Genomic DNA, 43,102 nt, shown 5'->3' with positions numbered 1-43,102 from the left:
AGAAAGAGTAAAGTTAGAAAGAGTAAAGTTAGAAAGAGTAAAGTTAGAAAGAGTAAAGTTAGAAAGAGTAAAGTTAGAAAGCAGCCTGCTAACTTTACTCTTTCCCCTAGAAGCTCGCTAACTGTTCGGAATTCAATCTGATAGCTGACGGCTCCAACTTTACTCTTTCCCCTAGCAGCTCACTACAACCAAATCTTTTGTAGTTCTGGCCATTGTTTTTCAAATTGTGCACTTGGTTTTGCTTTGAAGTCGCTGCGCACGAATTGGTTCATCTTACCTTCTACATAGGCGAGTAAGAAGTTGGCTAGGGTGCTTTCGTCTGACTGGAATGCTTTACCTTCGCGAAGTTTGCGTTCGCGTAGCACTTGCTTGAACTGAGTTTCTAGCTTTTCAAATAAGCCTTGTACACGCTCACGTAAACGCTCTTGCTCACCTTGCAAGGCATCACCGGTCAAAATGCGGGTAATGCCCGGGTTTTTCTCGGCAAAAGCTAACAATAACAGCAAAATATTGTATACACGTGTTTGGCTTTCTTTCTCATTTTCTAAAATGAGGTTAATGCGTGATAACAGGGTATCTTCAATAAACTCGATTAGGCCCTCAAACATCCGTGCTTTACTCGGAAAATGACGATATAACGCAGCTTCAGACACACCTACCTCAGCCGCGAGTTTTGCGGTTGTGATACGTTGACCTGGGCTGGTTTCTAACATTTGTGCGAGTGCTTGCAGAATCTGCTCTTTGCGATTACTTCTTTTTGTCGCAGGCATGACCATTCCTTTCTTATAATTTATTACTTGCGCTGTTGGGAGTCAGACAAGCCATTTTTTGTGCAAATGAGTGGCTTATGTTAATGTTTTATTCAGTTTCTTTCCAGCATTTTTACAAACGCTTGGCAAGCTCAGTCATTACGCTCATGGCTAAATCTTTTTTACTTCCCATTGCTAAATCTAGCTGCTCATTGTGCCAGAAGAGTGTTAAAGCATTATGATCAGAATTAAAGCCAAGACCTTCTTTTGATACGTCATTTGCGCAGATCATATCGAGGTTTTTGTTCTTTAATTTACCTTGTGCATAGCTTGCAACATCTTGAGTTTCTGCTGCAAAGCCAACGGTATAAGGGCGGTTTTCGCTAAGCGCTGCGACGTTAGCGATGACATCTGGGTTCTTAACTAAAGTGAGGGTTAGTTCATCGCCTTGCTTTTTCATCTTTTGCTCATGAATTGCTGCTGCACGGTAATCAGCCACTGCTGCACAGCCGATAAATGCATCCGATTGCGCGGCCAGTTCCATTGAGGCGGTAAGTAATTGCTCAGCACTTTCTATATTAGTAAGCAGGGCATTGGCAGGTGCTTTAATTGTTACGGGGCCTGAAATCAGATTTACCTTTGCACCTAGCGCAAGTGCAGCTTCTGCAAGGGCATAACCCATTTTGCCTGAGCTGTGGTTAGAGATATAACGAACTGGGTCGAGGGCTTCTCGGGTTGGTCCTGCAGTAATCGTGATGGTTTTGCCTTTAAGTAATGGCTCTACTTCAGGTTGTGTACAAAGTGCGACTAACTCATGAGGCTCTAACATACGGCCTGCGCCTACATCACCACAAGCTTGCTCGCCTTTACCTGGGCCCCAAATAGCCACGCCGCGCTCACTTAGTGTGGCAAGATTTGCTTGTGTAGCAGGGTGGGCATACATTTGTTGGTTCATTGCAGGCGCAACCGCCACTTTTGCTGGGGTAGCCAGTAGTAGGGTTGTTAGTAAGTCATCTGCAATACCCATGGCCATTTTGGCTAAAATATTACTGGTTGCAGGCGCAACTAAAATAAGGTCTGCCCATTTGGCAAATTCGATATGACCCATTGCGGCTTCTGCTGCTGGGTCGAGTAATGAATCAGAAACAATCTCACCGCTTACCGCTTGCATAGTTAAAGGAGTAATAAAGTGTTTGGCTGAATCGGTCATGACGACTTTTACTTCACAGCCTTGATCTTTTAAACGGCGAACAAGTTCTGCACATTTATAGGCTGCAATACCACCACTCATACCTAGCAGGATTTTTTTATTTACTGATTTTATCATTACGTGAAATTTAACCTTTGTCGATATGGGCTAACGATAGCAAATCTTTACCGATAGCATGAAGTTTTCTTTTATACAGACAGGAAAAAATTGGATTTTATAGTACAGTTTAATAAGTGGAATAGTTGTTTTAAGGATGAAGCAATGCCATTAACCGATCTACCTTTATCAGCAAGGCCGCGGGAGAAGTTACTTGCCCAAGGCGCCAAAGCACTCTCAGATGCAGAGTTATTAGCAATCTTCTTACGTACCGGTGTGCCGGGCATGAATGCTATTGAGCTGGCTGAGCACCTGCTCGATATAAACAGCACATTACACGACTTATTTAATGCATCTGAACAAGAGTTTTGTGCCCAAAAGGGTTTAGGAGCTGCTAAGTATGTGCAGCTTCAAGCGGTACTTGAGCTAAGCCGGCGCTATATGCTTGAGCAATGTAAGCGCGAGGCACTATTTACTTCGCCGCAAGCCGTGTATGACTATTTAACTATTCAGCTGCGAGGCTTACAGCAAGAAGTATTTATGGTGCTGTACTTAGATAGTCAAAACCAGCTAATTAAAGACGAAGTACTTTTTTACGGCACTATTAATGCCGCTTCTGTGTACCCACGCGAAGTTGTTAAAGCTGCACTGCGTAATAATGCGGCGGCTCTAATACTTGCTCATAACCACCCAAGTGGGGTTGCTGAACCTAGTCAGGCCGATAAATTAATCACCACAAAATTACAGCAAGCCTTAGCCTTAATTGACATAAATGTGCTGGATCACATCATAGTGGGTGGTGAAAATTGTGTTTCGTTTGCTGAAAGAGGGCTTATATAGAGCCAACTGTATTAGAGAGTGTGTTAAAAATGAGCAGTTTAGGGCGATTTTAGAAATTAGTTTAATTTAAATGCAGTTTTTACTTTCCCTAAGGGCATTCGATCTTTATAATTAGCCGCTATCAAATTTACACATGAGCTGATTGGATAAGATCTGTTACTTGATCTTTGCCTGTATAAGCTGTATAAAGAGCGCCCTTCGATTTATCCCGGGGCACAAATACTGGCCTAAGGGAAAATTAAGCTCGAGCGAAGTTATTGGAGATATATAGACATGTCTAAAGTATGTCAAGTTACAGGTAAGCGTCCAGCGGTTGGTAACCACCGTTCACACGCGAGAAACGCGACTAAACGTCGTTTCCTACCTAACCTACAAACTCACCGTTTTTGGGTTGAAAGTGAAAAACGTTTTGTAACACTACGCACTACTACTAAAGGTATGCGTATTATCGATAAAAAAGGCATCGACGCGGTTCTTACAGAAATCCGTGCTCGTGGCGAAAAAGTTTAAGGAACTGAATCATGCGCGATAAGATCCGTTTAGTTTCAACTGCTGGTACTGGTTTTTTCTACACTACCGACAAGAACAAGCGTAACATGCCTGAAAAAATGGAAATCAAAAAATACGATCCTAAAGCTCGTAAACACGTGATTTTCAAAGAAGCTAAAATCAAGTAATTTTAGTTTTCAGAATATCAAAAACCCAGCTTCGGCTGGGTTTTTTGTTTTTAGCGTTTAGAAAATCTTAATAGGGCATAATAATCTAGCTTGGCTTGCTGTTTTATCTTGCTTAATTATCAATCTAAGCGTAAAATGCGCGCTCATTTCGGCTTATTAAATTTAATTCCTTGCCTTAAACCGACTGGCCGAAACGGTAGAAGGCTCTATTAACCGTAAGGAATATCCATGCGTCATTACGAAATCGTATTCATGGTTCACCCTGATCAGAGTGAGCAAGTACCTGGTATGATCGAACGTTATACTGGTTCTATCACTGAAGCTGGTGGTACTATCCACCGTCTTGAAGACTGGGGCCGTCGTCAATTGGCTTACCCAATCGACAAGCTTCACAAAGCTCATTATGTTCTTATGAACGTTGAAGCACCTACTGAAGTAATCAGCGAGCTAGAAACTACTTTCCGCTACAACGATGCAGTGCTTCGTAACTTAGTTATGCGTACTAAAGACGCTGTAACTGAAGCATCTCCTCTTGCGAAAGAAGAGAAGAAAGAAGCACCAGCTGCTTAATCGTTTTGAGTTCAAGCATGGCGCTTGCAGTTGAGACAAAAAGATGAGCCAACCGCTTAATCCTTATATGAATCAGCTGACATTATCTGGGGTTGTTTGTAAAACACCTAAATATAGTCAAAGCCCTGCTGGTATACCGCATTGTATTTTTGTTCTTGAACATAAATCGATGCAAGTTGAAGCAGACCTTAACCGTAATAGTTATGTCAGGCTTCAAGTTGTTGCCAGCGGCACGCCAATGCAACAACAAACTCAACAATTGCACGTTGGGCAACAAGTGCAAGTGACGGGATTTTTAAACCGTCACGAAGGCCGAAACGGCTTAAGCCAATTGGTCTTGCATGCTCAACATATAGAAAGAATTTTTTGAGGAATTTTACTCATGGCACGTTATTTCAGACGTCGTAAGTTCTGCCGCTTCAAAGCGGAAGGCGTACAACAAATCGATTATAAAGATCTAGCTACTCTTAGAAACTATGTTACAGAAAGTGGCAAAATCGTACCTAGCCGTATCACAGGTACTAGCGCTAAATATCAGCGTCAGCTAGCAACTGCTATCAAGCGTGCTCGCTACTTAGCCCTTCTTCCATACACTGACTTACATAAGTAAGCAGCGGATTAACAGTTTTTAAAAGGTGTAGAGACATGCAAGTTATTCTACTAGACAAGATCGCAAACCTAGGTGGCCTAGGTGACCAGGTTGTAGTTAAATCTGGCTTCGCACGTAACTTCCTTTTCCCACAAGGTAAGGCAGTTCCTGCAACTAAAGCTAACATCGAAACTTTCGAAGCACGTCGTGCTGATTTAGAAGCTAAGATCGCTGAAGATCTAGCTGCTGCTCAAGCTCGCGCTGACAAGTTAGAAGCATTAGCTGAAGTTACACTAGTTTCTAAAGCTGGTGACGAAGGCAAGTTATTCGGTTCTATCGGTACTCGCGACATCGCTGAAGCTATTTCAGCTGTTGGCGTTGAAGTTGCTAAATCAGAAGTTCGTTTACCTCTAGGTACTATCCGTGAGACTGGCGAATTTGACGTAGCAATCGCAGTACACTCAGACGTATCGGCTACTATCAAAGTAATCGTTATCGCTGAAGCTTAATAGCAATATTAAGTAAAAAAGCCGCACTTAGGTGCGGCTTTTTTGTGCCTGAAATTTATGAATTGTAGCATTTTGTACCGCTATTGCTTCCTCGGTTATCATCCAATAGTATTGGTTTCTAAATTTTAAACACACAAATACCAATCCTATAATCTTACCTATTTTACAAACATACGTTCTTTTTTCTTAATTTTCTTATTCTTATTAGTATAATCGAATGAGTAAAAGTAAATTGGTTAAAATTGACACTGACAACGCTGTCAATTATATTACGCTGGTTAAAAAGTATTAAGGGGTTGAGGTTGAAAAGTGCATTAGTACCACATGGAATGGGTAAACAAACAGGCTTTACATTAGTAGAAATTCTTATCGTGATCGCTATTTTGGGGATTTTATATAGCGTAGCACTGCCTGCTTACACTGAGCACATGCAACGTAGTCGCCGTGCTGATATTCAACAAGAGTTACTGCAATACAGCGCCAGCCTCGAACGTATTTATTCACGAAATGGCGGCTACCCCAATGCATTTGCAACTCAAAATACTGACTATTACACCTTTACCTACACAGCAACCGATAAAGTATCAGGTGCTGTAAGCGATTTTAAAAATCGTGGCTACAGTTTAAAAGCCGCTCCTAAATCGGGTTCGGCGCAAGCAAGTGATCGCTGTGGTGACTTAACCGTTAAACATGATGGTAGTTATAGCGCTTCATTTAGTGATTGCTGGGAGTAACACAATTGCGTCGAATTGCAGGGTTTACCTTAATTGAGTTAATGGTTGTGCTGAGTGTTATTGGCATTATGGCAGCCCTTGCTTTTCCGTCTTTTAGTCAGCAAATTTTGCAAGATCGCGTAGTAACTACTGCAAATCAATTAAATAGTGCTTATAAATTTGCACGTAGTGAAGCGGTCAAACGCGACAAACCTATTAATCTAGTTGTCAGTAATAATAGTTGGCAAGTGACCCTCAACGAGGGCGGGGTAGACACGGTTTTAAAAGAATTTTCGGTCACAAAAAGCGGTGTTACCGTCAATTTAGTCGCATTGGCCATTAGTGCCAGTGGCGAAGTTGATAAACAAGCTGAAATTTTAGTGAAAGATGAGCACACAAATACCACAGATTATGTGATGTGTGTGCTTAAAAGTGGCCAAAACTGGTTAGTAGAAAATTCACAGCGAGGATGTGCATGAATAAGCAGGCAGGCTTTTCATTATTAGAAGTGATGATTTCAGTGGTGATCGCTGGCATCGCATTATTAGGCTTGGCGGCAGCGCAGCTAAAATCGCTACAATATGCAACCAATAGCTTTAATTACACAGTGTCACTTATTCAAGGGCAAAACACCATAGAGCGTTTGTGGCCGCGTATTTGTGAAATTCAAAAAACCAATACCGCACTTTTTCAAGACGCGACATTTAGAGCTTCGCTCGCGCCACAGATGAGTGATTATCAGCTGACTATCCCAGCTACTTACAGTGATGATATGCAAGTTAATGTGGCTTGGGTCGATAAGCGCATGACAGACAATGCAGAAAATCAAATTAGTCTAAATGCCAGTTTCCCTGATTTAACGGCGGTATGCTCATGAATAAAGGCGCTCAGGGTTTTACCTTAGTTGAACTGATGGTGGCATTGGCAGCAGGCGCTTTTTTATTAGCTGGGGTGAGCTTGTCTTACTCGGCGATTAAAAGCACGATTGAAGTAAGTAAAGAGCTTGAAAACGCTCAAGAAGTGATTCGCTATACCAGTAAAGTATTCAACCGCAGCATAAAGCAAACACAACTAACACCCACCATCAGTGCAGATAAAAGCACGATTACTATTACTCAGCCAAGTGGTGTCATTGCCTGTGATGGCTCAGCGACAACTGCGCAGGTGGTTGAAGTATATAGCTTAAATGGTAGCAGCTTAATGTGTTCTCTCGATGGTGCTGCCTCAGAGCGATTACTGACAGGTATCGAAGCTTTGTCATTTGATATCGCCGGGGAGCTTGTAACCGTTACTGTAAAGCCAAATGATTTACCTGCTCAGTTTGGCAATGGCATTAATATTGATATTGCGTTAACCAATGCAATATTAGTCAAAGCATACGGAGCTGGCAGTGTATAACAAGCAAAATGGTTTCACCCTAATTACAGTGTTGATCTTAACCAGTATGGCCAGCATCGTGGTGCTTAGCTCGCTACGTGAAAACGTTGTTCAAGAACGCTTAAGTGGTAACTTTCAAAAGAAATTAAACAGTCGTTTAATGGCTGAAAAAGGTGTGTTTGAACAAGCTAAGTTATTGCAACAAACCTTGAATGATGAAGGTGTATTAGCGGTTGAAGATTTGATCAGTAAAACCAGTAATGCATCGGGCTCTGGTGTTATCGCTGATGATGCCATTTTTAATGCCAGTTTAAGTCAAAATGCTGCCGGTGAGCTTGAAATTGCAAGCTTAGGGCAACGATTTGATGGTGATGCACAAAGTAACTTAGTCGCCCGTTTTGCAGTACAAGGCGCGAAAGGTAGCTCTGTTTTCACTAATGCGATGGTGGGGTGTAAGGGAGTCGATTTATCGGGCAGTGGTAGTATCGACAGCTATGATTCGAGCAAAGGCACCTACGAAGAAACCAAGTCGAATGATGGTGATGTTTCAACGATAGCTGGTGATTCAGATGTGGTGCTATCGGGTCATTCACCGATAAAGGGCGATGTAAAAGCGACCGGGGTTATCTACTTAAATGGTTCATCACCAATTATTGGTAATATCCATTCAAATTCCGGTGTTTATATTTCTCCTGGCAGTGGTTTACGTGTTGACGGTAATGTCTATACCCGAGGTTATTATACCCATCGTGGCGGGACTGTTTCGGGGGTTGTGCGAGCCAATGGTGATGTAAAAATGCAGTGGTCAACATTCATCACTAATAGCCAAGACGAAGCTCTGGATATTATGTATGGCGGCTCAGGCGATTTTAAAGACACCTACAATAATCAACAAGATGGTGTGCACTACAGTGACAGCAAGTTTAACGTAAACCCGAATGTTGAGCCAATAACCGTTGCTGATCCAACAGCACCCGATTATGACCCAACAAATCCAGACACCAGCTGCGACCCGTTAATTTTGCCAGAGAAAATGACAGACATCACAGACCAAGTGAGCAGTTACAGTTCTGTTTCGGTTGGTCCTACGCAACAATTTAAACTTAATACTGAAAGGGGCTTTTTTAGTAGCGGTGGTAGCCAAGTTATTTTGCCAAGCCTTGCCGATGTTTTCTTGTTTAACTCTAAAGCGCAAAACCAAGCCAATGGCAGTAACAGCAAAGAGTATATTTTTGCACTTGATAGACTCAAGATGACCAGTGACGGCAAAATGGAAGTTTCTGGTGGTGATGTTATTTTACTGATTGATGGCGACTTTTCGATGGCAGGAGATACCAGCCTAACAATCAAAAAAGACAGTAGCTTAACAGTGTTATTAACCGGAAAAGTAAATATTGGTGCAGGCGCAAAAGTCATTACTGAGCAAGAAGGGTTAACTACCAGTGGACATCCGTCGTTATCATTTTATTCATCATTTAATGGTATGAATGGGGTACAATTTAGCGGTGCTGCTAATTTATATGCGGCTATTTATGCTCCTTTGACAACGGTGAAGCTATCGGGAAGTGGTGAGCTGTTTGGTAGTGTACGTGGCTCAACAATTACAGCAACAGGGGGCAGTGGCGCTCACTATGATGCAGGTTTATTACAAGTACAAAATGGCGGCACGCCTGCTTCTTCGGCACGCATCGTATTTTTAGGTTGGAGCTACAAAACCCCAGAAACAACTGAAGAAGAAAGCGAAGCATCACCTGGAGAATAACGCAAACCCCCAAATAAAATTGTGTAAGCTCAAATATTTGTAGCTTACACAAAAAAAATTTAATTTCATTTAAACCTTTTGAATCCCTCCTTACGTCTAATACACTAAATTCACAACAATAATCATAAAGGACAACATCCAGGATGTTGATAGATGCAGAACAAGCGTTCGCCCAGCAAAGTGAGCATGCCTTGATAGAGCGCGTAAAAAGCGGTGATCAAGCTGCCTATGCAACACTTTATGAGTTGCATGTGAAGCGGGTTTATAGCCTTTGTTTGCGATTGCTTGCAGACAAAGAGCACGCCGAAGATGCAACACAAGAAGTGTTTGTACAGTTGTGGCATAAAATCGCTAACTTTGATGGACGCTCACAATTTTCGACTTGGTTACATAGTGTTACCAGCAATATTGCGATTAGCTACATTCGCAAACATAAAAGCTGGTTTCAAAAAGTAGTGAGTTTTGAACAAAGCGGTATGGATGAGCAAAGTGCAGCAGATTGCGATGGCTTTAACGGCCTCGACAAATTAGTACTGAGACTACCTGAGCGAGCACGTATGGTGTTTGTACTCCATGCAATTGAAGGTTATCGCCATGAAGAGATAGCAAGCATGCTTGATATGGCAGTCGGTTCAAGTAAATCGCAATTTCACCGTGCAAGGCAGTTATTAAAAGAGTGGTATGAAAATGAGTAAGCCAGAATTTGAACAATTTTTAAATGACTCGCTTAACCATAAGCAAGATATTAGCCCAGACAAAGATCTCTGGCCCGGTGTTGAGCGAGCAATTGCAACAGGGCAATCAGAGCAAACTGATAAGCCAACCCATGGCTGGAATAAACTCGCTGCAGTTGCTGCTTGTTGTATTGCCGCGCTATTGACCGTACAGCTTTTTGTTGGCCAAGGTGAGCCAAATAGCATGATGGCAATGAGCGACTATTTTACCAAGCAAAAGCAAGGTTTGTTAGTGCAGTATCAAAATCAACCTGCGTTAACCGATAACTGGCAGCAACAACTAAAAGAGTTAGAAGAAGCCGAAAGTGCCATTAAGCAAGCACTTGAGAATGAACCTGAAAACCCAGCTTTATTACAAATGCTGTCGCAGGTTTATCAGCAACAACTGGACTTAATTAACAAGGTGCATGCACCGAAGTGGCAAACGATTTAGGAGTGACAATTATGAAATTACTAGCCTTAACTTTAGGATTACTGCCACTGATGGCAATGGCGGGACAAACCATTAATGAGCAAATTGATGTACCTGCAAATAAACGCATTTTTATTGAAAACCAACGTGGTGATGTACGCATTGAAGGGTGGGATAAACCACAACTTAAAATCGAAGGTGAGCTTGACGATAAGGCACAAGGCTATCGTTTAGAGGTTGAAGGCAGCCGTGTTGAATTTATCGTAAAAATGCCGCGTAATTTAGGTGGCTGGAATAGCGGTGACGGTTCTCGATTAACCATTTACATGCCAAAAAGCAGTGAGCTTGAATTTGCTGGAGTGAATGTCACAGTTAGTGCTAAAGAGCTTGAAGCAGGCGCAGAGATTGATACCGTCAACGGTGATATCACAGTGCAAGATATTAGCGGCAACATGAGCTTTGAAACGGTCAATGGTGATGTAAATGCCCACGACTTAAACGGTGATATTCGCTTTGAAACAGTCAATGGTGAAATTAACGATAAAAACTCGCAAGGTGCTTTACGCTTTACCGCGGTGAATGGCGACATTAAGTCAAAAACCAAAGCACAAGATGTTCGCCTTGAAAATGTAAACGGTGATATCGACTTTGCATTTGATGCAATTAAAAAACTGCGCATCAATACCGTAAATGGTGAAGCTGAAGTTCACATTAACAAGTTACTAGCAGATGCCAATATTCGCTTTGAATCAGTCAGTGGTGATGCCGAGTTTTACTTCCCAGCTGATGTATCGGCAACGTTTGAAATTGAAGCGCACGCTAACGGTAAAATCGTTAATGAGCTTAGTGGTGACAGAGCAACGAAGGCGAAATACGGCCCATCTAGCGACTTAGAATTTAGTATTAACGGTGGGGATGCTGATATCGAAATGGATACGATTAGCGGACGCATTGAACTTCGTAAACAGAAATAACGATTAGAGTTCATTCAATTACAATAAAGCGGGAAGTTTTCCCGCTTTACTATTTGCACAGCCTTAGCAAGTCGATAGAATAGAGCCATTCAATTTTAGTTTTGTGATGTTATGGCCAAACCAGATAAGCAAGTCGATACGTTAAAAGTCCCTCCCCATTCAATAGAAGCTGAGCAATCTGTTTTAGGTGGTTTAATGCTTGATAATCAAGCGTTTGACCGTGTTGCTGAGTTAGTGGTTGCGCAGGATTTTTATACCCGAACCCATAAGCTGATTTTTGAGGCTATGGTTAGTCTTGCTGAAGGCGGTGATCCAATCGATTTGATCACTATTTCTGAGAGCTTAGAGAAAAACAATCAGTTAAGTAGTGTTGGTGGTTTCGCCTACCTCGCTGAAATTGCTAAGAACACACCAAGTGCGGCGAACATCGATGCTTACGCGAATATCGTGCGAGAGCGCGCTGTTATTCGTGAAATGATTGGTGTGGCGAACGAAATTGCAGAAGCTGGTTTTAGCCCAGAAGGGCGTACCAGTCATGACCTGCTCGATTTTGCTGAAAGTAAAGTATTCAAAATTGCTGAGCAGCGTAGTAAAAGCACCGAAGGCCCACAAAACTTACACAGTATCTTAGAAAAAACCGTTGATAAGATTGAAGAGCTTTATCAGTCGCCACAAGATGGTGTGACGGGTGTAAGTACCGGCTATGCTGACCTAGATAAAATGACGGCGGGTATGCAGCCTTCTGACCTTATCATTGTGGCGGCACGTCCATCGATGGGTAAAACAACCTTTGCGATGAACTTAGCCGAACACGCAGCTATGACACAAGATAAGCCTGTACTTATTTACTCACTAGAGATGCCTTCAGAGCAAATCATGATGAGGATGCTGGCATCGCTAGGCCGTATTAACCAAACTAAAGTTCGTACCGGTCAGCTAGATGATGACGATTGGGCGCGTCTGTCGTCAACCATGGGCTTGTTGATGGAAAAAGGTAAGATGTATGTTGATGATGCATCGGGCCTAACACCAACAGATGTGCGTTCGCGTGCACGCCGTATTGCCCGCGACCATGGCGGTATTAGTATGATCATGGTCGACTACTTGCAGTTAATGCGTGTGCCAAGCTTGTCGGATAACCGTACCTTAGAGATCGCTGAAATCTCTCGTTCATTAAAAGCACTGGCAAAAGAGCTGCAATGTCCGGTTATTGCACTATCGCAGCTTAACCGTACCCTAGAGCAACGTGCCGATAAACGCCCAATCAACTCCGACTTACGTGAATCAGGCTCAATCGAGCAGGATGCCGACTTAATCATGTTTATTTACCGTGATGAAGTGTATAACGAAGACAGTACAGAAAAAGGCGTGGCCGAAATCATCATAGGTAAGCAACGTAACGGTCCTATCGGTAAAGTACGTTTAACCTTCCAAGGCCAATTCTCGCGTTTTGATAACTACGCGGGTCCTGCTATGGACGACGAATACTAATGCGCTTAGCCATTGCCGAAATCAACCTAAAAGCACTTGCTCATAATTTAGCACAAGTGAAGCGCTTTGCGCCTGGTTGCAAAGTAATGGCGGTGCTTAAAGCCAATGCTTATGGCCATGGCTTAGTTAAAATTGCTCAATACCTAAATGATGCCGATGCATTTGCGGTTGCTCGAATAGACGAAGCGTTAGCGCTACGTGCAGGTGGACTGACAAAACCAATTGTATTACTTGAAGGTTTTTTTCATAAAGATGATTTACCTATCTTGCTTGCCAATAACTTTCAAACCATTATTCACGATGAAAACCAGCTCGCAACGCTTGAAAATACAAGCCTTGATGCACCAATTGCGTGTTGGTTAAAGGTGAATACGGGTATGCATCGATTGGGTATTGCGCCATCGCAATTTGAGTCTTTCTACAGTCGCTTAAAAGCGAGCCCGAATGCCCGTGATGACATTAAGTTAATGACGCATTTTTCGTGCGCCGATGACATCAATGATGAAAAAACCGCTCAGCAAATTGCCTTATTTGATTCATTGGCAGATGGCAAAAACGAACAGCATTGCCTTGCAAACTCTGCTGGCATTATTGCTTGGCCAAAAGGTCATGGCGAGTGGGTGCGCCCTGGCTTGATGCTTTATGGCGTATCGCCAATGCTTAATGGCGTAGGGCAACAGCACGGACTAGAGCCTGTTATGCGCTTAACAACGCGAGTTATCGCGATACGCGATGTCGATGCCGATCAGTGTGTTGGCTATGGCGGACGCTGGCATAGCGATAAACCGACTAAGCTTGCGGTGGTTGCGATGGGCTATGGTGATGGTTATCCACGTCATGCTGAGCAGGGCACACCTGTGGTTATAAAATCTCAACGCTACGGTATTGTCGGTAGTGTAGCGATGGACATGATCACGGTGGATATTGGTGATAACCGAGACAATATCAAAGTTGGTGACGAGGTGATTATGTGGGGGCCTGAGCTTCCCGTTGAAGAGATTGCCCAGTGCGCAACAACCATACCTTACGAGTTACTTTGTAATATCACCCCACGTGTAAGCTACGAGTATCAAGAGTAACTTCGTTACTCTTTAATAAAATACACGTCACTGAAACCCATTCGTGCGAATTCTTGGTCACGAAAGTTACGTACTGCTGCAGAGCCTTTTGAAGTCATTTCGACTTGCTGTTCCATCTTTAAATAATTGGTTAAATCAATGCCTTCAGCCGCTGCAATAGCATGGTACATATCGCGGTATTTATCTTTTGCAAAATTGATTTCGCGAGGCTGATTTTTAAATTTGTAAGTGATGCGGCGTGCCATAATGAATCCTCAATGTTTATCGGGGCTGATTTTACACTAAAAAATAACCATAGCCATGACTTGTTAGTATAAGCGGGTTACAATGCAATACTTTTCAAAGACTCGGTAAATCATAATGAAACTTTCAGTAGAGATCAGTAAGTACCCACTACATCAAGACTACATTCCGTTTATCAAAGGTTTTATTGACCGTGTAAACAGTTACGAAGGTCTTAAAGTGATCACCAACACCTTATCTACTCAGATTTTCGGTGACTATGATTTAGTGATGTCTGTACTTAATACTGAAATCAAACGTTCTTATGAAGAGTTTGGTAAGGCTATTTTCGTCTGTAAATTCTTACATGGTGACTTGTCGCCTAGCGAAGACTAAAACCTAAAGTAGCGCGTGTTATGGAATTTTTAAGCGAAACCTTCTCTGGCTTTACTGCCATGTCGCATTGGGAATATATTGCCGTTGCCTTATCGATGGCGTATTTACTGTTAGCGATTAAAGAAAGCTTATGGTGTTGGCCAGCCGCGTTTGTGAGCACCTTTATTTATACCGTAATGTACTGGAATGGCGCACTATTGATGGAGTCGCTACTTAATTTTTACTACATGTATATGGCGGTATATGGTTGGGTGGTTTGGCGCAGGGGCATGAACAATAAAGATCATCTGCCCATTATTTCATGGTCGTTAAAGCGTCATGCGGTGATTTTGCTTGCCACCTCACTGGCTTCAGTTGCCATTGGTTTTGTGATGACCAATTACACGCACGCTGATTTTGCTTATTTAGACAGCTTTACCACCTGTTTTGCGGTGGTGACAACCTACCTTGTTGCCAAGAAGGTACTGGAAAACTGGTTGTACTGGATTGTGATTGATGCAGCATCTATGTACCTATATTTTGAAAAAGGGTATTACCCAACCTTAGTACTTTTCGTGTTTTACACCATTATGGCCGCATGGGGCTTTAAAACCTGGTATGAAGAATACGAGCAGCATCAGGCTAAGCCGCTTGCACAGCTATAGATGAAAACTGAGCAACAAATTCACGCGCTTTTTACGCGCTTCAACTCACGTTTAGTTATCACCTCAATCAGCCCGCTGGTTGAGGGACTAAGCAATGATAACTACCTAGTTAAAACAGCAAGCCAAGATTTCTTGGTTAAGCACTATCGTGACCATTGGCCGGCGATTGGCCTTGCAGCGCAAGCGCATTTTGCAAAGCAAAGCTGCTGCCCAGCCCCACTTTGGTTAGAGCAAGCAACCGACACGGCTATTTTCGAATACGTGGCAGGTAGTATTGCCAGCGGTGAATTTTGTAGTAGTTTATTGCCCGACTTAGTTAATTTACACCGTTACCCTGTGCTTACTGAGCCGATGGATATAGCTTACGAAATTAACTACTACCAGCAAACAGAGCGTTACCAGCAACATGCTGAGCTAATTAAACAGTCACTGGCTTATATTGCTTCAGCGCCTAAAGACATGGGTTTTTGTCATAATGATTTAGTGAAAGAAAATATCATTGTGAATGAGTCGGGTATGTTTTTAATCGACTTTGAATATGCCAAAAGCAACGATGTTTATTTTGACTTAGCTGCGCTGGTGGTGAGCTTTGCGTTAAATGATGAGCAGCAACTGGCGTTACTTAAACGATACCAAGCGTTAGTGTGCGAACATCACGAGTTTTACTTATCAGTTGAAAAGCTCGCGGCATTTCATGCGCTGTTTTTGCTTTTATGTATTTGTTGGTACGAACAACGTGGTGCGATGGATAAAGTGGCGCCCCTGCTAATACAGCTTAACCACTTCATAGAAAAAGCTAAAAATTAAAGACCGCCAATTCGCTCGGCAAGTTCTTTATATTTTTTTACGTCTTCTGGATCAAACAAAGGTTCACCTTTGTCATCTTGTGATTTCGAGATCAGTAAATGCTCGCGAGCAAGACGTTTTACGCGTTCGACTTTTACACCTAAAAACTCCGCGACTTGCTCTGTAGACATTAAACTCATGATCAAATTCCCCTTACATGGCAATACTGCCACCTTGTTATTAATTTTATTAAGTATACGTTAATACCTTGGTTCTGCACGAAAGTGAAGTGTTTTAATGCAAATTGCTGAATTTATGTGCATATAAAGGCCTCGATGCTAGCATTTAGCACAAGATGCCATTATCATTGCCGGGTTGTCATGCTGATATCGCGAGTCAGTATTGACGACGACAAATGTGCTCTCGTGGTGAAATGGATATCACGTGGCCCTCCGGAGGCTAAGTTGCAGGTTCGATCCCTGCCGAGAGCGCCATTTGCTCTTCACTTTAATATCTTCTAAGCTCGATTAACTCCTCAAACAATTCCAAAAAGCTAATGACTTATCAACCTATCGCTTGTGGCGACTACGATAAATATGAATTATGGTGCATGCATAAATCTCTATTACGCATTACCTTAGTATCTGGTGAGCAGTTAGAAGGAAAAGCAGAGACCCTCAAAATACTCAACTCCGATGGTGAGCACCTGATTTTGGCAACAAAAAAAGGCGAACATGCCGTCCGCCTTGATTTAATTAAAAAGGTTGTTGCGTTATAGCCACTTCTTATTTTTAAAGTAAATGCCAATCCCAACGGTTAGTACCACCAAGAAAATAATAAACAAGCTAAATGCGTAAGGGCTTTCAGTGCCCGGAATACCGCCTACGTTTACACCTAGTAAGCCTGTTAAGAAGCCAAGTGGTAAAAACAGTGCTGCAACCACCGACATCACATACATACGTTGGTTTAGCTGCTCAGATACTTGGCTTGTTATTGCTTGTTGAATAATTTGCGCGCGTTCAATTGAGCTATCTAGCTCTTCTAAATAACGGATCAACATATTGGTTGTTTCGTTTAAGCGTGCCTTATCGTCTTCATCTAACCACTTATATTTATTGTTTAACAAAGTAATAAGCGCTTCTTTTTGTGGCCTTAAATAACGTTTTAACGCGATTGTTTGGCGGCGAATTTGCGCTAATGATTGATGATCAAAGCCCTTGTTTGGTTCATCAATTTCATCTTCAAAACCATCGAGAGTGTCATCTAAGCTGTCGATAACAGCTTGCATACGCGACGTTAAGTTTTGCGCCAATTGGCAAACTAACTCCGAGATTGAGCAAGGACCATTGCTGCCATCGAACGATTCAACAACATCTTGCACCGATAATAAACGGCGCTTACGGGTTGTGATCACAATGTTTTCGTTAATAAATAAACGCAACGAGACCATGTCTTCTGGGCTTTGCGCTGGGTTTAGGTTAACGCCACGCAAAAACAGCATATTGCCATTAGTGACTTTGCTTAAACGAGGGCGTGTTTCATCGGCAATCAGGGACTCAAGCTCGAAATCAGTTAATAAATTACTTTGCTCAAGCCACTCAATGGCTTCAGCTTGGCTGTAATCCATATGCACCCAAAGTTTTCCGTGTTCGGGTTGCCAATTATGCAGCTCAGTACTATTTTCAATAGCACGTGCACCGCCTTGTTCGTCTAAAATTAAGACATGAAGTAACCCATTGATCATATTGAACTCTCGTTTTACAAATAGTGCTATATACCCAAGCCACCTCAAGATGCAGAATTCAGCGTTTCACAGGTGCTTAATATCAAGGCGTTACTTTGCAAGAATGGCAGTCCCTTTTAAGAAGTAACAACGATGAGAGTAAGTGCCTGTGAAGCGCCCAAAGGGTTGGTTTAAAAGCGATTTATACTGCGTTATTGATTTTAACAATAGAACCTCTATTACTTGCAATCAATGCCTTGTCTAATCGCTTTTAATTCCAACTGAAACCCGCACCTTGAGGTGGCTTGGGTATAATTGAATATAGTTTAGGCTACGTCAATTAAATCGACTTATCGAGTGGATAAATATATTTCGTTGGTGTTTCTAGCCCTATAGCGTATAAGTCACTTTTTTAAAGAGGGCACATTAATGAGCGCAAAAATTATTGTTGGCTGGCGAGAATGGCTTGGCCTGCCTGAACTGGGAATCGATAAAATCAAAGCAAAAGTTGATACCGGAGCGAGAACCTCATGTATTCATGCTTTTGACATTGAGGAATTTTCAGAAAACGGCGAAGCGTGGGTGAAATTTACTACCCATCCTCTACAAGACGATGTAGAAACAACAGTAGAGTGTCGCGCCAAAGTAGTTGAGCGAAAGTATGTGACCAGTTCAAGCGGTCAGCGTGAGCTGCGCTACTTTATTGAAACAAAATTAGTCGCAGGAACCCAAAGCTGGCCTGTAAGGGTGACTTTAAGTAACCGTTCAACAATGAAATTTAGAATGTTGTTAGGGCGTACAGCAATGGAAAATCGCATAGTCGTTGATCCGGCTTTATCTCATTTATTATAGGAAAAGGACTTATCACACGTTGCTACGTGTATGAGTTTATCAGTTAAGGTTTTTAACTATGAAACTTGGTATTTTATCTCGCAACCAAAATTTGTATTCAACACGTCGCTTAATTGAAGCCGCAGAGCAGCGTGGCCACGAAGTGAAAGTAATTGATGCACTTCGTTGTTATATGAACATCAACTCAGAGCAGCCAGAAATCCATTACCGTGGTGAAAATTTAAAAGATTTTGATGCTATCGTGCCGCGTATTGGTTCGTCAGTAACTTTCTATGGCTGTGCGGTATTACGTCAGTTTGAAATGATGGGGGTATATCCTGTCAATGAATCTGTGGCGATCACTCGCTCGCGCGACAAGTTACGTTCACTACAGCTACTTTCGCGTAAAGGTGTAGGTATGCCAGTGACAGGCTTTGCAAGTAAACCAGATGACGTAAAAGATTTATTAAGTATGGTTGGTGGCACGCCAGTCGTTATTAAGCTACTTGAAGGTACCCAAGGTATCGGTGTGGTATTAGCTGAAACACGCAAAGCTGCAGAAAGTGTAATCGAAGCATTTATGGGCTTAAAAGCCAATATCATGGTGCAAGAGTATATCAAAGAAGCGGGCGGTGCTGATATTCGCTGCTTTGTATTAGGCGATAAAGTAATTGCCGCGATGAAGCGTCAAGCGCAAGAAGGTGAATTCCGCTCTAACTTACACCGTGGTGGTAGTGCTACCTTGGTTCGTATTACTCCAGAAGAAAGGAAAACAGCTGTTGCTGCAGCTAAAGCGATGGGTTTAAACGTTGCGGGTGTTGATTTACTTCGCTCTGCACGTGGTCCATTGGTGATGGAGGTTAACTCATCACCTGGTCTTGAAGGTATTGAAGTTGCAACCGGTAAAGACATTGCAGGCATGATTGTCGAGTTTATTGAAAAAACAGCGGCATCAAAGAAAACAGCAACTCGTGGTAAAGGTTAAGTAATATAAGCGCTCAATTTAAAGGAAAAGTGCGTGGCTAAGGTTAAGAAAAATACACCGTTTTCAATTTTAGGCGATACGGTGGGTGTTGGCGAACGTAAAACATTTGCGATTGAAGCTGCCAAGCTTTACACCCACTCGCCGTTAAATATTCCAATTGAAGTCGTCAATGGTGTGCAGCAAGGGCCTGTATTAATGGTATGTGCTGCAATTCACGGTGATGAGCTCAATGGTGTTGAGGTTGTTAGGCAGTTGCTTGCTAAAATCGATCCTGAGCAATTGCGCGGTACTATTATTGCGGTACCGATTGTGAATGTGTTTGGCTTTATTCATAAGTCACGCTACTTACCAGACCGCCGTGACATGAACCGCAGTTTTCCGGGCTCAACTCGTGGCTCGTTAGCTGGGCGAATGGCGAATGCGTTTTTTACTCAAGTGGCAATGCATTGTACGCATATTATTGATTTACACACAGGGGCAATTCACCGAACTAACTTGCCGCAAATTCGCGCTAATTTGAGCGACCCTGCAACAGCAGCCATGGCAAAAGCGTTTGGTACCCCAGCAGTGATAGATGCGTCGCTTCGCAATGGTTCATTACGCAGTGAAGCGGCAAATTTAGGAATACCCGTTATTACCTATGAAGGCGGCGAAGCGCTTCGCTTTGACCCGATTGCTATTGCCGCAGGTGTACAAGGTGTTGACTATGTGATGCGCCATTTAAAAATGGTGCGCGGCAAACGTGCTAAAAAGCTACCAGAGCCGATAATTGCAAGCTCGACGAGTTGGATACGCGCCGAAGCAGACGGTATTGTTCGTGCACAAGTATCACTGGGTGAGCGAGTAATGAAAGGGCAGGTTCTAGCTTATATAAGTAGCCCACTTGGTGATGCTGAACTTGAGCTACTAGCGCCGCGTAGTGGTATTGTAATTGGTCAGCAGACTATGCCGCTGGTAAACGAAGGGGATGCTGTATTCCATCTTGCTTACTTTGCCCACGCAAACAGCCTAGTTGAACAACAGCTCGAAAACTTTATTGATGAAATAAGTGATATTGAAGACGAGTTAAAAACCGCAGATTTAAATAACTAATACCCTATTCTTTAATTCAAAAAGCCAAACTATCTGTTTGGCTTTTTTGTATCTGCCTGCCTCCATCTATTACTTGACCTTAGAGCAAGTGCAAGGTTTATAGTTTTTTACTTACTTAATTGTCGTAAGAATGACTAAAGGATCAAAGATGAAAAGATTTCTATTTTACACAGGCTTATTTACGCTTGCTATTTCACTTACACATGGCTTTTTTACAGAGCTAAGTGTTGCTCACATTGTGTTATTTCACCCTTTAGTCATTTTATTTAGTTTTATATTAATCGCCTATGGAAGCAGAAAAAGAACACCTATTTAGCAAGCGTCTCGTTAACTTTAAGCAGTTACTTTTTTGGGCCTAAAATACGTTTTATGGTTGGCGCTTTAGTTGCCGTAGGTGGATTCTTTAATACCATCACAGGGCGGGTAACAAAGATGTTGTTTGGGTAAATCACTTTGTGACCATCCACATGCTCAAGTACGACATTCATTAAGCCCATTTCGATAATGCGGCCTTCTAAGAAGTTTGCACCGTCAATTACTCTCACCCAAAAGCCAACACGGCAGTCGTTTTGAATAAACATCAACAAGAAGGCTGTTAGGTTACTTAGTAACGACCAGGCGGCAAAAAGCGCGACACCTAGCATGGCAAAAATTGATGAGCCAAGTACTAGTAAGCCCCGTAGCTCTATACCCCAAAAAACTAACACTAAACACAGCATAACAATGGCAAGAATGATATTGAGCAACAGCTCAGCACGGTATTCGCGATGCGGATCAGCCTTGCCTTTAATTGCTTTTAACAGCAGATTTTTAGTGGTTTTACGCAGTAGCGGGTAGAGCAAAATCGCGATAACAGTCACGATTAAATGATATTGCTCGTTAAAGAATTCGACGAAGTCCAAAAGGGTTCCTAAGTTAATATTTTACGTTTTGATTTTAGCTTTTTAGCTTAACAATACCACTACTTTAAAAGGTATTTTTAACCGTTACTAGCCATTGCACTGAGTCAATATCGTCATCTTGTTTGTTAATAGGTGCGGCAATATCTAGATGAATAACCGTACCAGCATTGGCACGGCTTGGCGCTAAGCGCAGACCCACACCCACATTTTGTAGCACGCTACCATTGGCACCATTATCTTTGTCGTTATACCAAGCTCTACCAATATCATAAAACGCGGCGCCACCCACTTTAAATAATTGCAGTAAGTCATATTCCCAGTAGTAGCGTTTTTCTAGAGTCACTAAAAAGCTGCGGTCGCCTACTTGGTAGTCAAGCGGGTAACCACGTAGGCCATTTTCACCACCAATAGTGAGTTGTTTATCAGCAGTGAGGTTTTCAGCATATTGTAAGCGTACTTTGGCGTACCAGCTTTGCCTTAGTGTGGTATTGAGATAATACTGTAGCTGCGTTCTAGCGAATAGGTTTTCAACATCATCGGTTTCTTCATTCCAGTAGCCATCAAGGTCTGCTTTAAAGCGCCATAACTGGTTGTCTCCAGAGTAATGCGCTTTTGATAAAGATAACGAATAAATAGTACGGCTGGCATCGTCGCTAAAATCATCACTCGAATAACCGAGTAAGGCGTGGATATTCCAACCCAGGTTTAAATCTTCAGTGCGGTAGATGCTATCGAAGTTTCTAACCTTAACGTAGTGATCTTCAAACCATTGGCCACTAACATAAGGGTAACTCAGCGTTCTATCTTCAGCGATAGGAAAGCGCGTAAATGGCGTTTCTCTAAAGGTTTCTTCTCGGTTCTCGATGCCAAGCTTAATGCGCTGGGTCCAACTATTACCAAGTTGTGATGAATGACCAAAGTAAGCGCGGTTTAATAAGGTTTTTTGCTCAAACTCACTAACTACATCGCCGCGATAGTAAAGTGACTCTCGGCGTTGATCTGAGTAACTTGTAACACCGTAACTGTAGGGTGTATCAATCGAGAAAAACGGATAGCTTACATCGAGGTAATGACGTTTACCGTCATCGTTATCTGAATATTCTAAACGGCCTTGATAGCGACTAGAGAATATATGCGGATCATCATACACAAACAGGTAACCTGTGCGATCAGCATCACGGGTACGACTAAAAGATACTCGTTTACCCCAGCCTAAAAAGTTAGATTCGCGAAAGCCGATGCTCGACTCATTCTTACCACCACTGCGGCTAAAGCTTATTTCAGGTAATAAGGTCCACAGATCGCGCGTAATGACTTTTACATGTACGTTGCCGTCACAATCGAGCTTTGCGTTGATACGCGCATCATATAAGTAGCCTTGTTTACGCAGTAATCGCTCTGACTCTAGCAGTTTACGTGGATTGTAAACATCACCTTCTGCAAACAATAAAACGCTGTGTATTACATTAGGCTCAGTAGTCATGTGAGCGCGATTGGCAAAGCGGAATAAAAAGTTATTTTCTTCTTCAAGCTCAGTGTTAAATACGTTCAGCTGTTCAAGCTCAATAGAGACTATTTTACGGTTATTAGCGGCATCGGGTAGTGGATTATCAGCATCGAGCTGGCGGCGTAAGTTATTATCTTGTGATTTAAGCGTACGTTGGTTTTGACAATAATTACTATCGTCAGTGAATAACTGCTCTGCATGAACATTGGCTGCTATGCAGATTGGTAATAGTGTTATTAACCTAGCAACAAAGTGCGACTGCTTAAATCCCATTTACACCCTTAGTTGAGTATGTCCTGTGCAACTACTACATACTAAGCGTGGGTAAAAGTCTAGCTTATTATTGTAATTGCGTGACTAAATACTGATGAAGTTGTGGCAATGCAGCACTGGCTTCTATGCCCTCAGCATTGATCCAAATACTTTCACTGTAATGTTCAAAGTTTAGATTAAAACTATGATCTGTAAAGTGAAAGCGTAATTGATGACGATCAGCACCGGCATCAAAGTCGGCGGTTGTTATGGCTGGAGCGTGTAAGAAAAGGGTTGCCCAAAGTTCAAAGTCTTCGTCGTGGGGAAGCTCACTTGACGTTATGAGAATAATCTCATGCTCGGCATCATAGGTTAGTTCAGTCATAGCGGTCCTAATTTGCGGCAAGATAGTCGCGAATGGTATTTAAAAACGGTGCGCCGTATTTATTAAGTTTAGTGAAACCAACACCAGACACCTTCAAAAACTCACTGTCGTTGGTTGGCATTAACTGCGCCATTTCAGCGAGGGTTTTATCATTGAATACCACATAAGGCGGTACATCATCGGCATCGGCCAGTTCTTTACGTAAGGCACGTAATTTCGCAAATAGCTTTTTATCGTAATTAAACTGAGCGAGTTTATCTTGGTAAACGTGCTTAGCTTGTAAGCGAGGCTCAGCAAGTTGCAATGCATATTCACTTTTAAGTACCGCACGGGCGGCTTCGGTTAAGCGTAATGACGAGCCTTGGGTAATATCTTGGCTTAATAACCCTTGATGGATAAGCTGCCTTAAAATACTTAGCCAGAATTCCACGCTGTGCTCTTTACCGATGCCATAGGTGCTTAGCTGATGGTGATTGTTATCTCGAATGCGGCTAGTGTTTGCACCGCGAAGTAACTCAACGATATAGCCAATACCAAAACGTTGCTCAGCACGGTACACACACGACAAGGCTTGTTGCGCTACAAGTGTGCCATCAAAGCTAGTAGGTGGGTTTAAGCAAATATCACAGTTACCACAGGTTTCGCGTTTATATTCACTAAAATAATTGAGCAAGATTTGTCTGCGGCATGTTTGTGCTTCGGCGAAGCTTGCCATGGCATTAAAGCGCTGTTCTTCAACACGACGACGTTGCTCGTCTTCAATATCTTCAAAAAAGCGGCGTACGCGGCCTATGTCTGCAGGATCAAAATACATAATTGCTTCTGCAGCCAAGCCATCTCGACCTGCACGACCGGTTTCTTGGTAGTAAGCCTCGATGCTTTTTGGAATATCGTAATGCACCACAAAACGTACGTTTGGTTTATTAATCCCCATGCCAAAGGCAACAGTCGCAACCACAATTTGAATATCGTCACGGGCAAAGCCTGATTGCACAAATTGGCGTTGCTCGTTACTCATTCCCGCATGGTAGGCCGCGGCATTAAATCCTGCATCAGCAAGTTTTTCGGCTACATCATCAACCCGTTTACGGCTGGTGCAATAAATAATACCACTTTGATTTTGCTGTTCTTTTAAATAACGAAGCAGCTGTACCATAGGTTTGAACTTTTCTTCTATGGTGTAACGAATATTAGGTCTATCGAAGCTACCAGTGTGCACGTAAGGGTGGTTAAGCTGAAGTTGTTCAATAATATCGTAACGAGTTGCTTTATCTGCCGTTGCTGTAAGCGCCATCATGGGCACATGCATAAAGCGTTGCTTTAACTCGTTGAGCCTACAGTAATGTGGCCTAAAGTCATGACCCCAATGCGACACACAGTGAGCTTCATCAATTGCAAAAAGTGCGAGTTTTAGGTGACTCAAGCGTTCTAAAAATTCGTGTTGCAGTACTTTTTCTGGTGCAACATATAACAGCTTAATTTGCCCATAGTGTAATTGCTGATAGACAGCTTGTTGCTCTTCAAAAGGCAGGCTGTTATTGATGTATGCCGCTTGCACGCCGAGCGCTCTTAGTTGGGCAACTTGGTCTTGCATCAAGGAAATAAGCGGTGAGATAACCACAGTCACACCATCAAGGATCAATGCAGGTACTTGATAGCATAAAGATTTGCCTCCACCTGTTGGTAGAAGTACAAGCGAGTCTTGTCCGTCTAGCGCTGCGGCTATAATCGCTTCTTGGCCATCACGAAAGTCCTTGTAACCAAACACTTGTTTGAGTACGGCTTGTGGTGATCGAACGGGTGTGTTGGACATTGCGGTATTGGTATTCATCGCCGAGCATTTTAGTGGTTTTTTATGGCGATGTCTGTAACTTTGAGTTGGTTTATTTAGCGCGTTTAGGTTGCGTCACTGCTTAGGGGGCGTAAAATAGCGTTTTTAAACTATAAAGCCACACTTATGCCTACCAACATTGAGCAGCGAAAAGGCGTTATTTTCGCTTGTTTAGCCTTTTTTATGTGGGGACTTGCGCCCATTTACTTTAAGTTTTTACAGCAAATTTCTGCGTTTGAAATCTTAATGCACCGTGTTATTTGGTCGGTGTTATTTTTACTTCTTATTATTGCAGCTCGTCATCAATGGCAGCGTATTCGTGTGGTACTCGGACAACCTAAATTACTTTTGATGTTGGTAATAACAGCAAGTTTACTTGGCTTTAACTGGGGGTTATTTATTTGGGCAGTGAACAATAATCATATGCTTGATGCCAGTTTAGGTTATTACATCAACCCCTTACTGAATGTGTTATTGGGTATGTTATTTTTAGGTGAGCGACTACGCAAGTGGCAAGGCGTTGCGGTAGGTCTAGCGCTTTGTGGTGTGTTGCTTCAGCTTGTGAGCTTTGGTTCATTCCCCGTGGTTGCTTTCTCATTAGCAGGATCGTTTGCTATTTATGGTCTACTACGTAAAAAGTTACCAATCGAATCATTGCCAGGGTTATTGCTCGAAGCACTTATTTTATTGCCTGTTGCACTTATTTACTGGTGGTTGATGGCGCCTTCAGCAAGCTCTGATTTAACTGCAAACGATTGGCACATTAACGTGTTACTCATTAGTGCAGGTGTGGTGACAACCTTACCGCTGTTATGTTTTACCGGAGCAGCAAAACGCCTGCAATACAGTACGCTTGGCTTTTTTCAGTACATTGGCCCAAGCTTAATGTTTATGCTTGCCGTAGCGTTTTACGGTGAGGTATTTGATGCTGAGCGTGTGGTAACGTTTGCGTGTATTTGGAGCGCTTTGGCATTATTCAGCTGGGATTCGTATCGCCAAAGTCGTAAGCAACGCAAAGCGCAATTAGAGGCGGTAACTAAGCCTGTGTAGGCTTAGCTTACTAATTTGTTACGCCCAGTTTCTTTTGCTTGATAAAGCTTTAAATCGGCCTGTTTTATTAGTTCATCTAAGCTATAAACAGGCCCATTATGAAAACCAATCGACAGCGTAAACTTGATTCGGTCTTTACTGAACTCAGGGCTGTGCTTTTCAACAAACAAGCGGAATTTCTCTAAACGTTGCAGAGATTCTTGTGGGTCTTGATCAGCAAAATAGACTGCAAACTCTTCACCACCAAAGCGGCCTACTAAGTTATCTTCAAAATACTTCGCCATGCATTGCGATAGGCCCTTTAATACGTCATCGCCGGCATCATGACCATAGTTATCGTTAATTGATTTAAAGTGGTCAATATCAATCATGGCTAAAGACACTGAGTTTTCTGCCAGTTTTGCAGCTTTTAGATGGCTGTTTGCTTCACCAAAGAAATAGCGGCGATTAGGGAGTTTTGTGAGGTAATCAGTGTTTGCTTGTAAACGAATCGTTTTAATGTTTTCAAGCATGTCGACGTTTTGGCTGAGCCGACAATAAAACTCTTCATTGTTGAATGGCTTACGAAGATAATCGTCTGCGCCAGATTTCAAAAAGCGCGTCGAAAGGTGCAAAGTATCGAGTGCAGATATGCCAATCACGGCTTTTTCATCGTTAGAATATAAACGGCGAATTTCAACACAGAGCTCATCCCCATTCATATTCGGCATTTCATTATCGGTAATGATCACCGATATTTTTGGGTTTTCAGCCAGTACTTTTAAAGCATCAACACCATCAACAGCTTCGAGTGTTTGGTATTTATGACGGGTTAACAAGTTGCAAATATGGTGGCGCGTTGCAGCTGAATCATCGACTACTAATACTAATATTTGCTCATTACGAGGCAAGCGAGCCAGTTGTTTTTCTAGGTATTGATAGGCTTGTTTATTTTCTTTGGTGATGTAATCAATGATGGGGTGTTTTTCAACGATATTGCGTGTTGTTTCGTCAAGGTTGCCAGTCATTACAATGGTCGGGATATCGGCTTCGATGGTGCAAGGAACTGCTTCACCGTTTGGCGCATCAGGCAGAATAAAATCTACTACGGCACAAAAGTAACCGTGCTTGCTAATAAGCTCTTTTGCCTCAGCTAAGCTACCGGCGATATCGGCTTCATAGCCAACTTTTTGCGCGATGTGCTTTTGCACCCGCGCAATGGTTGGCGTATCTTCAATTATTAATATTCTTCGAGTCACAGTTTGCCTTGTAATAACTTATTGGCGAAACAAAAGTTATTACAAGTTTTAACCCTAAAAGGGTAAAAAAGCAAATTGTTATAAGCTATCTGACTCAGAATAATATTCAACACTTTGTGGTGTTGAGGTCGCAATGCGAGAGCGACCAAATAACGTGTGAAACTTGGTTTTACAGGTTGTTTGCTTAAGGTATTTGATCCAAGCGCGCTCAATTGCATTGGTCGCTTCAAGGTTACCGGTAACAACTTGAACAAATTGAGTTTGAAATTCATTTTGTGGTTCTAGGGTTTTGTTGTATAACCCCTTTAGAACAACACCATGCTGCTCAAGAATGTCGGCTTCTAGCAAAGTGAAGTGACCACTACGACCAAAACCGCGTGGGAAATTTTGATCATCATAGAATTGACGTTGGCTTGCAAATGCCTGACGAAGTGATGAAATGTCATTGCTCATGGCTTTATCCTCATGCCCTAATTTCTTGCTGGAGTATGGATCAAGTTGTCGATTTTATTAAACAAATTATTTTTATCGTAAGGGTAAAAAATGGATATCGATTTATTGAAGACTTTTGTTGAAGTGGTTCGTACGCGCCATTTCGGTAAAGCAGCTGAAAATTTATATATTACACAGTCTGCGGTGAGTTTTCGGATCCGACAATTAGAGCAAGGTTTAGGCGTTAACTTATTTATTCGTCAACGAAACAACATACAGTTAACGGCGCCGGGTGAGCGACTACTGCCACACGCACAAATGATCATTACGGGTATGCAGCGCGCAAAAGTTGATGTGGCACTTGCAGATAATATGCATAAGCAAATTAGCTTAGCGGGAACACCTAATATTTGGGATGCATTTTTACAGTTTGGTATTACTAATATTGTTTCTGCTATGCCGGGTGTGTCGTTAGTTGCTGAAGTTAAAGCACAGCAAGAGAGTACTCGCTTATTATTGGAACGTACATTAGATTTGGCGGTGTTGTTCGATCCCCCTAAAGTAGATGAACTGGTTGTACAGCGAATTTGTGAGCTACCTATTATTCCTGTGAGCGCCTTTGAAACTGCAAATAGTGAAAACTTTTTCGATAACCAATATGTTTATGTCGACTGGGGTACCACCTTTTCTTTATGGCATGCTCGTGAGTTTAACGGCCACGCTCCTCCTTATTTCAGAACCAGTACAGGTCGTATTGCGCTTGATTTAATTTTGAAATGCGGTGGTAGCGCGTTTATTCCTCAGTTATTAGTTGAAGAGCAGCTTGAATCTGGTGAGCTGTATCATGTTGAAGATGTTGCGCATACTTCGCGTGATGTGTTTGTTGCTTACCACAGAGATAATGAGCAAATCCCTTTATTAGAGAAGTTAGTGACCTTATTAACTGAACTACAAATAAAAGCTTAAAATTAATTTAATTTAGCTTTCATAAAAAATTAATGCTGCAACAGCAGGTTACGTTTTTATTTCAAAAATAATTACATTTTATGAAGCTAAATTGACGCTTTTATTTCAATTGTCATCTTTCTGTCATTTTTCGCTGTCACACTGCGCGCATCGAAACACACATGTGTTTTTTGTTGCGATTATTGAGGAAACGACATGAAATTTGCAAAGTCTAGCTTATTCCTAGCTTTATTTGGTGGTTTATCTTTTTCTGCATTAGCTGATGTAGATGTATATGGTAAAGCAAACGTGACTGTTCAATCATCAGATGATGGCGAAGGGTCTTTCACTGAAATTAAAAGCAATAACTCACGTTTTGGCTTAAAAGGTTCAGAAAAAATTTCTGAAGGCTTAGAAGCTGTTTATAAATTTGAGTTTGGTGTAGACGTATCTGACGCTGATTCTAAAGGCGACAATGACGATAACATCACTGCACGTAACCAATACGTGGGTGTTAAAGGTAGCTTTGGTCAAGTTGTTATCGGTCGTAACGATACAGCAATGAAGCAGTCTCAAGGTAAAGTTGATTTATTCAATGACCTTGAAGGTGATATTAAGAACGCATTTAAAGGTGAAAACCGTTTAGGCGACACAATTTCTTATGCTTCTAAAGACTTCAGTGGCTTCAAAGTACTAGCAACTTATGTAGCTGAAGATGATGTAGACGCTGATAACGGTTACTCAGTAGCGCTAACTTACGGCGATGCAAAACTTAAAGAAAGCAAACTTTATGCATCAGTTGCAGCTGACAGCGAAGTAAAAGGCTACGACATTGTTCGTGCAACAGTACAAGGTAAACTAGGTGACTTCAAACTAGGTGCTATGTACCAAACACAAGAAAAAGTGGATGGTAGTGCAGAAGCTGATGGTTACTTAGTAAATGCTGCTTACCAAATGAATAGCAACACGTTCAAAGTACAGTACCAAGTAATTGACTTTGATGAAGGCGATAAGAAAACAGCTATCTCTGCAGGTGTTGATCACAAGCTTAGCAAAAACACCAAAGTATTTGGTTTCTACTCAACGTTTGATACAGACAATCAAGTTGACCAAGACTACCTAGGTGTTGGTATTGAATACAAGTTCTAATCCAACCTTTGGATAACTCCCTAACTTGTCAGCCCAGCTAATTAGCTGGGCTTTTTTTGTGTTAGTAGAAAATTTCTAGCCTAGTTAGACTTGCGATTAAGCTTGTGCGTAGTTTGATTTGCCAGCAAGCCAACGTTGAATCAATTTATCGGTAAGCTCTGGGTAGTCGTTCAAAATTTTGAAGGCAATGGGCCTTACATGATCGAGTGTTTGTTTATCGCGGTTAAGATCGGCAATTTTAAACTCAGCTAGGCCTGTTTGTTTGGTACCAAGTACTTCACCAGGGCCACGAATTTCGAGATCTCGCTCAGCGATAACAAAGCCATCATTACTTTCACGCAGTACTCCTAAGCGCTTTTGCGCTGTGGCTGATAATGGCGCATGATAAAGTAAAACACAGTGTGATGCCGTAGCCCCACGACCAACACGGCCGCGTAGCTGGTGGAGTTGTGCAAGGCCTAACCGTTCAGGGTTTTCAATAATGATAAGGCTGGCATTAGGCACATCAACACCTACTTCAATCACGGTTGTGGCAACGAGTACATGAATATTGCCCGCTTTAAACTCACTCATAATGGCTTGCTTTTCGGCGGCTTTCATCCGGCCATGCACTAAGCCAACCTTTAACTCTGGCAATGCCGCTTTTAATTGCTCTGCGCTATCTTCAGCTGCTTGGCATTGCAGTACTTCAGATTCATCAATCAGAGTGCAAACCCAATACACTTGACGACCTTGCTCTGTACACGCTGTTCTCACACGTTGAATGATTTCGTCTCGACGTGCATCAGGAATAGCCACCGTTGTAATAGGCGTTCTACCGGGTGGTAACTCATCAATCACTGAGGTTTCTAAGTCAGCGTAGGCTGTCATTGCTAGCGTTCGCGGGATAGGTGTTGCTGTCATCACTAATTGATGCGGATAACAGTCACCAAAGCGGCCTTTTTCGCGCAGTGATAAGCGCTGATGAACACCAAAGCGGTGTTGCTCATCAATAATAATTAAAACGAGATTATTAAACTCAACCTGCTCTTGGAATAACGCATGGGTGCCAACAATCATTTGTGCTTCCCCAGAGGCGATTTTTTCTAAAGTTACTGTGCGCTCTTTACCTTTACTTTTGCCACCTAACCAAGCGACTTCAACACCGAGTTGATTAAACCATTGGCTAAAGTTGATGCCATGTTGCTCTGATAGAATCTCTGTTGGTGCCATTAGCGCTACTTGATAGCCTTCGCTGATAGCGGTGAGCGCACTGAGTGCTGCTACTAAGGTTTTACCAGAGCCTACATCGCCTTGTACGAGGCGCATCATCGGAAACGGGTGTTGTAAGTCACCTTTGATTTCTGCCACCACACGACTTTGTGCGTTGGTTGGGCTAAAGGCTAAATTAGCTAAAAACTGCTGCTCAAGTTGATTATGAGGCTTTAATGATACCGCTTTTACCGTTTGCCCTTTTTGACGTAGCTTTAAAAGACTTAAGTTTTGCGCAAGCAGCTCTTCAAACACTAGCCGTTGCTGGGCAGGGTGCATACCTTGTTCAAGGGCAGTTAAATCAACATCGTTTTGTGGACGATGTAAGGTCATAAGTGCATCGGCTAAACGCATTCCGGTCGGTTGAAACTGTTCTGGCAGTAACTCTTCGACAGGGTATTTAGTTAACAGTGCAAGTGCTTGATCGCTAAGTGCACGAATAGATAACTGTTTTAGCCCTTCGGTAACAGGATAAACCGGCGTAAGCGTGGTGTTCGTTGGTTGCTCAGAAGGGGTATCCGATAAGCTGTATTCCGGATGTGTCATTTCAAAGCCAACACGACCACGGCGGATCTCACCAAAGCAGCGAATGATTTTACCTGTACTTAAGGCATTTTTTTGAGCTGCGCTAAAGTTAAAAAACCTGAGCGTTAAACGGCCCGTGCCATCATTTACTTGGCAAACTAGCATGCGCCTTTTTCCAAAAGTAATTTGGCTGGTTTCAATGGTGGCTTCAACACTAACATGGCTATGCGGTTGGAGTTCGCTGATTGGGTGAATGCGGGTGCGGTCTTCATAGCGGTGAGGCAAATGAAACAGCATGTCTTGCACCGTATGAATATTTAGCTTAGCAAGGCGCTCGGCCATTTTCGGGCCGACGCCTTTTAATTCTGTAATTGGGTATAACGCTAAGCTTGGATGACTCAAAGGTGACTCAAATTATTAATTAGTAGACTGTTTTTCAGTTTACTTGCACTCGTTAGTGGCTTCAAGCGGTTGCGTGTGTTTTAAAATGTTCCAGAACGTTTCATCAGCAACAATTTCACCACTTTCATCAAGTTCAGGGTAAGGTAGCTCTTTTTCGCGACATTGTTCAGCAATAATAGGGTGACAGCCTTCAAACAAGATACGGTGCTTAATTTTCGCATCAAGCATATCGCGGTTGTAAAGTCCGGCTTCTTCACGTTGGCGCTGCGCTTCAAATAGAATAAGTGCCGCAGCAACAGATACATTAAGAGATTGCACCATTCCTTGCATTGGGATAATGATATTTTTATCAGCATGGGCGAGGGCGCGCGGTGAAATACCATCACGTTCTTGGCCAACAATAACAGCTGTCGGTTTGGTGTAATCAATTTCACGAAAGTCGACAGCATCGTCGCTGAGATGAGTTGCTAAAATTTGTACTTCAGGATTTTGCGCACGCATCATGGCAACAGCTTCATCGATATTGCGATGCAAGTGAGTTTCTAGCCAGTTTTTACTACCACCTGAGGTATTGTTAGTTAACCATTTTTGATTCTCTGGCCATACAGCATGAACATGATGACAGCCTGTCGCGTCAGCTGTGCGGGCAATGGCTGATAAATTATGATGCTTATGTACTTCTTCTAAACAAACCGTTAGGTCCGTTTGGCGGCGGTCTAACACGCGCTTAACACGCTCAAAGCGAGTTGTATCCATAGTTGTGTGCTCGTTGACGGATTCTAATTGGCACTGATTATACCCTAGGGAACAACAGCACGGCTAATTGGGTTTTGTAATGAGATCAGCGTTTCTGTTGATTGAATAGCTTCTATGGCTTGTATTTTGTTAATTAACACATCTTGTAGGTGATCAATTGAGCGCGCCATCACTTTGATAAATATACTGTAATTACCTGTGGTGTAATAGGCTTCGACAACTTCTTCTAGTTCTTTTAAATGCAGTAAAGTTTGTGGGTAATCACGTGCATTGTTGAGGTTAATACCAATAAAACAGCAAACATCGTAACCAAGCTGTTTGGCATCAATACTGACTTGGGTGCCTGTAATAATTCCCGCTTGTTTCATCTTTTCGACCCGTACATGAATAGTCCCGGCACTTACTGCAAAGCGTTTAGCGAGTTCTGCATACGCTGTTCGCGCATTTTCCATTAAAGCATTAAGGATGTTTTTATCGAGATTATCGATTTGATAATTTTCCATGGTATTTATTAGTGTTAATTATTGAATCAATAAATTTTATAGCATTATTTTTATGAAAATTTCAATGCTAAGTTCTTTTTGTTGCGGGTTATTGAAAATTATCTTTGTTTGGTTGAGGATTGTTTTAATAGGAGGGGCCAAGCAGCGGGTTTCTCTAATTAAGCAAGTAACAATAACTGGGAATGAGGCCAATTATTATGAGTTCACACTACCTGCAGCAACAGCTGCAAATTAGTAAAGTAAAACAGTTTTTTTCAAGCCAATTAGAACAACAATTAGGGTTAGTTGAAGTACAAGCGCCGATCTTGGCAAAAGTAGGCGATGGTATTCAAGATAACTTAAGCGGTACTGAAAATGCTGTATCGGTAGCAGTGAAAACAATTCCGGGTAGCCAATTTGAAGTAGTCCACTCTTTAGCTAAGTGGAAACGCAAGACCTTGGCTGATTACGATTTTTCGGTAGGTGAGGGGCTCTATACGCACATGAAGGCGCTTCGTCCTGATGAAGAATCTTTAAGCCCAATTCACTCGGTATATGTTGATCAATGGGACTGGGAAAAAGTGATTTGCGAGAGCACTGAACGTACCTTAGACAAGCTAAAAGAAACCGTGACATCACTTTATCAGGCGATTAAAGCAACCGAACGCTTTGTCGCAAGCGAGTTTGATTTAACGCCGTTTTTGCCCGAGCAAATCACCTTTGTACACAGTGAACAGCTACGTCAGATGTATCCTGACTTTACAGCGAAACAACGTGAAAAAGCGATTGCACAAGAGTACGGTGCCGTATTTTTAATTGGTATAGGCGGCACACTTGCAGATGGCAAAATTCATGACGTACGAGCTCCGGATTATGACGATTGGTCAACACAAACCTGTAGTAAATTTGCAGGCTTAAACGGTGATATTTTAGTTTGGAACCCTGTGCTTGAAGATGCATTTGAAATCTCTTCAATGGGCATTCGTGTAAGCCCTGATGCATTAGCTACTCAATTAGCAATTACAGGCGACCAAGCTCGCCTAGAGTTTGATTGGCATAAACAGCTACTGGCGAAAAAGTTTCCGCAAACAATAGGTGGTGGAATAGGCCAATCACGACTCGCTATGTTGCTGTTACAAAAACAGCATATCGGGCAAGTACAAGTTGGTGTTTGGCCTGAGCAGCTAAAACAGCAAGTGGAAGGAATTCTTTAAAGAGTAATGACCCTGGTAAAAAGAGGCTTTAAGCCTCTTTTTTATTAACTGGTTTTAAACTCTACCTCAACCTTGTTTTCTTCAAGCTTTACCTTACACGGTGGGTATTGGCGGTTAGTGAGTAGAACTTTTTCGAAAATATGAATTTCGACGCCAGAATGCAGTTTTTTATTAACGACTAATTGCGCATCTTCCAGTAAATCATGCAGGTGATGCTCTAGACTTGATAGCTTTTTCTCAAGCATTTCAGCTTGCTCGCAATAGTGCATTTGTGTGGCACCAATCTTTGCGAGTAACTGTTTTTTCTTTTCAGCGTCTTTTACTTGATCTGCTTTTTCGATAGCTTCCTGTAATGTGTCAAGTTGTGAATCTGTTTGTGCTAAATCTTTTAAACACTGATCTGTTTGCGCGGTGACATCACCACCTGAAGCCGCTAAGTGAATAACCATTTTAGCGCCCGATTCATTGCCTATTTCGCCGGCAATTAACATTTGTGCGTCTAAGATCTCTCCGCCAAATAGCTTGCCTTGAGGGTTATCTTCTTGGCCTATTTGCAACAGCTTAGTAGCTTTCATCGTACAATGGCTGGCTTGGCGTTCAATGAGGATATTATTGGCTTCAAGGTAGCAGTATTGACCATGTGATAAGTGAATGTCACCTTGGCTGATAATATTACATGACAGCTTTTTATCTTCGAGCTGGTGACCAATTACACCTTGTTTTATAGTGATATCGCCAGCTGCTGATAAATGGCCAGATTCCACAGTACCCATCACTGTGATATCGCCTTTGGCATTAATACGCATGCCTGGTTCAACGTTATGAGTCACAATAACGCTACCTTCAAAATCTACGTGGCCACTTTTTACGTTTACATCGGCAATAGTAAAAATATCATCGACACGCATACCATTAGCAATATCAACAGGTACACCAGCGATCACAGAAATTAGCTCAAGCGGGTTGTTTTTTGATATTTCGGTGCCTTCACCTGCGACTAGTTTGGTGTTTTCCCCCGGTTTTGCAGGAAGTACATCACCAGTAACAGTAAAGCCTTCTTTGCCAGGAGTTGCAGGAATTTGTTTTATAAGTAATACACCGGGTTCGACACTGGCGAGCTTGCCAAAGTCACGCATATCGGCTGTGCCGTCTTCACGTAGCTTAGGTGTTTTTAAGCGGTCTTTTAAGGTTTCGACCTGTGGTACAAACTTGGATGGTTGGCCATCAATCGGTAAACGGCCTTTTGCGAGCACACCTTTAGCAACTTCACCTGCAGGTAGCTCAAACTGTTGTTGTAATAACTTTTCTAAGAAAGCTTGCTTATAACCGCGGGCGACACCTGCTTTGATAAGCTCTTTTTTAGCATCGTCAAGCGTCATGACTTTGCCACCTTCAGCTAAAGTCAGCTCGCCTGTAGCCAGCATTTTGTCATCACTCAGGGTAACAACTAGGCTCGCATCATGTTTAGAGGCAACAACAAGCATGCGCTCATTTGAATCGCTTTTAAAGAAATTATTGATAGCTTCATGATCCACTCTGCATTCGCAAAATGGTGACTTTTCTAATGCTTCGATAATAAACGCAGCACTAGGAGGCGAGTTTTCATGAACATCTAATAAAACGTTGCCGTTGTGAGCGAGCTTAAACACCTAGAGATCCTTTTTTACTACATTAGCTAAAGGTTTTACTTGTTATAACAACAGAGTGCTAGAGATTTGCTAATGAGTCAAGAATTTCGGGTGAGGGAAGTAAGAACTTTTTCTAAAAAAGTGCCAGCAACTTTGCGTTGCTGGCAGGGCTGATTAGTTTGTTGAAGGTAGCTCCATGATACCGTCAATTTCAACTTGCACCCCTTTTGGTAGCGCACGTACGCCAATTGCGGCACGTGCAGGGTATGGTTGCTTAAAGTACTGGCTCATCACCTCGTTAACAATCGCAAAGTTAGATAAGTCAGTTAAAAAGATATTCACTTTTACCATGTCTTGAATTTGACCACCCGCAGCTTGGCAAACAGCTGTTAGGTTTTTGAATACTTGGTGAGTTTGCTCAGTAAAGTCTTCAGAGATCACTTCCATCGTCTCTGGTACAAGTGGGATTTGACCTGATAAATAAACAGCCGTGCCTACTTTAACTGCTTGGCTGTAAGTACCGATTGCTGCAGGCGCATTATCAGTAGAAATAAAAGATTTGTTCATGATTATCCTTGTTACTTTTTACGATAGACTCTTTGCACATCAGGCATAACGCGAATGCGGCGCATAATATTAGCAACATGAACGCGGTTTTTAACCGTGATGCCTAAATCTATCATGTATAAATTACTTTCTTTTTCGTCAGTCGCTATTTCAACAATGTTGGCTTGGGTTGAGGCAACAACATTGGTTAATTTAGCCAGCGCACCTTGGTGATTGATAATCTCAATACGAAGGGCTGCAATATATTCTTTCTCTGGGTTATCGTCCCATTTTACAACTAAGTATTTTGAACGCTCTTTTTCCCAACCACGAATGTTTTTACATTCTTGGCGGTGAACTGTAAGACCCTTACCTTGGCTGATATAAGCTGTAATAGCATCGCCAGGTACAGGTCGGCAGCATTTAGAGTAATTAACTAACATGCCTTCAGTACCGATGATGGTTGCTTTTGCTTTTTGTGCTAGGTCGTCTAGGTCGTCTGCATCAACTTGCATCAAGCGTTTTGCTATAAGCACACTCATTAGATTGCCTGAGCCTATTTCGACTAATAGCTCAAGTACGGTATTTAGTTCATGCTCTTGAAGTACACGGCGAATGTTTTCATCTGGAATATCATCCAGTTTGGTTTCACCAAGTGCTGAGTCTAGTAAACGTCGACCGAGCAGCATAGCTTCTTCATGCTGTTGGCTCTTCAGGTAATTGCGAATACCTAAACGTGCTTTACCTGTTACAACAAAGTTTAACCAAGTTGCATTAGGGTGCGCTCCAGAGCTGGTAATGATTTCGACTGTTTGCCCTGTATCAAGTGCTTTGCTTAGTGGGTGAGGTTTACGGTTAACGCGTGCACCCACACAGGTATTACCTACATCAGTGTGAACTGCATAAGCAAAGTCGACTGCTGTTGCGCCCATAGGTAGTTCAACGATACGGCCATCAGGGGTGAAAACATAAATCTCTTCAGGGAACAGCTCTGTTTTAACGTTTTCAACAAACTCAAAAGACGAGCCCGCACTTTGCTGAAGCTCCAGTAAGCTTTGCATCCATTGGCGAGCACGTTGTTGTGCTGTGTGGCCTGCGTTATCACCGGCTTTTTTATACATCCAGTGAGCAGCAACCCCTTTATCTGCCATATGATCCATATCGTGGGTACGGATTTGAATCTCAACAGGAATACCGTGAGGACCAACTAATGAGGTATGAAGTGATTGATAACCGTTGGTTTTTGGTACAGCAATATAATCTTTAAAGCGTGTTTCGATTGGTTTGTAAAGGTTATGCGCTACACCTAATACGCGGTAACAGGTATCCATATTATCAACATTGATACGGAACGCGTAGATATCCATCACCTCGTTAAACGACAGCTCTTTATTAAGCATTTTTTTGTAAATGCTATAAAGGTGTTTTTCGCGACCAGATATAGTTGCTTCGATGCCAGACTCTTCTAAACGTGCTTCAAGCTCAGTTTTAATATTGCTGATAACTTCTTTACGATTACCACGTGCTTTGACCACTTCTGATCTTAATGCGCGGTGACGCATCGGGTATAACGCTTGAAAGCCTAAATCTTCTAATTCATTTTTTATATCATGAATACCTAAACGATTCGCAATTGGCGCATAAATCTCTAGGGTTTCACGGGCAATACGGCGGCGTTTATCAGGACGAAGTGCGCCTAGGGTACGCATGTTGTGCGTGCGATCAGCCAGTTTAATTAAGATCACGCGAATATCTTGAGTCATCGCCATGATCATTTTGCGGTAGTTTTCAGCTTGGAATTCTTTTTTATCTTTAAAGCTGAGTTTATCTAGCTTGCTCACCCCTTCAACAAGCTCTGCAACGGTGTCGCCAAAAATTTCAGCTAAGTCTTGTTGGCTGAAGTCAGTGTCTTCAATCACGTCATGCATCAGGGCTGCCATCAGCGTTTCGTGGTCTAAGTGCATGCCAGCAAGTATTTGTGTCACTTCGACAGGGTGGGTGATATAAGGCTCGCCACTTGAGCGAGTTTGGCCCTCGTGGGCTTCGCGAGCGACCACGTATGCTTTTTGTACCAGCTCAATCTCAGCAGGTGGTAAGTATTCGGATATTTTCTTTTTGAGGCCTTCGAATAGATACAAAGTCACACTCCAATGCGCAAATGAAGTAAATCGGTAACGGTATGAATAGAATATACGATGAAAAGAAGGGCTTGCCAACGGCTAGTGTAGAAATACTAGCCGTATAGCTAAATCAAAGCGGGGAGCTTGATTACTGGTTGCCACCTACGATAGCAGCCACAGCAGCCATTTCTGCTGCTTCTTGATGTTGTTGTTCTTCACGATCAATCACGTCCATAGAAGAGCTATCTACTAACCCTTTCTCAATTTCACGTAAAGCAATAACCGTTGGTTTGTCATTTTCAGCATCAACGAGTGGATCTTTACCACCAACCGCGATTTGGCGGGCACGACGAGCCGCAACTAAAATTAAGTCAAAACGATTACCAATTGCATCTACTGCATCTTCAACAGTTACGCGAGCCATCTTAGCACTCCAAATAAATTCTTAAGCAAAGGCGTAGTTTACTGTACCAAGTTAAATTCGCCAATAGCTTGTGGTTAATTTTTATCTTATTCTTAAAAAAGTATTACTTAAGTAAGTTCTCTAATAACGCCTGATGGCGCACAGTTTGGCTTTTTAACGATAAACGTTTAGCCATAACGATAGTTTCGATTTCTGAAAGTGCAGTATCAAAATCATCGTTAACAACAACATAATCATACTCATTATAGTGTGATGTTTCTGATTGTGCTTTTGCCATTCTCCCTGCGATTATCTCAGCAGAGTCTTGACCACGGTTATTTAAGCGTGATTCAAGTTCTTCTTTTGATGGTGGAAGAATAAAGATAGTCTCAACATCATCAACTAATTTGCGGATTTGCTGAGCACCTTGCCAATCGATATCTAAAAATACGTCAATACCTGCTGCAAGTTGGCTTTCAATTGCTTGCTTAGACGTACCATAGTAGTTATCAAACACTTGCGCCCATTCAAAAAAGTCATTTTTCTCAATTAGCGCTTTGAACTCATCCACAGAAACAAAATGATAGTGCACACCGTTTTCTTCACCCGGACGAGGTGAGCGAGTGGTGTGCGAAACCGATACCTTCATATCGCTGTGCTTCTCTAATAAAGCACCAATTAAGCTTGATTTACCAGCCCCTGATGGAGCTGACAAGATAAATAAATTTCCGCGAGTTTGCGCCATGATCTGTCTCTAATAAAAAATAAACAGGCTCGGACTATCGCTAATCCAAGCCTTTAATTGAACTATTGTACTTTATTTCGCTAAAAGTGCTCAAGTTTGCCTGCATTTAGACTTTTTAAAACAAAAGACCCAGCAGGTGCTGGGTCTTATAAAAATGTTGTAAAACGCACTTATTCAATATTCTGAATTTGTTCGCGCATTTGCTCGATTAACACTTTTAGCTCTACCGCAGCGTTTGTGATATCACTGTTGATAGACTTTGATGCTAATGTGTTTGCTTCACGGTTAAACTCTTGCATCATAAAGTCTAGGCGTCGGCCACATGCGCCGCCTTTAGTTAAGATTTTTTTGGTTTCTTTAACATGCGACTTTAAGCGGTCAAGTTCTTCAGCAACATCTTGTTTTTGCGCAAGGTAAATAAGTTCTTGCTCGAGGCGAGACTCATCGATGTCTGTTTTTAGTTCTTCTAGCTTTTGGTTTAGTTTTTCGCGCTGCCATTTAGCAATTTCTGGCAAGTGGCCTTCAACAATGGTTACTTGCTCTAAAATAGCATCAAGGCGAGTTGCAATCATTTCTTGTAAGTTTGCGCCTTCATCGCCGCGAGCTTGTTTAAAATCTTCAATTACTTGGTCAAACCCTGCAATTAGCGCAGTGTTTACGCTATCCATATCGAGCTCTTCGGCTTCCATAACGCCAGGCCAACGTAAAATATCAACAGGGTTGATGTCACCATTGCTTTGGTTTTGCACCCATTGTGCGCTTTTTATTAATTGCTCCGCGAGTGATTCGTTAATCGTTAACTCACCAACATGCGCTGGATTTGCAGCAAACTTTAAGAAAACTTCAACCTTACCGCGTTGTAAATGTTTACGTAAACGCTCACGAATAACTGGTTCCATGCCACGAAATTGCTCAGGTGCGCGGATAAAAGTTTCAAGGTAACGTTGGTTTACTGAACGAATTTCCCAAGTGCCAGTGCCCCATTCGCCTTTAATTTCGCGGCGCGCATAAGCTGTCATGCTGTGGATCATGGATGATTTCCTAGTGTTATTAAATTTACAAAGTTGACTGATTATACCGAATCAGCTTTTAACCTCTAGCGTAAATTTTCTGAAATGTGCTTTTCTGATGTAGTTAATTATGTAAATGAACATGGCATCTGGCATCACATCGACTTATAATGTGGCAAATTCAGAATTAAGGGGATCGTTAATGCGTCCAAGCGAAAGAACACCTAATCAAATTAGACCGGTTACATTTACACGTAATTACACTATGCATGCTGAAGGTTCAGTATTAGTAGAGTTTGGAAATACTAAAGTTTTGTGTACAGCAACTGTTGAAGCTGGTGTACCACGCTTTATGAAAGGCCAAGGTAAAGGTTGGGTTACGGCTGAATACGGTATGTTACCTCGTTCAACACATACTCGTAATGGCCGTGAAGCATCGCGCGGTAAGCAGGGCGGTCGTACTATGGAAATTCAACGCTTAATCGCACGTGCACTTCGTGCCGCGGTTGATTTAAAGGCGTTAGGTGAAAACACCATTACTATCGATTGTGATGTTATTCAAGCTGATGGCGGTACACGTACAGCATCAATCAGTGGCGCGTGCGTTGCATTAGTTGATGCGCTTACTTACATGCGTAGTAAAGGTATGATCAATTCAAACCCACTTAAGCATATGATTGCGGCAATTTCAGTTGGTGTATATAAAGGTCAACCAATTAGTGACCTTGAGTACCTAGAAGATTCTGAAGCCGAAACAGATATGAACGTGATCTTGACCGAAACTGGCAAAATCATCGAAATTCAAGGTACAGCTGAAGGCGAACCTTTCTCATTCGACGAACTTGATGAGCTACTTACATTAGCTAAGCACTCAATTCGTGAAATTATCGACGTTCAAAAGCAAGCATTAGCTTAATAAAGAAGTAGGTTTATTAGTTATGAAAGATTATCAAAAAGAGTTTATTGAATTCGCACTTGAAAAGCAGGTGCTTAAATTTGGTGAGTTTACTTTAAAGTCTGGCCGCACTAGCCCTTATTTCTTCAACGCTGGTTTATTTAATACCGGTCGTGACCTTGCACGCTTAGGTCGCTTTTATGCAGCAGCACTTGAAGATGCGGGTATTGATTACGATGTATTATTTGGCCCTGCTTATAAAGGTATTCCAATCGCAACGACTACAGCAGTTGCTTTAGCTGATCATCACGACAAAGATGTACCTTACTGTTTTAACCGTAAAGAGAAAAAAGCACACGGTGAAGGTGGTACATTAGTAGGTTCTGAACTTAAAGGTAAGATCATGTTAGTTGATGACGTGATCACTGCAGGTACAGCTATTCGTGAGTCTATGGAAATCATTGCAGATAATGGTGCAGACTTAAGTGGTGTTTTAATTGCACTTGACCGCCAAGAGAAAGGTAAAGCTGAGTTATCTGCTATTCAAGAAGTCGAGCGTGACTTTGGCACTAAAGTTATCTCGATTGTAAAACTAGCTGACTTAATTAGTTACCTAGAAGCCAAAGGTACAATGGATGAGCATTTAGCTGCAGTAAAAGCATACCGTGATCAATACGGCATTGCTTAACACCTAAAAACGCGAACAATTTAAAGGCCCAGCTATATTGCTGGGCTTTTTTGTTTTTAGAGTATTGTACTTTTATGGCCTTAAATACGGTTAAAAAGTTACTGAAGCGTTAATAAAGTTTCTCTTTTGTGGTGTTTAGACTAAAAAGGATACAAAAGGCAGTTTTTTTAATGTTTTCTCAAAAAAGTGCTTGCGTTAATTCGCTGCATCCCTATAATGCGCATCCACCGACACGGCGGACTGCTTACAAAAAAGCAAAACGACGAGTTGGTTGAGTCAAGTAAG

The 43,102-nt window shown here is 42.2% G+C and carries 51 protein-coding genes and 1 tRNA gene; 32 read left to right on the top strand and 20 right to left on the bottom strand.

The genetic code is table 11. The features are described from left to right. Positions 1 to 182: 182 nt before the first annotated feature. Positions 183 to 770, bottom strand: a complete 588-nt coding sequence (gene slmA / locus MTF66_RS36510; protein ID WP_054554189.1) for a nucleoid occlusion factor SlmA — start codon at positions 768 to 770, stop codon at positions 183 to 185. 112 nt (positions 771 to 882) lie between these two features. Then, positions 883 to 2,076, bottom strand: a complete 1,194-nt coding sequence (gene coaBC / locus MTF66_RS36505; RefSeq protein WP_248530192.1) for a bifunctional phosphopantothenoylcysteine decarboxylase/phosphopantothenate--cysteine ligase CoaBC — start codon at positions 2,074 to 2,076, stop codon at positions 883 to 885. A 144-nt stretch (positions 2,077 to 2,220) separates the two neighbouring features. Here coaBC and radC point away from each other — a divergent pair, with 144 nt between their 5' ends. From radC to alr, 17 genes are all read left to right on the top strand, one after another. Continuing rightward, the gene (gene radC / locus MTF66_RS36500) at positions 2,221 to 2,895 is read left to right on the top strand and encodes a DNA repair protein RadC (RefSeq protein WP_175080365.1); all 675 of its coding nucleotides are present in this window, start codon (positions 2,221 to 2,223) and stop codon (positions 2,893 to 2,895) included. 273 nt (positions 2,896 to 3,168) lie between these two features. Continuing rightward, positions 3,169 to 3,405: a 50S ribosomal protein L28 gene (gene rpmB / locus MTF66_RS36495; RefSeq protein ID WP_036973115.1), complete on the top strand. Its 237-nt coding sequence runs from the start codon at positions 3,169 to 3,171 to the stop codon at positions 3,403 to 3,405. A gap of 11 nt (positions 3,406 to 3,416) precedes the next feature. Continuing rightward, positions 3,417 to 3,572 (top strand): 50S ribosomal protein L33, encoded by a 156-nt coding sequence (gene rpmG, locus MTF66_RS36490; protein WP_022946036.1) that lies wholly within the window; start codon positions 3,417 to 3,419, stop codon positions 3,570 to 3,572. Positions 3,573 to 3,800: 228 nt separating this feature from the next. After that, complete coding sequence (rpsF, locus tag MTF66_RS36485; protein ID WP_036973113.1) at positions 3,801 to 4,142, top strand: 30S ribosomal protein S6; 342 nt, start codon at positions 3,801 to 3,803, stop codon at positions 4,140 to 4,142. Between the two features lie 67 nt (positions 4,143 to 4,209). After that, on the top strand, positions 4,210 to 4,512 hold the full coding sequence (gene priB, locus MTF66_RS36480; RefSeq protein WP_036973732.1) for a primosomal replication protein N: 303 nt from the start codon (positions 4,210 to 4,212) through the stop codon (positions 4,510 to 4,512). Between the two features lie 12 nt (positions 4,513 to 4,524). Then, on the top strand, positions 4,525 to 4,752 hold the full coding sequence (gene rpsR / locus MTF66_RS36475; RefSeq protein ID WP_002962753.1) for a 30S ribosomal protein S18: 228 nt from the start codon (positions 4,525 to 4,527) through the stop codon (positions 4,750 to 4,752). Positions 4,753 to 4,787: 35 nt separating this feature from the next. Next, positions 4,788 to 5,240 (top strand): 50S ribosomal protein L9, encoded by a 453-nt coding sequence (gene rplI / locus MTF66_RS36470; protein ID WP_054554192.1) that lies wholly within the window; start codon positions 4,788 to 4,790, stop codon positions 5,238 to 5,240. A 302-nt stretch (positions 5,241 to 5,542) separates the two neighbouring features. Then, on the top strand, positions 5,543 to 5,974 hold the full coding sequence (locus MTF66_RS36465) for a type IV pilin protein (protein ID WP_308200367.1): 432 nt from the start codon (positions 5,543 to 5,545) through the stop codon (positions 5,972 to 5,974). Between the two features lie 5 nt (positions 5,975 to 5,979). After that, positions 5,980 to 6,432, top strand: a complete 453-nt coding sequence (locus tag MTF66_RS36460) for a GspH/FimT family pseudopilin (protein WP_058583802.1) — start codon at positions 5,980 to 5,982, stop codon at positions 6,430 to 6,432. Next, on the top strand, positions 6,429 to 6,830 hold the full coding sequence (locus tag MTF66_RS36455; RefSeq protein ID WP_248530191.1) for a prepilin-type N-terminal cleavage/methylation domain-containing protein: 402 nt from the start codon (positions 6,429 to 6,431) through the stop codon (positions 6,828 to 6,830). Before MTF66_RS36460 ends, MTF66_RS36455 begins: the two co-directional genes overlap by 4 nt. Continuing rightward, positions 6,827 to 7,351, top strand: coding sequence for a prepilin-type N-terminal cleavage/methylation domain-containing protein (locus MTF66_RS36450; protein ID WP_248530190.1), 525 nt, complete (start codon positions 6,827 to 6,829; stop codon positions 7,349 to 7,351). The genes MTF66_RS36455 and MTF66_RS36450 overlap by 4 nt, the downstream gene beginning before the upstream one ends. Then, positions 7,344 to 9,092, top strand: a complete 1,749-nt coding sequence (locus MTF66_RS36445; protein WP_248530189.1) for a PilX N-terminal domain-containing pilus assembly protein — start codon at positions 7,344 to 7,346, stop codon at positions 9,090 to 9,092. The genes MTF66_RS36450 and MTF66_RS36445 overlap by 8 nt, the downstream gene beginning before the upstream one ends. Positions 9,093 to 9,235: 143 nt before the next feature. Next, complete coding sequence (locus MTF66_RS36440; RefSeq protein WP_054554197.1) at positions 9,236 to 9,787, top strand: RNA polymerase sigma factor; 552 nt, start codon at positions 9,236 to 9,238, stop codon at positions 9,785 to 9,787. Then, a complete protein-coding gene (locus tag MTF66_RS36435) occupies positions 9,774 to 10,259 on the top strand; it encodes a hypothetical protein (protein WP_082401718.1) in 486 nt (161 codons plus the stop codon). Before MTF66_RS36440 ends, MTF66_RS36435 begins: the two co-directional genes overlap by 14 nt. Positions 10,260 to 10,270: 11 nt before the next feature. Beyond that, on the top strand, positions 10,271 to 11,212 hold the full coding sequence (locus MTF66_RS36430; RefSeq protein WP_248530188.1) for a DUF4097 family beta strand repeat-containing protein: 942 nt from the start codon (positions 10,271 to 10,273) through the stop codon (positions 11,210 to 11,212). Between the two features lie 111 nt (positions 11,213 to 11,323). Continuing rightward, positions 11,324 to 12,703 carry a replicative DNA helicase gene (gene dnaB, locus MTF66_RS36425; protein ID WP_054563398.1) on the top strand — a complete coding sequence of 460 codons (1,380 nt, stop codon included), beginning with the start codon at positions 11,324 to 11,326 and terminating at the stop codon, positions 12,701 to 12,703. Continuing rightward, positions 12,703 to 13,782 (top strand): alanine racemase, encoded by a 1,080-nt coding sequence (gene alr / locus MTF66_RS36420; RefSeq protein ID WP_248530187.1) that lies wholly within the window; start codon positions 12,703 to 12,705, stop codon positions 13,780 to 13,782. The genes dnaB and alr overlap by 1 nt, the downstream gene beginning before the upstream one ends. 5 nt (positions 13,783 to 13,787) lie before the next feature. On the opposite strand, the gene MTF66_RS36415 is transcribed toward alr, so the two are convergent. Beyond that, positions 13,788 to 14,027, bottom strand: coding sequence for a DUF2960 domain-containing protein (locus MTF66_RS36415; RefSeq protein WP_054554201.1), 240 nt, complete (start codon positions 14,025 to 14,027; stop codon positions 13,788 to 13,790). 115 nt (positions 14,028 to 14,142) lie between these two features. Between MTF66_RS36415 and MTF66_RS36410 the strand changes: the two genes are divergently transcribed. The 3 genes from MTF66_RS36410 to MTF66_RS36400 are packed head-to-tail and all read left to right on the top strand — an operon-like array spanning position 14,143 to position 15,851. Next, on the top strand, positions 14,143 to 14,400 hold the full coding sequence (locus tag MTF66_RS36410; protein ID WP_054563401.1) for a YkoF family thiamine/hydroxymethylpyrimidine-binding protein: 258 nt from the start codon (positions 14,143 to 14,145) through the stop codon (positions 14,398 to 14,400). A gap of 20 nt (positions 14,401 to 14,420) precedes the next feature. Then, complete coding sequence (gene pnuC / locus MTF66_RS36405) at positions 14,421 to 15,044, top strand: nicotinamide riboside transporter PnuC (RefSeq protein ID WP_058583797.1); 624 nt, start codon at positions 14,421 to 14,423, stop codon at positions 15,042 to 15,044. Next, positions 15,045 to 15,851 (top strand): phosphotransferase family protein, encoded by an 807-nt coding sequence (locus MTF66_RS36400; protein WP_248530186.1) that lies wholly within the window; start codon positions 15,045 to 15,047, stop codon positions 15,849 to 15,851. Here MTF66_RS36400 and MTF66_RS36395 read toward each other — a convergent pair. Next, positions 15,848 to 16,030 carry a helix-turn-helix domain-containing protein gene (locus MTF66_RS36395; RefSeq protein ID WP_054563404.1) on the bottom strand — a complete coding sequence of 61 codons (183 nt, stop codon included), beginning with the start codon at positions 16,028 to 16,030 and terminating at the stop codon, positions 15,848 to 15,850. The two genes, MTF66_RS36400 and MTF66_RS36395, sit on opposite strands and share 4 nt — an antisense overlap. A 219-nt stretch (positions 16,031 to 16,249) precedes the next feature. Between MTF66_RS36395 and MTF66_RS36390 the strand changes: the two genes are divergently transcribed. Then, positions 16,250 to 16,324, top strand: a tRNA-Arg gene (locus MTF66_RS36390). A 62-nt stretch (positions 16,325 to 16,386) separates the two neighbouring features. Beyond that, the gene (locus MTF66_RS36385) at positions 16,387 to 16,608 is read left to right on the top strand and encodes a Rho-binding antiterminator (protein ID WP_058583795.1); all 222 of its coding nucleotides are present in this window, start codon (positions 16,387 to 16,389) and stop codon (positions 16,606 to 16,608) included. Here the strand turns inward: MTF66_RS36385 and zntB are convergent. After that, entirely contained in the window at positions 16,603 to 17,574 is a 972-nt protein-coding gene (gene zntB, locus MTF66_RS36380; protein WP_248530185.1) for a zinc transporter ZntB, read from the bottom strand. The two genes, MTF66_RS36385 and zntB, sit on opposite strands and share 6 nt — an antisense overlap. 408 nt (positions 17,575 to 17,982) lie before the next feature. On the opposite strand from zntB, the gene MTF66_RS36375 reads away from it, so the two are divergent. From MTF66_RS36375 to MTF66_RS36360, 4 genes are all read left to right on the top strand, one after another. After that, a complete protein-coding gene (locus tag MTF66_RS36375) occupies positions 17,983 to 18,405 on the top strand; it encodes an ATP-dependent zinc protease (RefSeq protein ID WP_058583793.1) in 423 nt (140 codons plus the stop codon). 58 nt (positions 18,406 to 18,463) lie between these two features. Then, a complete protein-coding gene (gene rimK / locus MTF66_RS36370; RefSeq protein WP_054563407.1) occupies positions 18,464 to 19,369 on the top strand; it encodes a 30S ribosomal protein S6--L-glutamate ligase in 906 nt (301 codons plus the stop codon). A gap of 33 nt (positions 19,370 to 19,402) precedes the next feature. Beyond that, entirely contained in the window at positions 19,403 to 20,461 is a 1,059-nt protein-coding gene (locus MTF66_RS36365; RefSeq protein ID WP_058583791.1) for a succinylglutamate desuccinylase/aspartoacylase family protein, read from the top strand. Positions 20,462 to 20,609: 148 nt separating this feature from the next. Next, on the top strand, positions 20,610 to 20,777 hold the full coding sequence (locus MTF66_RS36360) for a hypothetical protein (protein WP_248530184.1): 168 nt from the start codon (positions 20,610 to 20,612) through the stop codon (positions 20,775 to 20,777). A 25-nt stretch (positions 20,778 to 20,802) separates the two neighbouring features. Here MTF66_RS36360 and MTF66_RS36355 read toward each other — a convergent pair whose 3' ends face one another. From MTF66_RS36355 to recQ, 4 genes are all read right to left on the bottom strand, one after another. Continuing rightward, the gene (locus MTF66_RS36355; RefSeq protein ID WP_248530183.1) at positions 20,803 to 21,363 is read right to left on the bottom strand and encodes a mechanosensitive ion channel domain-containing protein; all 561 of its coding nucleotides are present in this window, start codon (positions 21,361 to 21,363) and stop codon (positions 20,803 to 20,805) included. Between the two features lie 64 nt (positions 21,364 to 21,427). Then, complete coding sequence (locus MTF66_RS36350; protein ID WP_248530182.1) at positions 21,428 to 23,143, bottom strand: BamA/TamA family outer membrane protein; 1,716 nt, start codon at positions 23,141 to 23,143, stop codon at positions 21,428 to 21,430. A gap of 67 nt (positions 23,144 to 23,210) precedes the next feature. Then, complete coding sequence (locus tag MTF66_RS36345) at positions 23,211 to 23,507, bottom strand: DUF3630 family protein (RefSeq protein WP_058583790.1); 297 nt, start codon at positions 23,505 to 23,507, stop codon at positions 23,211 to 23,213. Between the two features lie 7 nt (positions 23,508 to 23,514). After that, positions 23,515 to 25,338, bottom strand: coding sequence for a DNA helicase RecQ (gene recQ / locus MTF66_RS36340; RefSeq protein WP_054554212.1), 1,824 nt, complete (start codon positions 25,336 to 25,338; stop codon positions 23,515 to 23,517). 126 nt (positions 25,339 to 25,464) lie between these two features. Between recQ and rarD the strand changes: the two genes are divergently transcribed. Beyond that, on the top strand, positions 25,465 to 26,388 hold the full coding sequence (rarD, locus tag MTF66_RS36335; RefSeq protein WP_239963372.1) for an EamA family transporter RarD: 924 nt from the start codon (positions 25,465 to 25,467) through the stop codon (positions 26,386 to 26,388). 2 nt (positions 26,389 to 26,390) lie between these two features. Here rarD and MTF66_RS36330 read toward each other — a convergent pair whose 3' ends face one another. Further along, positions 26,391 to 27,626, bottom strand: a complete 1,236-nt coding sequence (locus MTF66_RS36330) for a diguanylate cyclase (RefSeq protein WP_248530181.1) — start codon at positions 27,624 to 27,626, stop codon at positions 26,391 to 26,393. Between the two features lie 78 nt (positions 27,627 to 27,704). Beyond that, on the bottom strand, positions 27,705 to 28,079 hold the full coding sequence (locus MTF66_RS36325) for a DUF413 domain-containing protein (protein ID WP_248530180.1): 375 nt from the start codon (positions 28,077 to 28,079) through the stop codon (positions 27,705 to 27,707). A 90-nt stretch (positions 28,080 to 28,169) separates the two neighbouring features. On the opposite strand from MTF66_RS36325, the gene MTF66_RS36320 reads away from it, so the two are divergent. Both MTF66_RS36320 and MTF66_RS36315 read left to right on the top strand, forming a co-directional pair. Then, positions 28,170 to 29,024 (top strand): LysR family transcriptional regulator, encoded by an 855-nt coding sequence (locus MTF66_RS36320; protein ID WP_058583786.1) that lies wholly within the window; start codon positions 28,170 to 28,172, stop codon positions 29,022 to 29,024. Between the two features lie 195 nt (positions 29,025 to 29,219). Next, positions 29,220 to 30,152, top strand: a complete 933-nt coding sequence (locus MTF66_RS36315; RefSeq protein WP_054563416.1) for a porin — start codon at positions 29,220 to 29,222, stop codon at positions 30,150 to 30,152. 96 nt (positions 30,153 to 30,248) lie between these two features. Here MTF66_RS36315 and recG read toward each other — a convergent pair whose 3' ends face one another. Genes recG through asnC form a run of 3 tightly spaced genes read right to left on the bottom strand, consistent with a single transcriptional unit; the run spans position 30,249 to position 33,589 of the window. Beyond that, positions 30,249 to 32,330 carry an ATP-dependent DNA helicase RecG gene (gene recG, locus MTF66_RS36310; RefSeq protein WP_248530179.1) on the bottom strand — a complete coding sequence of 694 codons (2,082 nt, stop codon included), beginning with the start codon at positions 32,328 to 32,330 and terminating at the stop codon, positions 30,249 to 30,251. A gap of 39 nt (positions 32,331 to 32,369) precedes the next feature. Next, positions 32,370 to 33,086, bottom strand: coding sequence for a tRNA (guanosine(18)-2'-O)-methyltransferase TrmH (gene trmH, locus MTF66_RS36305; protein WP_248530178.1), 717 nt, complete (start codon positions 33,084 to 33,086; stop codon positions 32,370 to 32,372). A 44-nt stretch (positions 33,087 to 33,130) separates the two neighbouring features. Further along, the gene (gene asnC / locus MTF66_RS36300; protein WP_054554220.1) at positions 33,131 to 33,589 is read right to left on the bottom strand and encodes a transcriptional regulator AsnC; all 459 of its coding nucleotides are present in this window, start codon (positions 33,587 to 33,589) and stop codon (positions 33,131 to 33,133) included. A 197-nt stretch (positions 33,590 to 33,786) separates the two neighbouring features. Here asnC and asnA point away from each other — a divergent pair, with 197 nt between their 5' ends. After that, positions 33,787 to 34,782, top strand: a complete 996-nt coding sequence (asnA, locus tag MTF66_RS36295; protein ID WP_248530177.1) for an aspartate--ammonia ligase — start codon at positions 33,787 to 33,789, stop codon at positions 34,780 to 34,782. 44 nt (positions 34,783 to 34,826) lie between these two features. Here asnA and MTF66_RS36290 read toward each other — a convergent pair whose 3' ends face one another. The 6 genes from MTF66_RS36290 to MTF66_RS36265 all read right to left on the bottom strand — a co-directional run bounded on the left by MTF66_RS36290 (position 34,827) and on the right by MTF66_RS36265 (position 41,255). Then, a complete protein-coding gene (locus MTF66_RS36290; RefSeq protein WP_248530176.1) occupies positions 34,827 to 36,431 on the bottom strand; it encodes a FapA family protein in 1,605 nt (534 codons plus the stop codon). A gap of 153 nt (positions 36,432 to 36,584) precedes the next feature. Next, complete coding sequence (locus MTF66_RS36285; protein ID WP_054554223.1) at positions 36,585 to 36,977, bottom strand: RidA family protein; 393 nt, start codon at positions 36,975 to 36,977, stop codon at positions 36,585 to 36,587. Positions 36,978 to 36,988: 11 nt separating this feature from the next. Continuing rightward, on the bottom strand, positions 36,989 to 39,094 hold the full coding sequence (gene spoT, locus MTF66_RS36280; protein ID WP_058583783.1) for a bifunctional GTP diphosphokinase/guanosine-3',5'-bis pyrophosphate 3'-pyrophosphohydrolase: 2,106 nt from the start codon (positions 39,092 to 39,094) through the stop codon (positions 36,989 to 36,991). 130 nt (positions 39,095 to 39,224) lie between these two features. Continuing rightward, positions 39,225 to 39,500: a DNA-directed RNA polymerase subunit omega gene (gene rpoZ, locus MTF66_RS36275; protein WP_058583782.1), complete on the bottom strand. Its 276-nt coding sequence runs from the start codon at positions 39,498 to 39,500 to the stop codon at positions 39,225 to 39,227. 103 nt (positions 39,501 to 39,603) lie between these two features. Further along, on the bottom strand, positions 39,604 to 40,224 hold the full coding sequence (gene gmk, locus MTF66_RS36270; protein ID WP_248530175.1) for a guanylate kinase: 621 nt from the start codon (positions 40,222 to 40,224) through the stop codon (positions 39,604 to 39,606). A gap of 170 nt (positions 40,225 to 40,394) precedes the next feature. Continuing rightward, positions 40,395 to 41,255 carry a YicC/YloC family endoribonuclease gene (locus tag MTF66_RS36265; RefSeq protein ID WP_054563424.1) on the bottom strand — a complete coding sequence of 287 codons (861 nt, stop codon included), beginning with the start codon at positions 41,253 to 41,255 and terminating at the stop codon, positions 40,395 to 40,397. Between the two features lie 181 nt (positions 41,256 to 41,436). Between MTF66_RS36265 and rph the strand changes: the two genes are divergently transcribed. Both rph and pyrE read left to right on the top strand, forming a co-directional pair. Further along, entirely contained in the window at positions 41,437 to 42,150 is a 714-nt protein-coding gene (gene rph, locus MTF66_RS36260) for a ribonuclease PH (protein ID WP_054554228.1), read from the top strand. 22 nt (positions 42,151 to 42,172) lie between these two features. Further along, positions 42,173 to 42,817 carry an orotate phosphoribosyltransferase gene (gene pyrE, locus MTF66_RS36255; protein ID WP_054554229.1) on the top strand — a complete coding sequence of 215 codons (645 nt, stop codon included), beginning with the start codon at positions 42,173 to 42,175 and terminating at the stop codon, positions 42,815 to 42,817. Positions 42,818 to 43,102 lie beyond the last annotated feature (285 nt).

Source organism: Pseudoalteromonas sp. 2CM39R (assembly GCF_023161845.1).
Note: the sequence above shows the minus strand (reverse complement) of the source record. Positions and strands in the feature narration are given on the sequence as shown.

Coding starts and splice junctions, on each gene's coding strand:
- slmA (WP_054554189.1), bottom strand. CDS start 770: ATGCCTGCGACAAAAAGAAGTAATCGCAAAGAGCAGATTCTGCAAGCA.
- coaBC (WP_248530192.1), bottom strand. CDS start 2,076: ATGATAAAATCAGTAAATAAAAAAATCCTGCTAGGTATGAGTGGTGGT.
- radC (WP_175080365.1), top strand. CDS start 2,221: ATGCCATTAACCGATCTACCTTTATCAGCAAGGCCGCGGGAGAAGTTA.
- rpmB (WP_036973115.1), top strand. CDS start 3,169: ATGTCTAAAGTATGTCAAGTTACAGGTAAGCGTCCAGCGGTTGGTAAC.
- rpmG (WP_022946036.1), top strand. CDS start 3,417: ATGCGCGATAAGATCCGTTTAGTTTCAACTGCTGGTACTGGTTTTTTC.
- rpsF (WP_036973113.1), top strand. CDS start 3,801: ATGCGTCATTACGAAATCGTATTCATGGTTCACCCTGATCAGAGTGAG.
- priB (WP_036973732.1), top strand. CDS start 4,210: ATGAATCAGCTGACATTATCTGGGGTTGTTTGTAAAACACCTAAATAT.
- rpsR (WP_002962753.1), top strand. CDS start 4,525: ATGGCACGTTATTTCAGACGTCGTAAGTTCTGCCGCTTCAAAGCGGAA.
- rplI (WP_054554192.1), top strand. CDS start 4,788: ATGCAAGTTATTCTACTAGACAAGATCGCAAACCTAGGTGGCCTAGGT.
- MTF66_RS36455 (WP_248530191.1), top strand. CDS start 6,429: ATGAATAAGCAGGCAGGCTTTTCATTATTAGAAGTGATGATTTCAGTG.
- MTF66_RS36450 (WP_248530190.1), top strand. CDS start 6,827: ATGAATAAAGGCGCTCAGGGTTTTACCTTAGTTGAACTGATGGTGGCA.
- MTF66_RS36440 (WP_054554197.1), top strand. CDS start 9,236: ATGTTGATAGATGCAGAACAAGCGTTCGCCCAGCAAAGTGAGCATGCC.
- MTF66_RS36435 (WP_082401718.1), top strand. CDS start 9,774: ATGAAAATGAGTAAGCCAGAATTTGAACAATTTTTAAATGACTCGCTT.
- MTF66_RS36430 (WP_248530188.1), top strand. CDS start 10,271: ATGAAATTACTAGCCTTAACTTTAGGATTACTGCCACTGATGGCAATG.
- dnaB (WP_054563398.1), top strand. CDS start 11,324: ATGGCCAAACCAGATAAGCAAGTCGATACGTTAAAAGTCCCTCCCCAT.
- alr (WP_248530187.1), top strand. CDS start 12,703: ATGCGCTTAGCCATTGCCGAAATCAACCTAAAAGCACTTGCTCATAAT.
- MTF66_RS36415 (WP_054554201.1), bottom strand. CDS start 14,027: ATGGCACGCCGCATCACTTACAAATTTAAAAATCAGCCTCGCGAAATC.
- MTF66_RS36410 (WP_054563401.1), top strand. CDS start 14,143: ATGAAACTTTCAGTAGAGATCAGTAAGTACCCACTACATCAAGACTAC.
- pnuC (WP_058583797.1), top strand. CDS start 14,421: ATGGAATTTTTAAGCGAAACCTTCTCTGGCTTTACTGCCATGTCGCAT.
- MTF66_RS36400 (WP_248530186.1), top strand. CDS start 15,045: ATGAAAACTGAGCAACAAATTCACGCGCTTTTTACGCGCTTCAACTCA.
- MTF66_RS36395 (WP_054563404.1), bottom strand. CDS start 16,030: ATGAGTTTAATGTCTACAGAGCAAGTCGCGGAGTTTTTAGGTGTAAAA.
- MTF66_RS36385 (WP_058583795.1), top strand. CDS start 16,387: ATGACTTATCAACCTATCGCTTGTGGCGACTACGATAAATATGAATTA.
- zntB (WP_248530185.1), bottom strand. CDS start 17,574: ATGATCAATGGGTTACTTCATGTCTTAATTTTAGACGAACAAGGCGGT.
- MTF66_RS36375 (WP_058583793.1), top strand. CDS start 17,983: ATGAGCGCAAAAATTATTGTTGGCTGGCGAGAATGGCTTGGCCTGCCT.
- rimK (WP_054563407.1), top strand. CDS start 18,464: ATGAAACTTGGTATTTTATCTCGCAACCAAAATTTGTATTCAACACGT.
- MTF66_RS36360 (WP_248530184.1), top strand. CDS start 20,610: ATGAAAAGATTTCTATTTTACACAGGCTTATTTACGCTTGCTATTTCA.
- MTF66_RS36350 (WP_248530182.1), bottom strand. CDS start 23,143: ATGGGATTTAAGCAGTCGCACTTTGTTGCTAGGTTAATAACACTATTA.
- MTF66_RS36345 (WP_058583790.1), bottom strand. CDS start 23,507: ATGACTGAACTAACCTATGATGCCGAGCATGAGATTATTCTCATAACG.
- recQ (WP_054554212.1), bottom strand. CDS start 25,338: ATGAATACCAATACCGCAATGTCCAACACACCCGTTCGATCACCACAA.
- rarD (WP_239963372.1), top strand. CDS start 25,465: ATGCCTACCAACATTGAGCAGCGAAAAGGCGTTATTTTCGCTTGTTTA.
- MTF66_RS36325 (WP_248530180.1), bottom strand. CDS start 28,079: ATGAGCAATGACATTTCATCACTTCGTCAGGCATTTGCAAGCCAACGT.
- MTF66_RS36320 (WP_058583786.1), top strand. CDS start 28,170: ATGGATATCGATTTATTGAAGACTTTTGTTGAAGTGGTTCGTACGCGC.
- MTF66_RS36315 (WP_054563416.1), top strand. CDS start 29,220: ATGAAATTTGCAAAGTCTAGCTTATTCCTAGCTTTATTTGGTGGTTTA.
- trmH (WP_248530178.1), bottom strand. CDS start 33,086: ATGGATACAACTCGCTTTGAGCGTGTTAAGCGCGTGTTAGACCGCCGC.
- asnC (WP_054554220.1), bottom strand. CDS start 33,589: ATGGAAAATTATCAAATCGATAATCTCGATAAAAACATCCTTAATGCT.
- asnA (WP_248530177.1), top strand. CDS start 33,787: ATGAGTTCACACTACCTGCAGCAACAGCTGCAAATTAGTAAAGTAAAA.
- MTF66_RS36285 (WP_054554223.1), bottom strand. CDS start 36,977: ATGAACAAATCTTTTATTTCTACTGATAATGCGCCTGCAGCAATCGGT.
- rpoZ (WP_058583782.1), bottom strand. CDS start 39,500: ATGGCTCGCGTAACTGTTGAAGATGCAGTAGATGCAATTGGTAATCGT.
- gmk (WP_248530175.1), bottom strand. CDS start 40,224: ATGGCGCAAACTCGCGGAAATTTATTTATCTTGTCAGCTCCATCAGGG.
- MTF66_RS36265 (WP_054563424.1), bottom strand. CDS start 41,255: ATGATCCACAGCATGACAGCTTATGCGCGCCGCGAAATTAAAGGCGAA.
- rph (WP_054554228.1), top strand. CDS start 41,437: ATGCGTCCAAGCGAAAGAACACCTAATCAAATTAGACCGGTTACATTT.
- pyrE (WP_054554229.1), top strand. CDS start 42,173: ATGAAAGATTATCAAAAAGAGTTTATTGAATTCGCACTTGAAAAGCAG.